The 56,026-nt window shown below is 64.2% G+C and carries 59 protein-coding genes, 1 tRNA gene and 1 pseudogene (2 of these 61 cut by a window edge); 24 read left to right on the top strand and 37 right to left on the bottom strand.

Annotated elements, in window-relative coordinates:
• The 5 genes from MUG95_RS10390 to MUG95_RS10370 all read left to right on the top strand — a co-directional run.
• On the top strand, window positions 1-1,752 hold the 3' portion of the coding sequence (locus tag MUG95_RS10390) for a histidine kinase N-terminal 7TM domain-containing protein (protein ID WP_247006404.1). The gene continues 42 nt to the left of window position 1, outside the view; the window shows 1,752 of its 1,794 coding nt (coding positions 43-1,794); its start codon lies beyond the left edge, outside the window; the stop codon is at window positions 1,750-1,752.
• Between the two features lie 68 nt (window positions 1,753-1,820).
• A complete protein-coding gene (locus MUG95_RS10385; protein WP_247006402.1) occupies window positions 1,821-3,626 on the top strand; it encodes a sensor histidine kinase in 1,806 nt (601 codons plus the stop codon).
• A 98-nt stretch (window positions 3,627-3,724) separates the two neighbouring features.
• A complete protein-coding gene (locus tag MUG95_RS10380; RefSeq protein ID WP_247006400.1) occupies window positions 3,725-5,464 on the top strand; it encodes a sensor histidine kinase in 1,740 nt (579 codons plus the stop codon).
• Window positions 5,465-5,529: 65 nt separating this feature from the next.
• Window positions 5,530-6,612, top strand: coding sequence for a geranylgeranyl reductase family protein (locus MUG95_RS10375; RefSeq protein WP_247006399.1), 1,083 nt, complete (start codon window positions 5,530-5,532; stop codon window positions 6,610-6,612).
• A gap of 25 nt (window positions 6,613-6,637) precedes the next feature.
• Window positions 6,638-7,021 carry a hypothetical protein gene (locus MUG95_RS10370; protein WP_247006396.1) on the top strand — a complete coding sequence of 128 codons (384 nt, stop codon included), beginning with the start codon at window positions 6,638-6,640 and terminating at the stop codon, window positions 7,019-7,021.
• A 5-nt stretch (window positions 7,022-7,026) separates the two neighbouring features.
• Here the strand turns inward: MUG95_RS10370 and ygfZ are convergent, their stop codons facing one another.
• Window positions 7,027-8,124, bottom strand: a complete 1,098-nt coding sequence (ygfZ, locus tag MUG95_RS10365; RefSeq protein WP_247006394.1) for a CAF17-like 4Fe-4S cluster assembly/insertion protein YgfZ — start codon at window positions 8,122-8,124, stop codon at window positions 7,027-7,029.
• A 40-nt stretch (window positions 8,125-8,164) separates the two neighbouring features.
• Window positions 8,165-8,458: a DUF6432 family protein gene (locus MUG95_RS10360; RefSeq protein ID WP_247006388.1), complete on the bottom strand. Its 294-nt coding sequence runs from the start codon at window positions 8,456-8,458 to the stop codon at window positions 8,165-8,167.
• A gap of 165 nt (window positions 8,459-8,623) precedes the next feature.
• Between MUG95_RS10360 and MUG95_RS10355 the strand changes: the two genes are divergently transcribed.
• Both MUG95_RS10355 and MUG95_RS10350 read left to right on the top strand, forming a co-directional pair.
• Entirely contained in the window at window positions 8,624-9,517 is an 894-nt protein-coding gene (locus MUG95_RS10355; protein WP_247006386.1) for a DUF7093 family protein, read from the top strand.
• A gap of 26 nt (window positions 9,518-9,543) precedes the next feature.
• On the top strand, window positions 9,544-9,936 hold the full coding sequence (locus tag MUG95_RS10350) for a DUF5611 family protein (protein ID WP_247006385.1): 393 nt from the start codon (window positions 9,544-9,546) through the stop codon (window positions 9,934-9,936).
• Between the two features lie 43 nt (window positions 9,937-9,979).
• On the opposite strand, the pseudogene MUG95_RS10345 reads toward MUG95_RS10350, so the two are convergent.
• The 5 genes and pseudogenes from MUG95_RS10345 to MUG95_RS10325 all read right to left on the bottom strand — a co-directional run.
• Window positions 9,980-11,614, bottom strand: a pseudogene (locus MUG95_RS10345) (acetate--CoA ligase); the annotation flags it as partial.
• 84 nt (window positions 11,615-11,698) lie between these two features.
• On the bottom strand, window positions 11,699-12,547 hold the full coding sequence (locus MUG95_RS10340) for a methyltransferase domain-containing protein (protein ID WP_247006382.1): 849 nt from the start codon (window positions 12,545-12,547) through the stop codon (window positions 11,699-11,701).
• Between the two features lie 56 nt (window positions 12,548-12,603).
• Window positions 12,604-13,908 carry an RNB domain-containing ribonuclease gene (locus tag MUG95_RS10335; RefSeq protein ID WP_247006380.1) on the bottom strand — a complete coding sequence of 435 codons (1,305 nt, stop codon included), beginning with the start codon at window positions 13,906-13,908 and terminating at the stop codon, window positions 12,604-12,606.
• Window positions 13,909-13,950: 42 nt separating this feature from the next.
• Window positions 13,951-14,247, bottom strand: a complete 297-nt coding sequence (locus MUG95_RS10330) for a DUF7562 family protein (protein ID WP_247006379.1) — start codon at window positions 14,245-14,247, stop codon at window positions 13,951-13,953.
• A 45-nt stretch (window positions 14,248-14,292) separates the two neighbouring features.
• Window positions 14,293-14,490, bottom strand: coding sequence for a hypothetical protein (locus MUG95_RS10325; RefSeq protein WP_247006377.1), 198 nt, complete (start codon window positions 14,488-14,490; stop codon window positions 14,293-14,295).
• A gap of 157 nt (window positions 14,491-14,647) precedes the next feature.
• On the opposite strand from MUG95_RS10325, the gene MUG95_RS10320 reads away from it, so the two are divergent.
• The 8 genes from MUG95_RS10320 to MUG95_RS10285 all read left to right on the top strand — a co-directional run bounded on the left by MUG95_RS10320 (window position 14,648) and on the right by MUG95_RS10285 (window position 19,829).
• Complete coding sequence (locus MUG95_RS10320; protein ID WP_247006375.1) at window positions 14,648-15,127, top strand: RNA-binding protein; 480 nt, start codon at window positions 14,648-14,650, stop codon at window positions 15,125-15,127.
• A gap of 258 nt (window positions 15,128-15,385) precedes the next feature.
• On the top strand, window positions 15,386-15,739 hold the full coding sequence (locus MUG95_RS10315; protein WP_247006373.1) for a cell division protein SepF: 354 nt from the start codon (window positions 15,386-15,388) through the stop codon (window positions 15,737-15,739).
• A gap of 123 nt (window positions 15,740-15,862) precedes the next feature.
• Window positions 15,863-16,795, top strand: a complete 933-nt coding sequence (locus MUG95_RS10310; RefSeq protein WP_247006371.1) for an ABC transporter ATP-binding protein — start codon at window positions 15,863-15,865, stop codon at window positions 16,793-16,795.
• Window positions 16,792-17,652 (top strand): ABC transporter permease, encoded by an 861-nt coding sequence (locus tag MUG95_RS10305; RefSeq protein ID WP_247006369.1) that lies wholly within the window; start codon window positions 16,792-16,794, stop codon window positions 17,650-17,652. The genes MUG95_RS10310 and MUG95_RS10305 overlap by 4 nt, the downstream gene beginning before the upstream one ends.
• A gap of 110 nt (window positions 17,653-17,762) precedes the next feature.
• On the top strand, window positions 17,763-18,191 hold the full coding sequence (locus MUG95_RS10300) for a universal stress protein (protein ID WP_247006367.1): 429 nt from the start codon (window positions 17,763-17,765) through the stop codon (window positions 18,189-18,191).
• A gap of 80 nt (window positions 18,192-18,271) precedes the next feature.
• The gene (locus MUG95_RS10295) at window positions 18,272-18,460 is read left to right on the top strand and encodes a hypothetical protein (protein ID WP_247006365.1); all 189 of its coding nucleotides are present in this window, start codon (window positions 18,272-18,274) and stop codon (window positions 18,458-18,460) included.
• A 39-nt stretch (window positions 18,461-18,499) separates the two neighbouring features.
• Window positions 18,500-18,811 carry an ASCH domain-containing protein gene (locus MUG95_RS10290; protein WP_247006363.1) on the top strand — a complete coding sequence of 104 codons (312 nt, stop codon included), beginning with the start codon at window positions 18,500-18,502 and terminating at the stop codon, window positions 18,809-18,811.
• A gap of 97 nt (window positions 18,812-18,908) precedes the next feature.
• Window positions 18,909-19,829 (top strand): SDR family NAD(P)-dependent oxidoreductase, encoded by a 921-nt coding sequence (locus MUG95_RS10285; protein ID WP_247006361.1) that lies wholly within the window; start codon window positions 18,909-18,911, stop codon window positions 19,827-19,829.
• A 4-nt stretch (window positions 19,830-19,833) separates the two neighbouring features.
• Here MUG95_RS10285 and MUG95_RS10280 read toward each other — a convergent pair whose 3' ends face one another.
• The 8 genes from MUG95_RS10280 to MUG95_RS10245 form a co-directional block, all read right to left on the bottom strand.
• Window positions 19,834-21,090: a cytochrome P450 gene (locus tag MUG95_RS10280; RefSeq protein ID WP_247006359.1), complete on the bottom strand. Its 1,257-nt coding sequence runs from the start codon at window positions 21,088-21,090 to the stop codon at window positions 19,834-19,836.
• A gap of 101 nt (window positions 21,091-21,191) precedes the next feature.
• Window positions 21,192-22,352 carry an ABC transporter permease gene (locus MUG95_RS10275; RefSeq protein ID WP_247006357.1) on the bottom strand — a complete coding sequence of 387 codons (1,161 nt, stop codon included), beginning with the start codon at window positions 22,350-22,352 and terminating at the stop codon, window positions 21,192-21,194.
• A 73-nt stretch (window positions 22,353-22,425) separates the two neighbouring features.
• The gene (locus MUG95_RS10270) at window positions 22,426-23,607 is read right to left on the bottom strand and encodes an ABC transporter permease (RefSeq protein WP_372608201.1); all 1,182 of its coding nucleotides are present in this window, start codon (window positions 23,605-23,607) and stop codon (window positions 22,426-22,428) included.
• Complete coding sequence (locus tag MUG95_RS10265) at window positions 23,604-24,449, bottom strand: ABC transporter ATP-binding protein (protein WP_372608172.1); 846 nt, start codon at window positions 24,447-24,449, stop codon at window positions 23,604-23,606. Before MUG95_RS10265 ends, MUG95_RS10270 begins: the two co-directional genes overlap by 4 nt.
• A 6-nt stretch (window positions 24,450-24,455) precedes the next feature.
• Window positions 24,456-25,949: a COG1361 family protein gene (locus MUG95_RS10260; RefSeq protein ID WP_247006353.1), complete on the bottom strand. Its 1,494-nt coding sequence runs from the start codon at window positions 25,947-25,949 to the stop codon at window positions 24,456-24,458.
• Window positions 25,950-26,437: 488 nt separating this feature from the next.
• On the bottom strand, window positions 26,438-27,454 hold the full coding sequence (locus MUG95_RS10255; RefSeq protein ID WP_247006351.1) for a tyrosine-type recombinase/integrase: 1,017 nt from the start codon (window positions 27,452-27,454) through the stop codon (window positions 26,438-26,440).
• Complete coding sequence (locus MUG95_RS10250; RefSeq protein WP_247006343.1) at window positions 27,451-27,729, bottom strand: hypothetical protein; 279 nt, start codon at window positions 27,727-27,729, stop codon at window positions 27,451-27,453. Before MUG95_RS10250 ends, MUG95_RS10255 begins: the two co-directional genes overlap by 4 nt.
• Entirely contained in the window at window positions 27,726-28,862 is a 1,137-nt protein-coding gene (locus MUG95_RS10245; RefSeq protein ID WP_247006342.1) for a hypothetical protein, read from the bottom strand. The genes MUG95_RS10250 and MUG95_RS10245 overlap by 4 nt, the downstream gene beginning before the upstream one ends.
• Before the next feature lie 214 nt (window positions 28,863-29,076).
• Here MUG95_RS10245 and MUG95_RS16910 point away from each other — a divergent pair, with 214 nt between their 5' ends.
• Entirely contained in the window at window positions 29,077-29,400 is a 324-nt protein-coding gene (locus tag MUG95_RS16910) for a winged helix-turn-helix domain-containing protein (protein ID WP_308219566.1), read from the top strand.
• 3 nt (window positions 29,401-29,403) lie between these two features.
• Entirely contained in the window at window positions 29,404-29,697 is a 294-nt protein-coding gene (locus MUG95_RS10235; protein WP_247006339.1) for a winged helix-turn-helix domain-containing protein, read from the top strand.
• 6 nt (window positions 29,698-29,703) lie between these two features.
• Here MUG95_RS10235 and MUG95_RS10230 read toward each other — a convergent pair whose 3' ends face one another.
• From MUG95_RS10230 to MUG95_RS10215, 4 genes are all read right to left on the bottom strand, one after another.
• On the bottom strand, window positions 29,704-31,791 hold the full coding sequence (locus MUG95_RS10230; protein WP_247006338.1) for an ATP-binding protein: 2,088 nt from the start codon (window positions 31,789-31,791) through the stop codon (window positions 29,704-29,706).
• A gap of 117 nt (window positions 31,792-31,908) precedes the next feature.
• On the bottom strand, window positions 31,909-33,102 hold the full coding sequence (locus MUG95_RS10225; RefSeq protein WP_247006336.1) for a DNA cytosine methyltransferase: 1,194 nt from the start codon (window positions 33,100-33,102) through the stop codon (window positions 31,909-31,911).
• Between the two features lie 255 nt (window positions 33,103-33,357).
• Entirely contained in the window at window positions 33,358-33,555 is a 198-nt protein-coding gene (locus MUG95_RS10220) for a hypothetical protein (RefSeq protein ID WP_247006334.1), read from the bottom strand.
• A gap of 2 nt (window positions 33,556-33,557) precedes the next feature.
• Window positions 33,558-34,184 (bottom strand): tyrosine-type recombinase/integrase, encoded by a 627-nt coding sequence (locus tag MUG95_RS10215; protein ID WP_247006332.1) that lies wholly within the window; start codon window positions 34,182-34,184, stop codon window positions 33,558-33,560.
• A gap of 155 nt (window positions 34,185-34,339) precedes the next feature.
• On the opposite strand from MUG95_RS10215, the gene MUG95_RS10210 reads away from it, so the two are divergent.
• The 5 genes from MUG95_RS10210 to MUG95_RS10190 all read left to right on the top strand — a co-directional run bounded on the left by MUG95_RS10210 (window position 34,340) and on the right by MUG95_RS10190 (window position 38,960).
• Complete coding sequence (locus tag MUG95_RS10210; protein WP_247006331.1) at window positions 34,340-34,747, top strand: DUF8023 family protein; 408 nt, start codon at window positions 34,340-34,342, stop codon at window positions 34,745-34,747.
• A 102-nt stretch (window positions 34,748-34,849) separates the two neighbouring features.
• The gene (locus MUG95_RS10205) at window positions 34,850-36,388 is read left to right on the top strand and encodes an Env/VP5 family phage fusion protein (RefSeq protein ID WP_247006330.1); all 1,539 of its coding nucleotides are present in this window, start codon (window positions 34,850-34,852) and stop codon (window positions 36,386-36,388) included.
• A gap of 12 nt (window positions 36,389-36,400) precedes the next feature.
• On the top strand, window positions 36,401-37,072 hold the full coding sequence (locus MUG95_RS10200; protein WP_247006328.1) for a DUF8063 family protein: 672 nt from the start codon (window positions 36,401-36,403) through the stop codon (window positions 37,070-37,072).
• Entirely contained in the window at window positions 37,069-37,866 is a 798-nt protein-coding gene (locus tag MUG95_RS10195; protein WP_247006326.1) for a DUF8125 domain-containing protein, read from the top strand. Before MUG95_RS10200 ends, MUG95_RS10195 begins: the two co-directional genes overlap by 4 nt.
• Window positions 37,863-38,960, top strand: a complete 1,098-nt coding sequence (locus tag MUG95_RS10190; protein WP_247006324.1) for a helix-turn-helix domain-containing protein — start codon at window positions 37,863-37,865, stop codon at window positions 38,958-38,960. The genes MUG95_RS10195 and MUG95_RS10190 overlap by 4 nt, the downstream gene beginning before the upstream one ends.
• Window positions 38,961-39,083: 123 nt before the next feature.
• Here MUG95_RS10190 and MUG95_RS10185 read toward each other — a convergent pair whose 3' ends face one another.
• The 9 genes from MUG95_RS10185 to MUG95_RS10145 form a co-directional block, all read right to left on the bottom strand.
• The gene (locus tag MUG95_RS10185) at window positions 39,084-39,248 is read right to left on the bottom strand and encodes a hypothetical protein (RefSeq protein ID WP_247006322.1); all 165 of its coding nucleotides are present in this window, start codon (window positions 39,246-39,248) and stop codon (window positions 39,084-39,086) included.
• Window positions 39,245-39,892 carry a hypothetical protein gene (locus MUG95_RS10180; RefSeq protein ID WP_247006320.1) on the bottom strand — a complete coding sequence of 216 codons (648 nt, stop codon included), beginning with the start codon at window positions 39,890-39,892 and terminating at the stop codon, window positions 39,245-39,247. The genes MUG95_RS10185 and MUG95_RS10180 overlap by 4 nt, the downstream gene beginning before the upstream one ends.
• A gap of 196 nt (window positions 39,893-40,088) precedes the next feature.
• Window positions 40,089-40,646 carry an SWIM zinc finger family protein gene (locus MUG95_RS10175; RefSeq protein ID WP_247006318.1) on the bottom strand — a complete coding sequence of 186 codons (558 nt, stop codon included), beginning with the start codon at window positions 40,644-40,646 and terminating at the stop codon, window positions 40,089-40,091.
• A gap of 269 nt (window positions 40,647-40,915) precedes the next feature.
• Window positions 40,916-40,987 (bottom strand) — tRNA-Ala (locus tag MUG95_RS10170).
• 60 nt (window positions 40,988-41,047) lie between these two features.
• Complete coding sequence (gene rpsJ, locus MUG95_RS10165) at window positions 41,048-41,356, bottom strand: 30S ribosomal protein S10 (RefSeq protein WP_247006316.1); 309 nt, start codon at window positions 41,354-41,356, stop codon at window positions 41,048-41,050.
• Between the two features lie 3 nt (window positions 41,357-41,359).
• Window positions 41,360-42,625, bottom strand: coding sequence for a translation elongation factor EF-1 subunit alpha (tuf, locus tag MUG95_RS10160; RefSeq protein WP_247006315.1), 1,266 nt, complete (start codon window positions 42,623-42,625; stop codon window positions 41,360-41,362).
• Window positions 42,626-42,770: 145 nt separating this feature from the next.
• A complete protein-coding gene (locus tag MUG95_RS10155; RefSeq protein ID WP_247006313.1) occupies window positions 42,771-43,724 on the bottom strand; it encodes a homoserine dehydrogenase in 954 nt (317 codons plus the stop codon).
• On the bottom strand, window positions 43,721-44,245 hold the full coding sequence (locus tag MUG95_RS10150) for an amino acid-binding protein (RefSeq protein WP_247006312.1): 525 nt from the start codon (window positions 44,243-44,245) through the stop codon (window positions 43,721-43,723). Before MUG95_RS10150 ends, MUG95_RS10155 begins: the two co-directional genes overlap by 4 nt.
• An 82-nt stretch (window positions 44,246-44,327) precedes the next feature.
• Window positions 44,328-44,768: a hypothetical protein gene (locus MUG95_RS10145; RefSeq protein WP_247006310.1), complete on the bottom strand. Its 441-nt coding sequence runs from the start codon at window positions 44,766-44,768 to the stop codon at window positions 44,328-44,330.
• A 138-nt stretch (window positions 44,769-44,906) separates the two neighbouring features.
• Here MUG95_RS10145 and MUG95_RS10140 point away from each other — a divergent pair, with 138 nt between their 5' ends.
• On the top strand, window positions 44,907-46,778 hold the full coding sequence (locus MUG95_RS10140; RefSeq protein ID WP_247006308.1) for a CRTAC1 family protein: 1,872 nt from the start codon (window positions 44,907-44,909) through the stop codon (window positions 46,776-46,778).
• A gap of 24 nt (window positions 46,779-46,802) precedes the next feature.
• On the opposite strand, the gene MUG95_RS10135 is transcribed toward MUG95_RS10140, so the two are convergent.
• The 3 genes from MUG95_RS10135 to MUG95_RS10125 form a co-directional block, all read right to left on the bottom strand.
• The gene (locus MUG95_RS10135; protein ID WP_247006307.1) at window positions 46,803-48,110 is read right to left on the bottom strand and encodes a DUF7405 family protein; all 1,308 of its coding nucleotides are present in this window, start codon (window positions 48,108-48,110) and stop codon (window positions 46,803-46,805) included.
• 90 nt (window positions 48,111-48,200) lie between these two features.
• Entirely contained in the window at window positions 48,201-48,428 is a 228-nt protein-coding gene (locus MUG95_RS10130) for a hypothetical protein (protein ID WP_247006305.1), read from the bottom strand.
• Window positions 48,429-48,603: 175 nt separating this feature from the next.
• Entirely contained in the window at window positions 48,604-50,790 is a 2,187-nt protein-coding gene (locus MUG95_RS10125) for an elongation factor EF-2 (protein ID WP_247006303.1), read from the bottom strand.
• A gap of 243 nt (window positions 50,791-51,033) precedes the next feature.
• Here MUG95_RS10125 and MUG95_RS10120 point away from each other — a divergent pair, with 243 nt between their 5' ends.
• On the top strand, window positions 51,034-51,783 hold the full coding sequence (locus tag MUG95_RS10120) for a DUF5781 family protein (protein ID WP_247006302.1): 750 nt from the start codon (window positions 51,034-51,036) through the stop codon (window positions 51,781-51,783).
• An 85-nt stretch (window positions 51,784-51,868) separates the two neighbouring features.
• Here the strand turns inward: MUG95_RS10120 and MUG95_RS10115 are convergent, their stop codons facing one another.
• The 6 genes from MUG95_RS10115 to rpoA2 all read right to left on the bottom strand — a co-directional run.
• Window positions 51,869-52,369: a DUF6114 domain-containing protein gene (locus MUG95_RS10115; RefSeq protein WP_247006300.1), complete on the bottom strand. Its 501-nt coding sequence runs from the start codon at window positions 52,367-52,369 to the stop codon at window positions 51,869-51,871.
• A 65-nt stretch (window positions 52,370-52,434) separates the two neighbouring features.
• A complete protein-coding gene (locus MUG95_RS10110; protein WP_247006293.1) occupies window positions 52,435-53,178 on the bottom strand; it encodes a hypothetical protein in 744 nt (247 codons plus the stop codon).
• Window positions 53,179-53,564: 386 nt separating this feature from the next.
• Window positions 53,565-54,179 (bottom strand): 30S ribosomal protein S7, encoded by a 615-nt coding sequence (locus MUG95_RS10105; RefSeq protein WP_247006291.1) that lies wholly within the window; start codon window positions 54,177-54,179, stop codon window positions 53,565-53,567.
• A gap of 1 nt (window position 54,180) precedes the next feature.
• Entirely contained in the window at window positions 54,181-54,609 is a 429-nt protein-coding gene (locus tag MUG95_RS10100; protein ID WP_247006289.1) for a 30S ribosomal protein S12, read from the bottom strand.
• A gap of 101 nt (window positions 54,610-54,710) precedes the next feature.
• On the bottom strand, window positions 54,711-55,136 hold the full coding sequence (locus MUG95_RS10095; RefSeq protein ID WP_247006287.1) for a NusA-like transcription termination signal-binding factor: 426 nt from the start codon (window positions 55,134-55,136) through the stop codon (window positions 54,711-54,713).
• Between the two features lie 6 nt (window positions 55,137-55,142).
• On the bottom strand, window positions 55,143-56,026 hold the 3' portion of the coding sequence (gene rpoA2, locus MUG95_RS10090; protein ID WP_247006279.1) for a DNA-directed RNA polymerase subunit A''. The gene runs 340 nt beyond the window's last position; 884 of the gene's 1,224 nt are visible here — the last part of the coding sequence; its start codon lies off the right edge, out of view — the gene reads right to left on this strand; it ends in the stop codon at window positions 55,143-55,145.

Here is a 56,026-nt window from a genome sequence, read left to right as displayed (position 1 = left end):
CTCCTCGCAGTATCCATAGCGACACAGATCGCCGTCGGCTACTGGGTGTACGCGCGGCAGTGGGACCGGGACGGGGCGCGCTGGTTCCTCGCCTTCGTCGTGAGCGGTATTCTCTGGACGGCAGGCATCTTGCTCTACCTGTTGCCGGTCGGTCAGGGCACCCAGCGGGCGGGGTTCGTCGTCGCCACAATCGGGTCGATAGTACTCGTCGTCGCGTTCGTAGCCTTCGTCTCGACGTACATCGGTGACGACTTACACCGGAGCCGGGCAGTTCAGGCCATTCTCGCCATCTCCGTCGTCGCCACCATCGTTCTCGGTGTGACGAACTCGTCGCATCATCTCATGTTCACCTCGTTCACCCAGCGAGTCGAGCCGTTTCCCCATCTCGTCGTGGACCGCGGCATCGCGACGACGACGATACTCACTGTCGTCCAACTGTTCGCTTTCTATGCGGCGTACAGGATGGCGAAGTCCTTCCTCGCGAGCGGGCGACGGTCTGCCGCACAGTTCGCTCTGTTCATCCTCGGTGCGTTGCTCATCGGTACGCTCGACATTATCGGTCTCTACACCGACGTGATGCCGGTCGACGGGTTCACTCACGCGGTGTTCGGCCTCATTCCGTTCCACCTGCTCACGATTATCGCGCTGTTCCGGTTCCGACTCTTCGACGTGAAGCCGGTGGCACGGAACACCATCATCGAGAGCCTGCGGGACCCCGTGGTCGTGCTGGACGACCGGAACCGCGTCGTGGACTACAACGACGCCGCGACCCACGTCTGGCCCGACATCGACGAGCGGTCCCCCGCGACGTTCGAGTCCGTCTGCCCGGCACTCGCCGCGGAAGTCAGCATCCCCCCGGCGGCCGAGGGGGAGACCGAGCAGGTCTCACTGACCTACGACGGTCAGGACCGCCACTACTCGGTGACGATCTCCACTGTCGCCAACAGTGGCAACCGGACCGGGTGGTACGCGGTCCTCCTGCGTGACATCACCGAGCTGGAACAGTCCCGGTGGCAGCTCGAAAAGCAGAACGACCGCCTCGACCAAGTGGCCTCGACTATCTCTCACGACCTGCGCAACCCTATCAGCGTCATCACCGGCCAAGTCGAAATGATGGACAGCCGTCTCGACCGAGCCGACCTCGGCCACGAGACCGAAGCGTCTCTCCGCGAGGAAATGAGCGAGGTCGACGGAGCCGCCGACCGGATGCAGGACATCATCGACGACATCCTCACCATCGCCCGCGAGGGCAAAACCGTCGAGGACACCGAGAAGCTCTCGCTCGCGGCCGTCGTCCACGACGCGTGGCGCACCGTCGACACCGGCGACGCCACCCTCACCGTCGCCGACGACCGGGTCTTGCAGGCCGAGCGGAGCAAGCTACTGAGCATCTTCGAGAACCTCTTTCGCAATAGCGTCGAGCACGGCTCGACAGCCCAGAACGGCCCCGACAGCCACGGCGACTACCAACCGGCGGGAGTGACCGTCGAAGTCGCCCCCACTCCCGACGGCTTCACCGTCACCGACGACGGCCCCGGCATCCCCGAGAGTCACCGCGAGAACGTCTTCGAGTACGGCTACACCACCACGAGGGCGGGTACCGGCCTCGGCCTCTCCATCGTCCGCACCATGGCCGAATCCCACGGCTGGACCGTCGAACTCGACGACGACTACCACGACGGCACCCGCTTCGTGTTCCACGGCGTCGAGGGAGAGACCGTGGACCCGGACTCTCAGCTTCGGGAAGCCTGACGAGGATGCCGTTTCTCAGCTGTGAAAACCGAGCCACATTGAAGTGCGAGTGAGACAGAGGCTTGACAATGGCGGTGTATAGTGGGCTGTGGCTGGCGTTCGTCGGCATTCTCGTCGCCACGTTGTTCACCCAGTTCGTCGTCGGGTACTGGGTCTACACCCGCCGCGGTGCCCAGTCCGGCGCGACGTGGTTTCTCGTCATGGACGCGACCGGTGTGGTGTTCGTCGGCGGAGCCCTGCTGTTCTTGCTACTTCGGGACCCGAGCGCGCAACAGACTGCGTACATGGTCGCTGGCGTCGGGTCGATGGCGACCATCAGCGCGTTCGTCGTCTTCGCCTCGAAGTACACGGGTACCGGCCTCCACCGGAATCGTGCGGTGCAGGCGACGCTCGTCGCCATCGTCGGCGGGTATCTCGTCCTCGCGCCGACGAACGCCTCCCACGGCCTCCTGTACGCCGATTTTACGCCAGTCACGGAGCCGTTCCCCCACCTCCTCGTCGAGCGTGGCATCGTCTTCCACGCGATGGTTACCGTCATCCAAATCCCGGCCTTCTACAGCACCTACCTGATGGGGAAACACCTGCTCGCGACCCGGCAACAGGCCGGCCAGCAACTCGCCTTCCTCATCGTCGGCGCGTTCTCCATCGGGATTCTCGACCTGCTCAGTATGTGGACGGACCTGTTCCCAGTCGACGGGTTCACGTACGCGCCGTTCGGCATGTTCGTCTTCTACGTGTTCACCGCGTTCGCGCTGTTCCGATTCAGCCTACTCGACGTACAGCCCATCGCGCGAAACACCGTCATCGAGAACCTTCGGGACCCGGTTCTCGTCCTCGACGCGGAGGGCTGTATCGTCGATTACAACGGGGCGGCCACGGCCGTCTGGCCGGCTATCGAGGAGAGCCTGCAAGAGCGGTTCGACGAGACGTGTCCGGCACTGGCCGATACGATTTCGATTCCGCCGACTACAGGGACGGCCACCGACCGCCTCACGCTGTCGCTCGGCGGCCAGGAGCGACACTACTCGGTCACCGTCTCGGAGGTGTCACGGCGCGGTGAGAGCGTGAGTTGGTACTCGGTGTTGCTCCGGGACGTGACGGAGTTAGAGCGGTCCCGGTGGCAACTCGAAAAGCAGAACGACCGCCTCGACCAGGTGGCCTCGACCATCTCCCACGACCTGCGCAACCCCATCAACGTCGCCACCGGGCACGTCGAAATCCTCGAAGCGATGCTCGACGAAGACGAGGGCCTTCCCGGCGAAGAGAGCGAGACAGCACTCGACCACCTCGACACCGTCAGCGAGACGCACGCACGGATGGAAGCGATAATCGACGACGTGTTGACCATCGCCCGCGAGGGCAAAACCGTCGAGGACACCGAACCCGTCTCGCTCGCGGCCGTCGCTCGTGAGGCGTGGAACAACGTCGACACCGGCGACGCCACCCTCACCGTCACCGACGACCGGACCCTGCAGGCCGAGCGAAGCAAACTGCTGACGCTCTTCGAGAACCTCTTTCGCAACAGCGTCGAGCACGGCTCGACAGACAGTCAGCACTCGGGACGGTCTGACGACAGTGTCGAGCACGGCTCAGCGGAGGTGGCCGTCGAGGTCACTCCCACCCCCGACGGCTTCACCGTCACCGACGACGGCCCCGGCATCCCCGAGGAACACCGCGAGAACGTCTTCGAGTACGGCTACACGACTGCCGACGAAGGTACCGGCCTCGGCCTCTCCATCGTCCGCACTATGGCCGAGTCCCACGGCTGGACCGTCGAACTCGACGACTACGAGGACGGTGCCCGCTTTCGCTTCCATGACGTACTCGGAAGCCCTGCCGCCGGCGCGACGGCGGTGCCGGAGCAGGTTCTCTGACGCGCTATCGCCAGTGGACTACACGGACCCCGCGCACATTTCGAACGTCTGGTGTCAGGTGAAAAATTGAAGTAGCGGAACCAATATACCGATACAGTATGTTCCCGGGGGGGATATCACCGGTCTGGCTCGCGTACCTCGCCGGTCCGGTGGTGACGGTCATCACGGGGAAAGTACTCGTCTACTGGATATACAACCACCACTGGGACAAGCGTGGCTCGAAGACGTTCGCGGGTGTACTGCTCGTCGGGGGGTACTGGCTCTGCTGTCTGTTCGTCCACGTCGCGGTGACGGACACGGAACTCCAGCGGCTGGCGGTTATCGCACAGAGTATCGGTGCCTTCGCGTCGATAGCGGCGTTCAGCGTGTTCGCGTCCGTCTACGCGGCCCGTGGCTTCCACCACCGACGCTGGTTCCAACTCGCCCTCTACGGAAGCCTCGGCACGTTCGCGCTCTTGGTCGTGACGAACCCCCTGCACAACCTCGCGTGGCGGTCGATTTCACACGTCACCGAGCCGTTCTCCTACGCCATCATCGAGCCGGGCGTCGGTTCCGTCGCCGTCCTCGCCGTCCTCGTCGCGTTGAACGGGTACTGTTGGGTCGCACTCGTCAACTACCTCCTCTCGACCGGAAACGGGTCCGGGACGCAACTCCTGTTGGTCCTGCTGGGTGCGATGTCCATCGCCGTCGCACAACTCGTCGGGTCGTCGGGGTTGGCACCCGCCGACGGCCTCAATCACGCGGCCTACGGGACCGTCGCGTTCGTCGTGTTCTCGACGTTCGGACTGTTCCGGTTCAACCTCCTCGGGCGACTCCCGGTCGCCCGGAAGGCGGTGGTCGAGAGCCTCAACGACCCGGTGTTCGTCCTCGACGCCGAGCACCGAATCGTGGACGTCAACGACGCGTCACGGGCGACGTGGCCGGCAGTCGACGGAAGGAACGGCATCCCGTTCGCACAGGCGTGTCCGACACTCGCAGAGCGCGTCGAGATGCCCGACGGCGGTACCGCGACGGACTCCGACCGCATCTCGGTCACCGTCGACGGACAGACACGGCACTACTCGGTGAACACCACGACGGTGTCGCGGGGGCGTGCCGACGAGGTGCAGTGGTACGTCGTCTTGCTCAGGGAGGTAACGGAGTTAGAGCGGTCCCGGTGGCAACTCGAAAAGCAGAACGACCGCCTCGACCAGGTGGCCTCGACCATCTCCCACGACCTGCGCAACCCCATCAACGTCGCCGACGGCTACGCGCAGTCGCTGGAACTCCGAGTGAAAGACTGGGACATCGAGGCGACCGAGCGCGAGCGGGCGACGGCCGACCTCACCAGAATCCAGGAGTCACTGGGGCGGATGGAGGCGATAATCGACGACGTGTTGACCATCGCCCGCGAGGGCGAAACAGTCGAGGACACCGACTCCATCCCGCTCTCAGTCGTCGCGCGTGAGGCGTGGAACAACGTCGACACCGCGGAGGCATCCCTGACGATCGAAGCCGACAGCATCCTCGATGCGAACCGGAACCGAACCCTGTCGATTCTCGAGAACCTCTTCCGGAACACGCTCGACCACGGTGGGTCGACGGTCACGGTGACCGTCGGTGCGACTCCCGACGGGTTCTTCGTCGCCGACGACGGCCCCGGCATCCCCGTGAGCCACCGAAGCGACGTCTTCGAGTACGGCTACACGACTGCCGACGAAGGTACCGGCCTCGGCCTCTCCATCGTCCGCACCATGGCCGAGTCCCACGGCTGGACCGTCGAACTCGACGACGACTACCACGACGGCACCCGCTTCGTGTTCGGTGGTGTCAGAAGTTTCCCGACGGCCACCGCGTGACCGTCCGTCGCGAGGTGGGACAGTGGACAGCGAAGGTATTTGACGCGCGAGATGAATGTTCCAGTATGCGCGATTTCGTCGTCGTGGGGGCCGGGCCGGCAGGGTCACGGTTCGCCCGGAGAGCCGCGGAGGCGGGCCACGACGTGCTGGTCTTCGAGCAGGGGACTGTCGGGGAGCCGCTGGCTTGTTCGGGACACGTCAGCAGGGATATCTGGGAGTACACGCCACCGGGGGCACGCGAGGAGTTGCTCCAGAACGAGGTGTTCGGAGCGCGGTTCCACCTCGGTGGCCCGGACAGCGAGCCACACCGCTTCTACCGGGACGAGCCAGTCTCGAACGTCATCGACCGGGTGGGACTGGACCGGACGCTCGCGGACGCGGCCCGGGCGGCGGGTGCCGACCTCCATGAGAACCACACCGTCCTGAGCGTGACGGAGGGACGCGAGGGCGTGCGCGTGAGGGTCCGCGGCCCGGACGGCGTCGAGACGCACGCGGCGCGGATGGTCGCAGGCTGTGACGGTCCCAACTCTCGGGTCCGGACCGAACTCGGGTTGCCGGACCCGGACGAGTTGCTCCACGGCGTCCTCGGGTTCACCGACGAACCGGCCGCCGAGGACTTCGTGGACGTTCACCTCACCGTCCCGCGCTTCTTCGCGTGGCGCATCCCGCGGGGCGACGCCGGCGTGGAGTACGGGCTGGCGGTCCCGCCCGGCGGGGACGTGCGCGACCGGTTCGAGTCGTTCACCGCGGCCTACGGCGTCGAACCCGACCGGCGGTGTTCGGGCCTCATCCCCATCGGCCCACCGTCGCGGGTCACCGGCCGCCGGTCGTTCCTCGTCGGCGACGCCGCCGGCCAGACCAAGCCGTTCACCGGCGGTGGCATCCTCTACGGCATGACCGCGGCCGACCACGCCGCACGGGAAATCGACCCGACGGACCCGGGGACGCTCGGGGACTACGAGCGGGCGTGGCGCGACGACTTGCGGACGGACATCCGCCTCGGGCACCTCGTCCGCGCGGGCTACTCGTTCCCGGAACCGCTCCAGCGGGCCGGGATGGCCGCGTTCTCGGGGGAAATCGGCGTCCACATGGACCGACCGAGTACGCTCTTCTCGACGGACCAGCTTCGCGCCCTGCTATCCTTTTAAGTATCACGCACCCGAGGGCGATGTCATGGATGCAGACCGGTTCACCACGGCCGCGGCCGTCGTGGCACTGTTGGGCTGTCCGCTCGCAGCCGTCGCACCGTTCGTCCTGAACGCCGCGCCCGGACCGCGGGGCGGCATCGCGTTCTCGGGGTTGGTCGGCGCGGTATTCGCCGGGTACAACCTCTACGCCATAGCCACGGAGGGGCGACCACAGTTCGCCGCCGCGGTGATGGCGACAGCGTTCGGGACGTGGCTCATCCTCGCACCGCTGCAGTACACCGTCGCGGCACCGCTGACTGCGACGACGCAGTTCGCCGGGATGTTGCTGGCGGCGTTCAGCGGGTTCACCGCGCTGGAGGTACTCGGCGTCGGGCAGTCGGCGGAAGCCGCCGCGAACGCGGGCGAGTAGCCGGCTCAGGTCTCGGCGGACGGATAGGCCGGAAGCCGCGCGGATGTATCGGACCCCTCGACGAAGGGGAGCGCGACGACGGCACCGGCCTGTTCCTCGCCGTCGACGCGGACGGTCACGTGGTCGGCTTCGAGGCCAAACTCCACGAGTGCGAGCGCGAGCGGCTCCTCGCGGGAGGGACTGTCGACGGCGCGGGTCACCTCGCCGACGGCACTGTCACCGGCGAAGACCGCCGCACCGTCGTCGGGGACGGCGTCGACGGTCAGGCCGACGAGTCGCCGACTCGGCTGGCCGCGGTTCTCGACACGGGAGACGACTTCCTGCCCGACGTAACACCCCTTCTCGAAGTCGAGGGCGTTGCGGAGGCCGAGGACGTTCGGGACCTCGCCGTCGAGTTCGGTCGGGAACAGCGGCGTCCCGGCTTCGAGCGTCAGGGACTGCCACGTCCGGTAGCCGAAGGGGGCGGCGTTCATCCCGCGGTTGACCAGCGTGTCGAACACGTCACGGGCGGCGTCGGCGACACAGACGACGACGTACCCCTCCTCGCCGGTGAGGCCGTCGTCGCGGATGACCGTGACACCGGCGTCGCCCATCGACCCGCGGACGAACCCGAGTCGCTCGTCGGGCGAGGCGGCCCCGGTGAGGACGCTCGCTATCTTCTCGGTGGCGTTCGGGCCGTGGACGCCGAAGACGCCGAACTCGTCGGTGGCGACGCGCACGTCCACGTCCTGGATGAACGTCTTCTCGCTCCAGTCCTCGGCCACCTGCTCGGTCCGTTCGGGCGGGAGGAACACGAGGAGTCGCTCGTCGGCGTTGTGGACGTACATGTCGGTCGTGATACCGCCTTGCGGGTCGAGCAGGAGAGCGTAACAGCCGTGGCCGTCTGCGGCCGGGACGCGGTTCGAGACGGCGTTGTCGACGAACTCGACCCGGTCGTCGCCGGAGACGACGACGACGCCACAGGGGGGTTCGGTGACGCCGACGACGTTTCGGACCGCGTGGTGGGTCCGTTCGGGCCGGCCGTAGTGGTCGACCACTCGCTGGTCACCGCGCGTGAGGAACGTGGCGTTGTGGTCGGCGTGGACGCGTTCGAGAACAGTCATTGCCGGACAGTGGCGGCCGGCGGCGTTAAACCTCCCGCTGTCAGACGCCGAGCAAGTCGCGCACTCTGTCGAGGAGGGACTGGTCCTCGTCGGGGTCGTGCTGGCCGATGGCGTGGTCCTCGGGGACGATGACGGTCCGTTTGTCGTCGTCCGTGACCTCGATGAGGCCGTCGGCCTTCAACTCCGAGAGGGCACCTTCGAGGCGGTCGATGTCGGCGTCGACGCGCGAGCGGAGTTCGAAGACCGTCATCCCCTCCTCGCGGCGGTCGGCGAGAGCGTCGAGAACCGCGACCTGTGTGTCGTCCCGGTTGCGGTACTCCCCCTTGGCTCGCATATCATCCAGTTCGGCGGGATGGGTCTTACACTTGTCCCTCCCCCGACGAGCGGAGTTCCGTCCCGGAGACACGCACCACCGACGGGCGGGGCAGGGTCGGGGTTCCGGGGGCGGTCGGTCGCCCAAGCAGTACGCTTATGGTCCGCACAACGAAGTATCGTGTCAATGGCTATCAAGTGTTCGCTACTCGGGCATCGGTTCACCGAGACGGAGGTAGAGGAGGAGCGCGTCGAGGAGGGTAGCGAAGTCGTCATCACAGTCAGAGAGGTCGAAACCTGCGAGCGGTGCGGGAAAGAGCGCGTCGTCACCGAAAACAAGGAGGTGACCTCGCTCGCCGCCGAGGGTGCCACGGAGACCAGTCCGGACGCCGCGGGCGAGCCGACGGCGGAGACGCCGACCGATGTCGGACGGGATGACACCAGCCCGGACCTCGCACCGGACGCGGACGCGGCCGAGGACGACGCCGAGTTCGTCGGTGAGAGCGGCGGTGACGACGCGGCCACCGCGGACGACCAGCGGGACGTGGACGCGATGACGGAGACGGAGCAGGTCGCAGGCGCGGGCGGCACCGACGAGGTAGACGCCCCGGACGACGACGCGGTCATCCTCGACGACAGCGAGACGGAGCGCGACCCCGGCGAATGGCCCGGTGACGAGGACGAACCGGCGACCGAGACGGAGGCGAACACGGCGGCTGTGGCTCCCGGGCAGGACGCCTCGACGGGGGCAAGCGAGGACGCAAGCGAGGAGTGGCCCGACGAGTACGGCTACGAGGAGGAATCGAGCGCGCGCGCCGACGAGGTAGACTGGCCCGAGGAAGACGAGGGCGCGGGCGAGGAGTGGACGCCGACCGAGAGTCTCACCGAGAGCATCGACGGAGCGGAAGTCGAGGCCGCGGGGACCGCCAGCACGACGGCACCCGACGGGACGTTCGTCTGTCCCGAGTGCGGGTTCACCACGTCGGTCGAGGAGTCTTCGCTCCGGGCGGGGGACTTCTGCCCGGACTGTCGCCGCGGGTCGCTCGAACACCGAGCGAGCGACGAGACGCGAAAAGAGTAAAACCGCCCCTGTGCAAACCACTGCCCATGCGAGAATACAAGATGCGCCGGGGCGAGCACCTCGAAGAGCGTGTGCCGGACATGGAAGCGAAAATCGAGGACTACTTCGGCCCCATAACGGACACCCAAGAGTACAAGGGGAGCGACCTCTACGTCGTCGGCGACCCCGACAACCCGGTGTTCGAGCGTATCGTCGCCGGAACCGTCGAGTACGGAAGCAAGAAGGACAAACTCGGCGTCGACTTCGTGGAGCGACCGGCCGAAGACGTCATCGCGGAGGGCAACGCCGACGCCGCGGCCGACGCCGTCGACGCGAAAAACGACTTCCTAGAGGAGTGCACCGGCCGTGACGCGAAGAGCCGCCGCGAGTCGATGAAACGCGCCGTCGAGGACGACGCCGAGACGCCCGACAACGTCTGATACTGCTGGAAGTCACCGCCGTCGGCGCGCAACCAGACCCAGCTCAGCCGTCGTGTTCCTCACGGAGTTTCCGACGCTGTATCTTCCCGGTCGTGGTCTGTGGCAGGTCGTCGACGAACTCGATGACACGTGGGTACTCGTACGCCGCGAGTGACTCGCGCACGAGCGTCCGGATTTCGGCCCGCAGGTCGTCGTCGCCCGTCACACCCGGACCCGGTTCGAGGACTGCCTTGATTATCTCACCTCTAGTCTCGTCCGGGATACCGACGACACCGGCCTGTTCGATGTCGGGGTGTTCGAGGATGGCACTCTCGACTTCGCCGGGGCCGACGCGATAGCCGCTGGTGATGATAACGTCGTCGTCACGGGCTTTGAACCAGTAGTATCCCGCTTCGTCCCGCCAGCCGAGGTCACCGGTGAGGTGCCACTCACCGTCCGGTCCCGAGACGCGGGCCGCCGCAGTCTTCTCCGGTTCGTGCCAGTAGCCCTCGAAGACGATGGGGTCGTCGGACGGACGGACGGCGATGTGACCGACCTCACCGGTCGGCACCCGCTCGCCGGTCTCGTCGTCCACGACGGCGACGGCGTGGCCGGGGACGGGTTTGCCCATGCTTCCGGCCTGCACCGGGAACCAGTCCCGGCAGTTACACACGAGGAGGTTCGCCTCGGTCTGCCCGTAGATTTCGTTGACCGGGACACCGCCCAACTGCTCGTCGGCCCAGTCGAGTATCTCGGGTGTCAGCGGTTCGCCACCGGAACAGATGGCCGACAGTTCGAGGTCGTACTGCTCGGTCGGTTCGTCCACGGCCATCAGCATCCGGATGGCCGTCGGCGGGAGGAAGGCGTCGGTGACGCCGAACTCCGCACAAAGTTCGAAGGCGGTGTCCGGGTCGAACCCGTCCATCGGGTAGCCGACGACCGGCCGCCCGTAGTGCCACGCCGGATAGAGGAGGTCCCCGAGCGCGCCAATCCACGCCCAGTCGGCCGGCGTCCAGAACGTCGAGTCGAACACGTCCCGCTCGAAGTACATGTAGAAGGCCGGGCAGTGCCCGACCCAGAGTCCGTGCGTGTGGCGGACGCCCTTCGGCGGGCCGGTCGACCCGCTGGTGTACATCACGATTGCGGGCGTGTCGGCGTCAGTGTCAGCGATTTCGAGCGTGTCGGTACGGCCCGCGTGGAGCGACGCGAAGGTCGTCGTCTCGTCGTCCCCGCCGACCTGCACGACGTGTTCGAGGTCCGGGCACTGCTCGCGGGCGGCGGCTATCGTCTCGCTGACGCTCTCGTCTATCACCGCGACGGTCGCACCGCTGTCGTCGATACGGTAGCCCAGCGCGTCGACGCCGAACAGCACCGACAGCGGCACCGACACCGCCCCGAGTTTCCAGCAGGCCAGATGAGTCAGCGGGTTCGCGGGTTTCTGCGACACCGACACGGCCACCCGGTCGCCGCGGCCGACACCCAGCGCGGCCAGTCCGTGAGCCACCCGGTTCGACAGGCGGTCGAGGTCCGCGAAGGTGTACGTCTCGCGGCGGCCGTCCGGGTACGCCTGATAGAGGGCAGGGCGGTCGGTGTCGGCGTGTTTCCGCAGGCAGTCGGCGGCGATGTTGTAGCCCTCCGGCAAGTCCCACTCGAAGGTGGCGCGTGCCTCCGCGTAGGTGTCGTCATCGAGCGTGACATACTATACCATGAGAACTATCGACAACCCGGACGGTGATACCCGTTTGGGTTCGTTCTCACGAGGGAATTCGACACTCGCTGGCGGTCAGCGGTTCGCAGTGACGATGTTGTAGGTCCACAGGCCGTCGGTGAGCGTCTCGTGCTGGTAGCGGGCGGCGACGCGGTTCTTCGACTGCGTGTCACTTCGGATGCCGACCCGGTTGAGCAGGCGGCCGACGGGCGCGGCGACGCGACTCGCCCAGTAGAGTCGTCGCGAGGACGGCAGCACCTGCTCGGTGGCGTCCTCGACGCGCACGTCGGTGAACCCGTGGGCTTCGAGCGAGTCCCGGAAGCCCGCGACGCTGTCGAGGTTGGGCACCGCCCAGCCGTCGAGCCAGTGGTCCATCGCCTCGCGTTCGGCGGGTGTCATCGCCGCCGCTGCGCGGAAGCCGTCCGAGAGGACGAGACGGCCGCCGTCGGCCAGCAGACGGGCCGCCTCCGAGACGAAATCCGCCTTGTCCTCGGCGTGGCAGATGGCCTCGATGCCCCAGAGCACGTCGAAGGAGTCGTCGGCGAACGGCGTGTCCGTGAAGTCCGCGCGGGCGAACGCGGTACGGTCGTCGACGCCGCGTTCGCGCGCCAACTCGCGGGCTTTCTGCAGTTGCATCGGCACGAGGTCGATACCCTGTACGGTCGCGCCGCGGTGGTCGCTCACCCAGACGGAACTGCCGCCGACGCCACAGCCACAGTCGAGCATCCGGTCGTCGGCCCCGATGTCGGCCCGGTCGGCCAGCACGCGGTTCAGGTTCTCGACAGCCGCCGCGTGTGACTGGTGGGCCTCGTCGTGATAGCCCGCGTGCAGGCCGTGTGCCGACGAGAGGCCCCAGAACAGGCGGTAGTCGATGTGGCTCTCCGTGTAGTACTCCGCGATGCGAGACGCATCTATCCCCCCCATGAGTTACCCCAACGCCGGGGCGTGGACGTAATTATGTTACGACCGTGAAAGGACTGTCAGTCCTCGTCGTCGACGACTTCGATGCCACGGTTGTTGACCGCGGACGGGTCCAGTCCGACCTCGTTGAGGAAGGTGCGGTACTCCCGTTCGCACTGCTCTGCGTCCTGCTGACGTTCCGACGCGTGGTTACAGAGGTCCGCGAGACTGGCGGGCACGTCGTCGGTGTAAACGATCCAGTGGTTCACGAGGTCCGACAGCCGCCGGATGGGGCTGGTGAAGTGGCCGTAAATCTCGAAGTTGAGGGCGTGGTGGCCGCCGAAGGGGTCCGCCATGTACTTCGCCCGGGGCATCACCTTCATCACGGCCCGCTGAATCTGGCCGAGTTGTCGCTCGGGTGCCTCCTCCAACGTCTCGTTGACCGCGATGCGGGGGTCGTCCTGTGCGGCCGACACCGAGACGCCGTCCAAGTCCTGTATCTCTTGGAGAGCCTCGTTCCACTGGTCGGGGGTCGGCTGTGGGTGGACGCGGTACATCGCTTCGAGGCCGCGGGACCACTGGAGTTCGTGCGTGACGGCCTTGTTGGCCTTGAGCATACACTCCTCGATGATGGTGTGGGCGCGGTCCCGCCGGGGGTTGAGGACGAGCGAGCCGTCGGCCTTGCGCTGTTCGTGGAGGCGGTCGGCGAGGTCCCAGACGAGTTCGCACTTGCCCGCGAGGTCCACCGTCTCGTCCTCCAGCAAGTCGTCGGCACTCCCGGGTTCGTCGAGTAGTCGCTCGGCCTCGGCGTAGGTGAGGCGGGCGTCGCTGCGGACGACGGACTTGTAGATGTCGATAGACTCGTAGGAGAGCGTCTCCGGGTCGAGGTGCATCTCGACGGTGTGGGCCAGTCGGTCCTCGTGGGGGACCAGCGAGCAGACGGTTTCGGCCAGCACCGGCGGGAGCATGTGGACGGTGTAGCCCGGCAGATAGACCGTGTTACCGCGGTCGAGTGCCTCGGCCCACATCTCGCTATCGGGGTGGACGTAGTGGGTCACGTCAGCGATGTGGACCCAGAGAACGGTCTCGTCGTCGCGTTCCTCGATGGAGATGGCGTCGTCGAAGTCCTGTGCGTCGATGGGGTCGGTCGTCCACGTGGTCAGCTCACGGAGGTCTTCGCGCTCGTCGAGTTCGTCCTCGATTTCGGACTGGACATCCTCGGTGCGCTCGGCGGCCTCGTCGAGGACCGACTGGGGGAACTCGTCGGGAATGTCGAATTTCTCGAATAGCTCCTCGCGCTTGTTCGAGAGGTGGCGCGCGAGTTCCGCGTCGATTTCGACCGGCCCCTGCCCTTCGGCGGTCCCGGCCTGCGCTTGGTCGCTCATGACCCGAGGTAGGGGAACCCCACAGTTAGGCGTACCGACCGGTCACGGCTCGCGCTCTTCCGGTGTCCGGTCCTCGGCGAGGGTCCGGAACCGAGTCAAAAACTCCGACCGGTCGTCGGCACCAGCACGGCTCTCGACGAGAAGGGACTCCAGTCCGTCCCGTGGCTGGTGACACAGTTCGCGGTGACAGCCCTTACAGAGGTACTCGAAGTCCTTGTCCACGCGGTCCCAGCGGTCGCCGTGTTTGTCGTACTCGCGGGCATCGGTACGGGCGACAGCGTCGCCACAGGCGATACACGTAACCTGTGTGTCGTCCCGGTTGCGCCGGGCACCCAGCATACCACCGTCTTCGCGCGGTGGTCACTTAGCCCTTACCGAGACGGTTCACCGGACGTTCGCCAGCGAAACCGCGTGGCCACACTCGGCGGTGAGCCACGCAGTGGCGAGCGTGTTGTCGTCGGCCGTCGAGAAGACCGTCACTGTCTCCGGGTCGTCCCAGTCGTCGTACATGCACTCCAGTTCGAACTCCGGCAGTCGGTCGTTCGACGCGGTACTGACAGCCGTTTTGTCGACAACACTCATACTTGACACCTCGGAGCGACGCGCCGGCTGGCACGCCAGCGTTTCGTCTGATTGCAATTCTATCGGTTTGCTACAAAAGTGTTTGCGACAAATTATCATACTTGATAGCACGATGCGGAACGGGCGATTTATGCGGCGAGCGAGCGACGCGTTCGGTATGCAGGTCAAGTCCCGACACCACCTCCGGGCTGACGCCGTCGACGAACTCGAGACGGCACTCGAATCGCAGTTGGGGGTCCATCTCGACGCGGACACCTACGAGAAGGTCGAACTGGACGACAGCGAGTTCGACATCGTGCTGGTCGACGGCGACCCCGCGGTGCTGTACCTCGACGGGGACCCGTTCCTGACCGTCCGTGGCGCGAACGACTACCCGCCAGAGCGCGGCGTCGTCACCGTCGACCAAGGGGCTATCTCGTTCGTCAGCGATGGCGCGGACGTGATGCGACCCGGCATCGTCGAGGCAGACTCGGACATCGAGTCCGGCGACCTCGTCGTCGTCGTCGAGGAGAGCCACGGGAAGGCACTGGCCGTGGGCCGTGCCCGCACCGACGGCGACGACATGGTCGGGTCCGAGGGGAAAGTCGTGGACTCGATTCACCACGTCGGCGACGAGTTGTACGAGTTCTCGGTGTGAGTCCGCGAGCGAAGCGAGCGTCGTTTTGGTCCAGCTTTTGCGAGGAGGGTGTGCGAGCGAAGCGAGCACACCCGACGCAGTAAAAGGTGGTCGGGCGACGAGTTGTACGAGTTCTCGGTGTAGGGGCGGGGCGTCGGTGAGTCTTGCTTCCGCGTCTGACGCATCGCTTGCGAGCGTCCGTCACACGCCGAAACGTGACGGTCTCTGTATGCGTGTCTGACGTAAAACCTATACTTTCCGGGGCCGCCATCGAGACGTATGGGCTTCATGAACAAACTCCTCGGGGAGTCGGGGTCGTCACGGCGGACCGAGGACTACGAGGAACTCGACAGCGTGGCCGTTCCCGAGACTGAGGCGGACACGCAGGTTCACATCGCGCGCATCAGCGACAAACAGGACGTCATCGACATCAAAGACACTGTCTACGCTGGCGACATCGTCATCGCGGACATCACCCGCCACACAACCCAAGACCGGACGATGGAGCAGATTACGGACGAACTCCAGCAGGTCGCCCGTGGCGTCGGCGGCGACATCGTCCAGAAGGACGAAGACCAGATAATCATCACGCCCCGCAGCGTCAAGATTAGCCGCGAGAAGTTGGGTCGGTAACTACGGCACCCGTCGCACGAAGGACGCCGCTGTCAGTCACGGCCACACGACGGAGCGGCCGCGTTCGCTGCGTCTCCGCGGCGAGAACGAACGGCTTACCCACGCCCGGCTACTTCCTCCAGTATGTCACTGGCCATCCGAACGCGGAACCTCGTCAAGGAGTACGAGGACGTGCGGGCACTCGACGGCCTCGACCTCTCGGTCGATTCGGGGGAGTTCTTCGGCCTCCTCGGTCCGAACGGTGCCGGCAAGACGACGTTCATCAACGTGCTCGTCGGGTTGGTCAACCGGACGGGCGGCGAGGCGTCGGTGTTCGGCTACGACGTGGAAAGCGAGTATCGGCAGGCCCGCGACGCCATCGGACTGGCCCCACAGGAGTTCAACGTGGACCGCTTTTTCCCCATCCACGAGGTGCTCGAACACAAGGCGGGCTACCACGGCATCCCGCCCGCGGAAGCGAGTCGGCGGGCCGAGGAGGCACTCCGAACCGTCGGCATCTACGACAAGCGCGACACGCGGTTCGACTGGCTCTCGGGCGGGATGAAACGCCGGTTCGTCCTCGCGCGGGCACTCGTCTCGGACCCCGACCTGCTCATCCTCGACGAACCGACCGCCGGCGTCGACGTGGAGTTGCGCCGGGACCTCTGGGACCTCATCACCGACCTCAACGACGACGGGACGACCATCCTGCTGACGACACACTACATCGAGGAGGCCGAGCGACTCTGTGACCGCGTCGCAATCATGGACGAGGGACGGAAAGTCGAGGTAGCGAGTCCTGACGAACTGATGGACCGTGGAACCGACCAACTCTCCATCGGCCTCAGGAACCCCCCGACGACCCCGCCGGCACTCGAACTGCCCGACGTGCGTGACGTGCGCGTCGAGGACGGCCGCCTCCTCGTCACCGCCACGCGCGGGAGTGCCGTCGTCCCCGAGGTCATCCGTCGCCTCGAAGCGGCGGGGTTCACGGTGAGTGACCTCGACATCAAGCGAGCGTCACTAGAGGACGTGTTCGTCGACATGACCCGGACGGAGGACGCGGTCGAAGCATGAACGGCGAGGCGGACACCGGAACGACCGGAGAGCCGACGGGCACTGGTCGGTCACGCTCCGACGCGAGCGGCGAGCGGAGCGGCCTGCTCGAACGACTCGTACCGACGGGCTTTCGGACCCTGTTCCGGCGGGAAATCCTGCGGTTCGTCCGTCGCCCGCGCAACACGTTCCTCCCGCCGGCCATCACGAACGTCCTCTACTTCTCGGTGTTCGGCGTCATCCTCGGGGGCCGCATCGACGACATCGCCGGGTTCGACTACATCGTGTTCATCCTCCCCGGCCTCATCGTGCTGGGGGCCATCTCGAACGCCTTCGAGAACGCCTCCTTCTCCATCTTCCACGGCCGCTGGAACGACTACATTCACGAGGTTCTGACGTCACCGTTGCCTTACTCCTCGATGGTGCTCGCCTACATCCTCTCCTCGGCGGTCCGTGGTGCCCTCGTGGGTATCATCATCGGCATCGTCGGGCTGTTCTTCACGCCCGTCACCGTCGCCGAACCGCTGTATCTCGTGGCGTTCATGCTCGTCATCTGTCTCCTGTTCGCCAGTTTCGGCGTCGTCGGCGGTCTCTGGGCGCGGGACTTCGACTACCTGACGGTGTTGAACCAGTTCATCGTCCGACCGCTCGTCTTCTTCGGCGGCGTGTTCTACTCGCTGGAGATTCTCCCTCCGCTGTACCGGACGCTCTCGCTGCTGAACCCGATGGTGTACATGGTCAACGGCGTTCGCTACGGCTTCCTGGGCTACTCTGACGTTCCCCCGAACGAGGCGTTACTGGTCCTCTCGGGGCTGACGGTGGCCGTCGTCGCTCTCGACATCGCGCTGTTTCGGCGGGGGTACGGACTGGTCGATTGACCGAGACACGATTCGGCGCGGTACCACACGGGTTCGACCGGCGGAGAGTGTTTTCAAATTCCGGGAAATGAGGGGTGAGATTAAGTGAGGTGCGAGTAAATCTCGTAGTGATGTACGAAACCGTTCTCCTGCCCACCGACGGGAGCGACGTGGCTGCCAGTTCCGTGGAACACGCGGTCGACGCCGCAACCCGCGAGGATGCCGTCGTTCACCTCCTGTACGTCGTCGACGAGAGTGTCGCCAACGCCGCACCGGGGCTGGCGATGGGTGAAGTCAACCAAGAACTCAGAGACGAGGGCGAGCGAGCACTGGCGGAACTCGCCGACGAACTCGAGGCCGCCGGTGTCGAAACAGAGACCGCACTGCGGGAGGGGGGCCCCGACGAGGAGATACTCGGGTACATCGACGAGTTCGACGTGGACCTCGTCGTGATGGGGTCGACCGGCAAGACGGTAACCGAGCGTGACCGTGTCGGCAGCGTGACTGACACCCTCGTGCGAAAAGCACAGGTCCCCGTCCTGTCGGTCCCCGGGGAGTGACCGCTCGGTCGGCCAGCGGCCGGGACCGGCGGACCGGCCACACCCCCGGAGTCTTGTAGCCTGCACGCGAAACGACGGTGATGGGTCACGTACCGGTTGCCTGGCGCGATTTGGTGGCGACAGCGGCCGTCACCGGTGTTCTCGTCGGCGCGTACCTCGTCGTTCCACATCCGGTCGTCCAGTACGGGGCGTGGCTCGTCGTCTTCGCCGTCTGGATGGCGTGGTTCGTGCTGGCCGGCGTCGAGTGGCTCTCGAACCCCGACGGCTGACGCGAAACGGATTTGCACAGCGAGGCCTAGGTGTTCCACGTGACAGACATCGACGCCGACACACTCCTGCCGAGCGGGCGAATGCGCGAACAGGCCGTCGAGGGCGACGTGACCCAGATTCACCGTGGTCAGCAGTACGCCGAGGAGGGGGACACCTTCGAAATCGACGGGACGACCTTCGAGGTCGTCGACATCGGCGAGCGGACGCTGGGCGAGATGACTGACGCGGACGCCCGCGCCGAGGGTGCCCGTGACCTCGACCACTACCGGGAGATTCTCGCCCACGCCCACGAGAACTTCGAGTGGGACGAGGACAGCGAGGTCGTCCGCCACCGATTCGAGCAGCGATGACCCGCCTCGACCGGCGGCAGAGACGGAGTGACGGACCGGCCGGTGTATCGACAGGAATATCCGTAGACATATACACGCCGCGACGAATGGTGAAATAATGCTAGGCATCGAGGAGGACCCCGAGATGAAAGCCGGGGTCGAAGACGTGGACATGTCGGGCAAACGGGTGCTGGTGACGGGGTCGACGAACGGACTCGGACGACAGGCGGCGCTCGCGCTCGGCCGCCTCGGCGCGGACGTCATCGTCCACGGCCGCGACGAACAAGCCGGTCAGAGTGCCGTCGAGGCACTGGAGTCAGTCGGGTCGGACGCGGAGTTCATTGCGGCCGACTTCGCGAACACGGACGATGTCGACCGCCTCGCCGAACAAGTCCGCGAGTCGGTCGACGGACTCGACATCCTGTGCAACAACGCGGGAGGACTGTTCGAGGACACCGAGACGACGCACCTCGGCGTCGAGCGGACCTTCCACATCAACCACCTCTCGCCGTTCCAGTTGACGACCGACCTGCTCGACACGCTCGCGCCGGACGCTCGCATCATCACGACGTCGTCCATCGGCCACCGCGTCACGTCGATGAACCTCGACAACCTCATCGACATGACCAACTTCTCGCCGTGGGCGGCGTACTGCCGCTCGAAACTGGCGAACCTGCAGTTCTCCAACGAACTGGCGCGTCGACTGGCGGCGAGCGGGAGCGACATCACCTCGAACGCCCTGCATCCCGGCATCATTCCCGGAACCGAGTTCTCGTGGGGGCCGGTTCCGGGCGTCGAGCAACTGGGCAGCCTCATCGGCGAACTGCCCCTGACCGACTCGCCCGAGGACGGCGCGGCCACCATCGTCTACCTCGCCGCCTCGGAGGACGTGGCGGGCGTCAGCGGCAAGTACTTCGCGCGGTGTCGGGAGCGCCGTCCAGCCCCGAAGGCGCGCGACGAGGACGAGATGCGCGCGCTCTGGGAACGGAGTTCGAGCCTGCTGGGCATCGACGAACCGCTGGCCGACACCACGGCCTGAGCGGTCACCCGGTCCGCGCCGCGTCGGTTCCCGTGTCGGCGTCGGGCGGGCGCTCGTACCGGACCGGCAACGCCTGCACGCCGTGGAGGAACGGTGCTTCGACGGGTTCGTACGTCGTCTCCACGAGAGAGAGCGACGACACCGACGACAGCAGTTCCTCGGCCGCGACACGCCCTTCGAGTTTCGCGAGGTGGACGCCGAGACAGGAGTGGGGGCCGCGGCCGAACCCGATGTTGGGATTTGGGTCCCGGGCCGGGTCGAACGTGTTCGGGTCGTCGAACACGGCCGGGTCGCGGTTGGCAGCCTGAATCCACGTTATCACGGGGTCGCCAGCGGCGATGTCGGCCCCCGCGACGGTCACGTCCTCGGTGGCGACACGGGCGGCCATCTGGGCCGGCGACCGGAACCGGACGACTTCCTCGACGAGACGGGCCAGGGCGGCGTCGTCGCCGGCGAGGGCGGCCTCACGGGCCTGGTCGAACGCCGCCGGCCGTTCGGCGAGACACCAGACGGTGTTGGCGATGAGGTTCGTCGTCGTGACGTGGCCGGCGACGATGAGTAACCCACAGAGACGGAGCAGTTCGTAGTACGAGAGTCCGTGGTCGGCGGCGAGGAGGTCCGAAATCAGGTCGTCGCCGGGGTTCTCGCGTTTCTCGTCGATAACGTCGCTGACCAAGTCGCCGATTTCCATCACCGCTTCGCCCTGTTCGGCGAGGAACGACTCGACGTCGTCAGCCCCGGCGAGGTCGGGACTGGCGATAGCGTCGTCACTCACGGCTTTCAGTTCCTCGCGGATGTCCGGCGGCGCGCCGAGGAGGCCGGCGATGGTCGAGATTGGGAGCGGGTACGCGAACGACGACACCACGTCGGCCGTCCCTCGCCGCCCGTCGAAGCCGTCGGCGAGTAACTGCCGGGCCGTCGCTCGGATGTCGTCCTCGTGGTCGCGGACCGCCTCCGGGCGGAAGTGCGATTCGACGATGCCACGCTTGCGGGTGTGTTCGGGCGGGTCCAACCCGAGCAGTGTGTCCTTGAACGTCGCGTTCTCGCCGACGAGCGGTTCGTTCGCGAACGTCTCGGGGTCAGAGAGGACGCGCTCTGCCGCATCGTAGGTGAACACGTCCCAACACCCCCTGTCGGGACACCACTGTACCGCGCCCGCCGCGCGTCGCTCGTTGAACCAGTCGAACGGGTCAACGTTCCCCGCCCGTGTCTGCAAGTGGTCGGGAAGGGGGAGCCAGCCGCCGGGGCCACCAGCACTCATGCCACACGTCCACAACGTCCGGCAACATTTGCGTGCCGCCACAGATGTGGGATTGTTTATCACACCACCGAGTGGCTCGTGCAGTGTCCCGCCGGGGGGCCTCACCCGCGGAGGGCTTCCACGGGTCGTTCGTTCGCCGCCCGCCACGCGGGATAGATACCGGCTATCACGCTCGTGACGACACCGACCCCCATCGCGGCCACCAAGTACGCGACTGCGGTGCCGGTGAAGGCGAGCGGGTCGCCGAGGAAGATGGCGTTAGCGACGAGCGCGACGAGAGTGGCGATAACACCGCCGATAGCGGCCCCGATAGTCCCGAGCAGTGCCGCCTCGACGAGCAGGAGGCGAACGACGTCGGCTTTCGTGTACCCCACGGCACGGAGGACGCCGATTTCCTCGCGCCGCTTGATGACGGCCATCAACATCGTGTTGGCGATGGCCACGCCCGCGATGAGCAGGGAGAGCGACCCCAGCCCCGCGAGGAAGGCGTTGATACCTGTCACGATGGTCCGGAACAGGCGGACGAGCGACGTGAGTTCGAAGACCAGCAGGCGGTCCTTCCGGTCGTTGAACCGCTCGCGGAGGCGGGTGGCGGCGTCCTCGGCGGCGGTGACGGATTGGGTCGTGACCCGGACCTGTCCGTAGGTCCGCTCGTCGGCACGGGCGAGTGGCAGGTAGACGTCGCTCGTGCCGAACCCCTGTGTCTCCGCCAGCACCGCGGCGATGCGGTACGGCTCCGGCTCTCCCGTCTCGTTGGTGCCGACGTGGACGAGCGACACCCGGTCGCCGACCGTGACTTGATGCTCCGCCGCGAACCCGTCCGAGACGACGATTTGTCGCCGCCAGTTCGTCGGTATTTCCCCGGTCTGGACGCGAGCCACCTGTCGCGGGTCCTCGATGTACGTCGCCGAGACGAAATCACGCCCGTCCCGAGTCACGAGGTTCATGCTCGTGTCCTGTGTCGCCACGATGCCCGCGGAGCCGACCGTTTCCTCGATGGCGAGGACGTCCTCGCGGTCGAAGTGTCGCGCTTCGGCGTCGAAACCCGGCGAGACGAACACGTTCGTCGCGCCTTGATCTTGAATCCGGTCGAGTTGGCTCTGCTTGAACGCGGCACCGCCGGCACCGATCGCCCCGATCGCCACCACTCCGATGAGGATGGCGACGGCCGCGAGTATCGACCGGGTCCGGGCCCGAGAGACGTTCCGGCGTGCGATGACGAACGACGGGAACCGACCGGCGAGTCGGTGCCACAGACTCACCTGCCGACACCTCCACGGCGTGTGGTAGTCGGAGTGACTCGCGTCGACGGGGAGCCGCTGTGTACGGACATGGTCAGGCGAGTGCCTCCACGGGCCGTTTCGTGGCGGCCTTCCACGCCGGGTAGATGCCAGCGACCAGTGCCGTCAGAACCCCGAAGACAGCACCGATGACGACGTAGCGAATCCCGGCCGATGTGAACGCGAGCGGGTCCCCGACGAGCAGTTGATTGAGAACCATCCCGACGCCGACGGCGATGGGAACGCCGACGGCGGCACCCACTACGCCGAGGATGGTCGACTCGGCGACGAGCAGGCGGACCACCGCGCCCTTCGGATAGCCGACGGCCCGGAGGACACCGATTTCGCGCTCGCGCTCGATAGCCGACATCAACATCGTGTTGGCGATGGTGACCGCCGCGACCAGCAGCGAAATCGCGCCGACGCCGATGAGGAACTGGTTGATGGTGCCGAAGAAGCGCTCGAACTGCTCGCGCTGTTCCTGTACCTTCTCGACTCTGACCGTCCGCTCACGGGTGTTGAACTCCGTCTCGATGCCCTCGGCCGCCGCGTCTATCGACCCGCTCTGTGGGTCGACCTGTACGATCGCTTGGTCGTACTCGTCACCCGAAAATTGGGTGAGCGGGACGAATACGGTCCGGTCGGCCGAGAGCGGGTCGGCGAACCCCTGCGGTTCGAGGACGGCCGCGACGCGGAACGAGCGGTCGAACTCACGGGTCACCGATATCTGCATCCGGTCGCCGGGTTCGATGTCGTTGTTGTTCGCCACCCGGGAGCCGACGACGATGCTCCGTCGCCAGTTGTCGGGTATCTCGCCGGCCGCCGGGTCGTAGAACGCGCCCGGGTTCCCGAGTCCTTTCACCTGGACGGTGACGAGCGTCTCGCCGGACCCGGTTCGAACCAGCGACCCGAACGGCTCGACGACCGGGAGGACGGTGGCACCGTCGGCCGCTTGCTGGATGCGGCCCAGCTCCCGGTCGTCGAGCGTCGTGTCTGCCGGCCCGGAGCGACCGGGCGTGAACACGGGGTCGACCGTCGCCGTGCCGCCGAAGCCCTCGTAGGCTTCGAGTTGGTCCTGTTTGAACGCCTCCCCGCCGGTACCGATGGCCCCGATGGCCGCGACGCCGATGACGATGGCGACCACAGCGAGGACAGAGCGAGCGGTCGCACGGGAGAGGTTCCGCCGCGCCAGCACGAGCGTCGGCACTCTCGCCGTGACCCAGCGAAGGGGTGTCAGCGTGGACCCCCCTCGTTCGCGTCAGCCGGTCCGCGCTGTGCCGTCGAACCCGCCGCGTGGTCCTGTTCGCCGCCGTCCGGGGTCGCACCGCTCTCCGTCCGGACCTGTCCGTCGATGAGGTTCACCACGCGGTCGGCCGCCTCCGCGACGTACTCGTCGTGCGTGACAGTCACGACGGCGACGTTCTCCTCGGCACGCAGTTCGTCGAACAGGGCGAGTATCCGGTCGCCGGTGTCACGGTCCAAATTCCCCGTCGGTTCGTCCGCGAGCACCACCGCCGGGTCGTTGATGAGCGAGCGCGCGACGGCGACCCGCTGTTTCTGTCCGCCCGATAGCTCGTCGGGATGGTGGTCGAGTCTGTCACCCAAGCCGACCCGTTCGAGCAGTTGTGTGGCACGCTCGCGGGTGGCCGTCGGCGTCCGGTCGAGCATTCGCGGCATCTCGACGTTCTCCAGTGCCGTCAGCGTCGGGATGAGGTAGTAGCTCTGGAAGACGAAGCCGATAGTCTCCTTCCGCTTGCGCGTCCGCTCGCGGTCCGAGAGGGTCGCCACGTCCTCACCCTCGACGTGCACCGTCCCCGCCGTCGGCACGTCGAGCAGACCGAGGAGGTTGAGCAGCGTCGACTTCCCGCTCCCGGAAGGACCGACGACGGCGACGAAGTCGGACGGCGATATCTCGAAGTCGATACCGTCGAGGGCACGAACCGTCTGCGTCCCGGTCTCGTACTCGCGGACGACGTCCGTCCCGCGGACGATTGGCTCGGTACTGGCAGGCGTCCCGCTTTCGGTGGCCTGTTCTCGGCCACCGTCGCGGTCGGTGTCGTCCCCGGGTGTATCAGTCACGGTGTGTCACCCCCGCCGGCGGTAGAGGACGACAGCGGCCACGACGACGAGGACGGCGGCGATGGGGACGACGGGTAACCCACCGCCGCCGTTCGTCTCCGGCCGACGGACGACGCCTCGCTCGACGGGCACGTCAGTCGTCATCGACTGCTGTGTCCCGTCGACGACGTACTCCACCCTGACCGGGACTGTCGAGACGTTCCCGGAGACGCCAGTGTTGAGCGTGAACGACGAGAAGTCGCTCGGGTCGACGCTCCCGACGAAGTAGTCGGTCGATTCGACCGCTTGGGAGTCACCGACCGAGACGACGACGCTCTCGGCCACGCCCGACCCGACGTTGCTCGCAGTCGCGGAAATTTCGAGCGTGCCGCCGCGGAGCGTCGCCTCCGTCCCGGTCAGCGTGATTTCCGCCGGGTTGGGCGGCGCGTCGAAACTCGCACTGAACCGGTCCGTGACCTGTCGTCTGACGCCGTCACGGGTGTAGCTGAGCGTGACGTTCACCGGATACCGGCCGCGCTCCGCGACGCTGGCCGGGAACCTGAACACCGCCGTCTCGTTGGCGGCGAGTGACGAGCGGACGCGCTCCGCCACGGTGAAGTCGGCCTCCGGTGACGAGGCCGTGACCGACAGCTGTCGCACGTCACTGTCGAGACCGTTCGCGACCGTGACGTTCACCGACCGTCGCGCACCCGGCAGTCCGTCTTCGACCGACAGCGCGACCTGTGGGTGTCCCGACGGCCCGGCCGCCGCCGTCCGGTAGAGTGGTATCTGCCGCTCGATTGTTCGGCGTTGCCCCAGCGGCGTCGTGTACGAGAGGGCCACGTCGACGGTACTCACTCCCTCGTCGACTCCCGTCGCCGTGTACGTGTACGTCTCCGTCTCCCCGCCTTCGAAGACCGCTTCGAGCCGTCGTGGTGATTCGAACTCGACGTTCGTCCCACCGGCTAGAAGTTCGAGGTTCCGGAGCGTGTCCGACCGCCCGTTCAGTACAGTCACCGCTACGGTGCGTTCGCCGTCGACCGTCGAGGGTGCGGCGTCAACGTCCACCCGGACTCTGTTGTCTCTGACGACGACGGTCACGGGGTACTGGAGCCGAACGTACCGGTCGTCCTCGGTCAACACGACGACGGTGACCTGCAGTTCCTTGACACCGGTGTCGTCGAACGACCCCGTCAACGGTACCCGTATCCGGTCCCCAGCGGTCAACGTCCCGATATCCTCCGCGCGAGCGATGTCGTTTGAGCCGCCCCGTTCCCGGACGTACACCGCACTCACGTCCACGGACTGTGGGCTCGACTGGGCGTTCGTGACCGTGGTCGCGAACTCGACGAGTTCGCCCGGGGCCGGTTGGTCCGGCGTGACCGAAACGTTCGCTATCGAGACGCGCGGGTCAGTCGCGTTCTCCTGGGCCGCCCGGTTGTCGACAGGGTCGGCTACGGCCCCCGTCACGAGCAGCGGCACCGCAATGGCGAGGGTGAGGAGCGTCGTGAGGGTTACCACAGTGGAACCCCCATCGGTCGGCCAGCTAGTCATGGGTGAAGACACTACCGACAGCAGTTGTCGAAATCATGGAGGGCTATCGAGGTGATTTTCGGTGGCGGCCCAGTTATAACTTCGACATTGTGGCTCGGCCACACGCCCGGTGGCGTGGGTAGTGCGGCCGCCGTCCGTTCGGGAACGCTATCAACTCTCTGCGTACGCCAAACTCGTGGGTGAATCGGCCACTACAGTCGGACAGTACCTCACGCCGCGACACCCCCGTTTTCCTTCGCGTGAGTGCCGGACGGCGCGGGGGATGTTCCCGCGGCGGCTATCATTCGCTCAGAACGACCGCCAATTTTCGCTGTCTTGAGCGGGAAAGCAGTCGCTCGGTGTGGTGAGAAAGGCGGTTTCCGTACCTTCGGAAAACCGCCGTAAGGCAGTGGACTCGCTGGGAGGGTTCGCCTCCGGTGAGTCGCGTGGTCTGGTTGTTGTTTTCCGTCATCGGTCTACTGGTTGAGTTGCTGTTTTCGAACTTCCATCTTCTCGCGGTCTGTGCGCACGTCGTAGTGACGATAGAGAACACTGAGCGACACGTCGCACCGGCCCGAGACCGCCTCGGGCGGCACTTCGTCGTTCAGGTGGGCCGTGATAGCCCCCCTCCGAACGTCGTGGGGGCCACGAGACGACGGGCACAGGCGGGCCGCCCCGTCGTTCCCCGACGCCGCCGGGCACGTTGACGGGTCTTTGTCGTCGTGCGGACACCCCCCGACAACGCACGGCCGCGTCAGCCGGTGAGTCCACTTGTAAATCGTGTCCCCAGTCGGGCGGCCGTACTTCGACGTGAACAGGGGCGTCCGGCCCTCGTCGTCGGTCACCTCGTAGCGGTCGGGGTTGTCGAGATAGTCGTCGAGGATACTGTACCAGCGCGGCCCGAGGAACACCCACCGCTCGCCGTCCTCGCCGTTCTTGAGTTTCGTCCCCGTCTCCGGTCGGTGTTCCACCCGAACCGCGTGTTCGTCGGGTCGTAAGTCGCTCACGTCGAGCGACCGGACCGCCGACCGCCGCATCCCCGTCCGCCACATCAAGGCGAACAGGGCGTGGTCTCGACTCGCGTAGTGGTGCGTCCCGAGGTAGTCGAGAATGTCCTCGGCACGGTCGGCAGGTAGGTGTTCGTCGCGGGCTTCCGCGCCGTCCGGCAACTCCGGCGCGTGGACCTTCTCGGCGAGACCGTCCGTCACCGCTTCGATGTCCGCCGCCCACCGGAGGAACTGCCGAACCGACGTGAGTTGTTTCTGTAGCGTTATCGGGGCTATCTCGCCCCGTCGAGACGCCACGAAGTCGCTCAGTAGCCGCCCGTCGAGTTCGTTCAGGTTGTCGATGTCTTCGGACTCGCACCACTCGCGGAACACCCCGAGACGGTGCCGAGCGTTCTGTAGGGTCGACTTCCGAACCGACGGTTCCCGGTGTGCGAGGAACGACTGAATACCCTCCGACGGGGCGAGTGGTTCCAGTTCGTCGGTCACGCCGACCCCTCCGGTTCGTCGCAGTCGTCACCCTCTCCGGGCCGGTAGAGGGCCACGAGGAAGCCCGCCAGTGCCAGTCCGACGACGTGGGTAATCGACAGCGGTACGAGCGGCGTGAAGGCCGTCCCTCGCTCCGACACCCGGAGGAGTTCGGGGCGAAACAGTTCGTTCGGGACCAACGCCGCGCCCAGCAGGACACCGACGACGCACCCGACCCACGCCGCGATAGCCGCGACACGCCGCTCGTCGTCGGACAGGGAGAGCGTGAGGTTCACTCGTCTCCCTCCGGGTCGTCTGTCTCGCCGTCGTCGTTCTCCCGAATCTCCGGCGGGAGGTACTGGTAGTCTTCATCAACGACGTGTTTCCCGCCGTCGTCGTTGAAGTTGGTCTGTAGTTCGGCCACCTGCGTCCATCGCCACGGCGGGATTTTGCCGGAGCGACCCAGCCACTCGACGTACCGGAGCGCGCCGGAGTCTTTGACCGAGACGTTCGCGTAGGAAACCGTCGTTATCTCGTCGGCGTCTTTGCACTCCACCACTGCCGGAGTGAACCGAGAGGGGAGCTTGTCCGGGTCCCACGTCGACGCCGCTTCCGCGTCGGAGTGGACAAGTTTCTCCCCGCCGTCGGTCGCGAGTTCGACCTTCTCGACTTCGTGCGGGGCCGCTGACGGGACTTTCTCGTCGTGTTCGTCACAGACTCTTTCGGCCCGTTCACGGGTCCGATACTGCGCGACTTCGTTCCCGTTCACGGTCAGAATCCGGTACTCGACTTCCGTGCCGCCGTCCGTCACCGGACCACGGCCGCGGTCCACGCCGCCCACGTCAGGCCGCCCGGTCTGCTGGATGTCGTTGCGAGTCCCGCAGACGGGACACGTCGGAGTCCACCCTTCGTAGGCGGACGTGACCGACGAACCCGTGACCTTGAAATCGCTCCCACAGTCGCGGCATCGGTACGTCCCGAGGATGTTCTCATACCCGCCGTCCGTCACCGGACCACGGCCGCGGCCTCCGTCCTTGTCCCACTCCTCGATGTCGGCCGGGTCTATCCCGTCGTTCGCCTCGACTATCTCCCGCACCGCCTCGCGGATAATTTCGGCCAACTCGTACCGGAGTTCCTGCGCTCTCTCGGCTTCCTCACGGAGTTCTTTGTTCTCCTCCTTGAGTGACTTCAGTTCCAGTTCCAGCAGTTCCCTCGGCTTCCAACCGCCGTCCGTCACAGGACCGCGGCCACGGTCAACGCCGACCGCGGCCGCACAGTCCGCACAGGCCGGGCCGTGCAGAACAGCACAGTAGCCGTCCGCGTCCGCCCGGCACTGACAGCAGGTGCCAGTGCGAGCGTCAGTGTTTTTGAGTCGCGGTGCGTCCGTAATCGCGTGGGGCAGAGTCCCCACAGTGGGTGATTCGCTCATTGTTGCCGAGCGAAACCACCGTAAGGGGGCGTGTTGCACCACGTCCCCGCCTTCTACCGCACCAAGAGAGTCATCACAGGGCCGACTTGGTGGCTTCGTACCCACCGTTTGTCACCCCCATCCCATAAATGCAATGGTAGCTAAGTTGCGGCGTAACACTTCAGTTCCTGCGAAACCCCTACCATAACTAATCAGCCGCTTCATATCTGGGTTAATGAGACAATCCGCGTCGTGGATGACAATTTGGGACGACCGAATACTTGAAATAATCAGCGTTGAGGGAAGTGGAGCGGCTTCGGAACTCAAAGAACGTGATGAATTGGATATTGCCCACTCTACGATTTCGAGAAGGCTGAAAAAGCTCTCTGAGCATGGCCTTTTGAACAGACTGGCTAACGGCGTCTACACATTGACGGACGAAGGCGAAGCCTACCTCGAAGGCGAGTACGACGCCGCGAAAGAGCGGTACATCAACCGTGGGGAGAACGGGGAAGACGAGTCAGACGGTGCGGCATCTGAACCGGGTATCAACGGCTGACGCATGGCCGGAACACGAACGCCCGCCGACTGGATGGTCCCACTCGACGAGCGCATCCTCGAAATCCTCCGTGGCGAGGGGTGGTCCTCGCCCTCGTACATCGCCCGCAAGGTCTCGCTGTTCTGCTCGGTCGGGCGAGTCCGCGAGCGGTGTCAGTTCTTGACCTACGCTGAGTTGGTGGAGCCGCTTTCGCCGGAGCGCGACAACTACGATATTACCGGCCGAGGGATTCAGTATCTGGAAGGGCGGCTGAACGCCGGGAATCTTCCAAGGCCATCAGGGCGAGAGGTTCTGTAAGGTGGGCTAATTATCTCTCTCCACCCTCGTAGATATCCCTGTAAAGGCATCTTCTTCCACTTTTGGAACCTGCTCTTCCGCCTCAAGGAAGTCTTGATGATGCTTTTTGGCATCGTCCAGCAAATCCTGCCACGATTTTCTTCCGGTCACTGGACCGCTCTCAGTTAGGTTTTCGTACGAATCAGCGTATATGGGACTCAAGTCAAGGTCATCAGCGATTATTGTGAAGCGAGCTTCGTCCGGGAAATCTTCTCTAAACTCCGAGTTTTGTTCGAAGAAATCATCAAACACCTGAACATAGTTCCTGAATCGGTCAAAGTCACTGTCTTCGAAGGTGTACCCGGGCTTTTTGATTTCAACAACCCGGACTGCACCCCTCATTTCTAACATCACGAAATCAGGTCTCTTTCTATCTAAGTCCTCCATCGCGCTCGTTTCTATTTCTTCATCATATTTTCCCTCGTACCAGTCTTCAAACGCATTTCTGACGGTGCTAATGCTTTTTTCCGACGAAAGTGGTTGCCAAGTGGGGTCAATTAGCCAAGGTGAACTTTCAATAATTTCATGCAGTTCGTCTTCATTCTCATCATATCCTTTGATTTTATCCTCAAGAACCCGAATTGTGTTGACCTTGTTTTGAGCTATCTGGCCATAGGACGTTATTTCAGCAACATGAGTGGATTCGAATAGCTCAATCAAATCCTCAGGTTCAATGTCCCCCTCCTCAGCCCGCTGCCGAATCTCATTGAGTGTATCAACAAGGTGTTTGTGTGGTGCAATTTGTAGAACAAAGTTCGTCAAATCTTCCAGATATTCCTCAAATTCTAACTCGTCTTCGTTTGCGTACTGCCCGAGACTCTTTCCGAGTTCCACAGCAGCATCCTGAATACCCTCTTTTTCGTACCTCTGGCTCGCTTTGTCCCGGATTTTCGATTTTTCTAAAAATTCGTTCTTCACTTTCTCTCGCCGGGGTTCTTTGCCGGATTTCGCTACTTCCTTGACTCGGTCTTTCCCCCATTCACTGAAAGCTTGTCCGAGTTCCGAATTCCATAAGATATCCTGACGGTGGGTCTGTATCATATCCGGCCCTTCATCCCTGTCAAGCCAGTCTGCGTGGATTTCACCTACAAGATATGATCGGGCAACAAACTCTCCGGTGAATCCAGCCGGAAGTCCGAAGTCTCGGGTGTTTGAGGCCAATTTCCCTCTTGCATAGATTGTTACACCACCAAATTCATCATTGTAGGACGATTGTGCTAATCCCATCCAACCCTCAACTTGGTACTTTTTACCCTCAAATTCAACTGGAGTATTGTCGAGGTTTATTTCAGTGCCCTCCTGAAGTGGTGGCTTAGTATCTGAGAGATGGAATTGGTCTTCGGGGTCGTCGTCTTTATTATCAATAACAGTTACCTCAAAATCCTGAGTGCCAGTTGCAAACCGCTGACCAAGACGACGTTCCAGAGTCTCTTTCTTTGGAACCATCTTGACATTGAAATCGTGGAGTTTGATTCTTGTTCCACGATTATCGGTAGTTTCGCCGTCATTTTTAAGCGGCTTCGGCTTGTATTTCTCTGTTTCTTCCTCAGACCGGTCAGTTATTTCGTCATACTCCATCATGAAGTGAGACACTTCATATTCGTCTTGCTCGGGGTCACCGCCTGCTGAGAGAATTTCTATTTTATTACAAATACCGAACGGTGCAAGTTTACCGATTCCTTTCCTCCCCATCACCTTCCTATCCTTCTCTCGACTCGTTTCCTCGCCATCTTCTCGGCGGTCGCGTCCAACTCGGAGAAAAAGGTCGTCCGCTTCTTTAGGGGTCATACCGTGGCCGTCGTCAACTATCACGACATCCCAACCCTTCTGTTTGATACCTTCGTCGGTGTGAACAGCGAGATATTTCCCCAGTGGTAGTTTGACCTTCACTTCCTCAGCATCAGCGTCGTACGAGTTCGCAATCAGTTCAGCAACGGCAGCGGAGACCTTGTCATACAGGTTTATTCCAAGTTTGTCCACAATGGTGGTTTCAATGTCCATTGTGTAGCGTGCGTCTGAATCCGAAGAGTCGGTCTCCTCACCGGCTTGGGGCATATTGTTCGTACCACGGAGGGGGCATCACTAAACATTTTTCTAAAACAGAAGGTCAAGACAATATCAGGAAAAGACATCCCCAGCAACAGTCACAACGAGAAGGACCGCCGAGTGTTCCTAAATTACTGCTTTTTGTTCTTTTTCGTCACAGGAGGGGCTATACCTATCACGAAGTAGATTCGCCACAAGTTTTGGTGGAACAGCATTGCCTACCACACGTTCGGCAGGCTTGTTGTATTCCGGTAGCTCAAACCATCGAGGAAAGGTCATAAGCAAGGCGGCTTCTCGGAAGGTGAGGCTCCTGTTTTCTTCAGGGTGTGTGAACCGGCCACTGCTGATTGTCGCACATCGTGTCGTCAGCGTCGGTGCGATGTCGTCACCATTCATAATCCCATAAGCGGCCCCCGCACCAGTGTCAGTAAGATTCTGATGGCAATCCCGGATTTTATCCTCATCCTCTGTTCCCTGAAGGTCTCGCCAGCTATCACCGTGTTTGCGAATCGCCTTAATGAACTCAACCGTCTCGTCCTTGTGTCGTCGAGACCGATGGCCGGGGTCATCGGGATATCCATCAAGACCGACCTGTTTCTGCCCCAGATTGAGGTCTTGTTTCAGGTCATCGCGGTCAAGTTTCTCGTTCACCGTCACCCACTCTTCGAGATTGCTCTCTTCGTCGGGTTTTTCTGCATGGGTGGGTTCGGGAAATACGATTTCCTCGTCTTCAACGCCATACACACAAATACCAATGGTACGCCGCCGGTTCTGTGGGACACCATAGTTCGCGGCATTCACTACTTTGAGATTGATTCCGTACCCAGCATCAGATTCGTCGTCTTCCCGTGACATATCTCGCATCTCCCGCTTGAACCAATCGATATAGGTAGTTGGTTTCTCGTCACCAGCAGTCAGGATACCCTGAACGTTCTCGAAGAACACCAAGTCGGGTTTTTCTTCTCGTACTAAACTGACGAACTCGCGGAGAAGTTCATCCTTGGGTTCGTCTTCGTCCCACGGTTCGGTATCCCGAAGAGAACTGAAATTCTGGCAGGGGGGACACCCACAGATAACGTCAACGTCGCCTTCTTCAATGTCGAAGAACTCTCGTATCTCATTGAAGGATGTCTCCGTCAGGTCCGCTGGCATAGGTTCGTCAAACTCAACCAAATCGTCATCACAGAGGTTCTTCCGGTAGGTTTCACGGGCTTCTTCATCGATGTCAACAGCTCCAATGACATCGAAGCCAGCTTCAACGAAACCTAGCGATGCTCCACCAGCACCACAGAACAAATCAACGACTGTACCTCGGCTCATTGTATATTGTCTAGTAGTCGACGTCCAAATTCCTTTCGGAAATTCGACGTCCACGGATATCGTTGGTGTATAGATGGTAGTGATGGAGATGCAAATAAAACCTCATCCTGTGTCTGACGCATATGTCTGTTACAGAAATTGGTGAGCCATACTGTATAAAATATACAGCGTATATCTCCGTTTAGTCAGTTCGTTATTGCGGCCACACCAATTTCTCGGTATCTTCACTTTTGTCTCGTATTTGTGTTTCCACACTCACGGACCGACGAGCCGGTAAGCCCCATCAAACTCGGGATGTTCTTCGAGTTCGCCGTCGTCTATCAGCTCCACTATCGCCAGTTGTGCGTCCCGGTGGTCCACGTCGAACCGCTCCACCACCCGCCGCCGGAGCTTCGTTTTCGTCATCGACCCACCGTCCTCGAGAACGTCACGGACTGCCTGTATCGAGTCCATCGTTACACGGTGTCGAAGTGGTCGTACTTCCGTTCTGTCGTCGCCAGTCGAGAGTGCCGAAGCCGGTTCCTGACGTTGTAGAGGGTGTAGCCGTCGTAGGTGTGGAGCATCCGGTAGGCAACGCTGTGGCGGAGCGTGTGGGCCGTCACGTCGCCGCTGTCGCCGCGGGCGGCGAAGGTGTGGGGCCGAACGTCCGCACGGTCCGCGAGACGCTTCACCACGTCGTTGATACCCTTGCCGGTCATCCGGTCGGCCTTCCGCGACGGGAACAGTGCGGGGCTGTCGTCGTCGCGGGTCGAGAGGAACGAGCGAAGCGTCCGCTCGGTGCGTAGGTCGTTCTCCGGGTCAAGTTCGACCGTCGCCGGGTCGGGGCTTCCCTCGGTCGGGTAGTCCTTCTGGATGTGCGTGGGGAGCCGGAGTACGCCGTCGGCAAGGTCGAGCATCCCGCGGTCGACGGCAGACAACTCCGTGCGACGTAGCCCGCAGTCGTAGAGGAGGGTCACTATCGCGTCGTCACGTTGACCGTGCCGACCCTCGTGGGCGGCGTCCCGCATCGCTTCGACCTGCTGGGGCTTCAGGAAATGAATGTTCGTTTTCTGTTCTCCGGGGGGTTGCGAGGTGGTTCCCATATAAAGACACACGGGTTCAGGGTATTCGAATGTTCGGGTCTGCTTAACAGAAGCGAACATTCACATCTGCCTTTCTACTTCCACCGCGCTCCTAGGATTATTACCCGGTTAATTACTTAGTGGTATTCGTCGGTGGTTAACCGACTAATACGACAATGAAAACGCAACTCGACCCTATCGACACCGCACTTCTCGTCGTCACGTCGATGACGGGATTCATCGTCACTGGCATCGGTTCGTTCGACCTCTTCGGCGTCAACTTCGCCGAAACCGTCTGGACTGTCTCGGGCATCTCGCTCAGTACCGCGTGGGTGCTTGGCTTCGCCGCCATCGTCCTGACGGTCGCCACGAACGACAACACCTCTCTCGGCTCGCTCCGGGACGACGTTCAGAACCTCGACCAATACTACGCGGGGGCCGTCTTCGGGACGCTCGCGCTCATGATTGGCTGGGTTGTCTTCCCCTCGACCGTCGCCCACTTCTTCCAGTCGGCGGACCTGTGGGGACTCGTCTACGTCGGCACCGTCACCTCCGGACAGTTCGTCATGGGCTGGATTCTGTGAGGAAAGCATGATACTACGAAGACTACTGCCGGGTATCCTCCGGCACGAATCCGACGGCGCGACGGACCGAGAGGTTCGCCGGGCCGTCACGGAGGTGGACCAATGCGACGACTGACTCGACAAACGCTGTCGGTCCTGCTGGCGTTCGCCGTGGTCGGCACGGCCGCGGGCGGCGCGCTCGTCTACGACGGGCCTGCCTCGCCGGTCCAAGAGGCAGAGGCAGGGGCGGTTACTGACACGGCGGTGAGTGTCGGTATCGCCCTCGGTTCGGTGGCTACGTGTGCCGTCACGGACTGTCTAACCGGCACACAGGCCGCCAACGAACTCGCGGGCCTCGACGCCCAAGAGACGCATCAGCAGATGTACTATCAGGCTGAAACGATGCGCCAGCAGGCCGACCTGCAGGCCACGGCGATTCAGAACAACGCCGAGGCTGGCTCGTCCATCGCCCGGAGCGAGGGCAAAAACGCAATCATCCGCTCGCTGGACGAGGGCAAGAGTACCGCTGAAGCCAAAACCGACGGCATCGACACCTCCGAAGACTGGTACTCTCGCCAACAGGCCGAACTCATCAAACAGAACGACATCATCGTCGAGACTGTCGCCAATCAGGCCGCCCGCTGGGAGTCGTCCAACGCCACGGGCGGGACCAGTAACATCTTCAGTCAACTCACGACTGACGACTGGCCCACTCCGAACACCACCACCGCACAAGTCGAGCTACTGAACGGCTCGAAGGCCGAGATGAAACTGCTGGTTCTCACGACCGGAGCCACCGACGCCCCCCTCGCAGGCTCCGGCATCCCTACGCAATTCTCTGAATTGAAGGCTCTCGACCCGGACGGCAACGGCGAGCATCACACAATCTGGTACTCGTCAAACAGCAACAAGAGCCTCACTGCCTCGTGGGAAAAACTGAAAAATCAAGAGGCGACCACCGAACAGGAACTCGACGCCTTCGCCGACCGCGCGTATGATGCCGTCCAGAACGGCGAAATCAGCCCTCAAGACCTCATCGACCCAACGCTTCAGGCTGAACAGTACAGCCCCGAAGACGACACCTCGACGTGGGCTATCTCGACGCTCCGGGCCGCAGGCGCGAAAACGCCCCTCAGCTTGGCCAACACGACCGTCATGAACGTCTCGGTCAACGGGTCGGTCAAACAGGGCATCCTCATGTCCGACGGGTTACCCTCGGGAAACGAGTTCCAGCTTGGTCAACAGTACGACCCGGCGACTCTTGAGGGCATCCAGTATCTCGTGACTGACGACGGCACGGAGACCATCAACAGTCCGTTCACCATCCAGTCCCGGCAACTTCCCGACGGGTCGAGTGACCGGAACGGCTCCGTCGCCTACGAAACCGCGGACTGGAACACATCCAGCATCAACGGCTACGCCGCCAAGATGGACGCCTACGCCAATCGGTCCGCCGCAATCAACCAGCGACAACAGGAGATTCGAGAGGGGAGCGACGGCCTTCTCGGTGGCCTATTCGGCGGCGGCGGTGGTCCCAGTCCCATCATCATCGGCGTGCTTGCCCTCGGCGGCGGGTACCTCCTCGTCCGGTCGAGAGAGGGCAATAGCGGCGGTGTGACCATCAACCGCATCCCGGACGAAATCCGGCGAAGACGCGACTAACACTACTCAACAATGCGTTTTTTCACACTCATCGCGGCGATTATCGTCACGTGTAGTATCGCCTCCGGCGCGGCCGTCGGACAGCCCGCGCCCGCCAACAACAGCACCGACTCGGGCGTCTCGGTTGACATCCCCGACACGGAGAACATCACGGCCGTCACGACGCCGACAGAGACGCCAACAGAGACGCCGACGCCAACGCCGACGCCCGAACCCCAACCGGAGACCGAGACGGACCGCAACGCCACTGCTGTCGTCGGCGGCGTCCGTGTCGTCGGGTCCGGCATGACCGACGACGGCCGCGGGTATCTCGACTTGGCACTTCCCGCCGACCACGGCGAGTCAGTCGATGTGACCGTCTACGACGCTGGTTGGCTGTCGGACGGGACCGGCGGCGAACCCGACCAGACCGAACGGACGCTCGACCCCGGCGACGAGATACGCGTCGGCGTCGACGTGACGAAGGCCAACGGACAGGCCGCCGTTGCGGTCTCCGTCGAAGGGTCGGCCGCCCCGTGGGGCACTATCGTCAGCGCATCGAACTCGTGGTTCGACGGCCCCCCGACGTGGAGCGAGACGCGACTGGCCGCTCTCGGCGGTTTCGCTGGCGGCGTCTCCATCGTTATGGTCCTCTCGCGCCGTGAACTCGACAGCGAACACAAGGAGGTGCGCCGTATCCTATGACGGACTCACACGACGTTCCGGACGATTCAGCGGGGTACACGTGGCGGGAGTTCTTCGAGGGCGTGCTGGCGGCGTACTCGACGTGGATAGGACTCGGCTCCGTCGGCGTCCTCGCGGCGGTATGGTACTTCGGTATCTCGCTCCCGTCAGTCCCGCGTCCGCTCGTCATCGCCGGACTGTCCTGTGGCGCGGGCGTCGGCCTCGGCTACCTGCCCGCCAAGAAGGTGATTTCGTGGCTCAAAACGATTCGCTGGATATTCCTTCTCGTCGTCAAGGAGGGCGGTGACGGCATCGAACTGTGGACATTCACGCCCGACTCGTGGGCCGAAGTCGAAGTCGTAGAGGGGGAGTTGTACCAGCCCGACGCTATCGTTGAGGTGTACGAGTGTACCAGCTTCGACCGCGAGAGCATGACCGCCGAAGCGACGTGGCGCGGGTCCGCCCGGCCGCTGGAACTCGTCGCGGACCGGGAGCGTATCGCTGAAATCCGCGAGACCCTCGAAGAACGCGCCCAGCAGGGTATCGCCCTTCGGATGCGGCTCGCCGGTATCGTTCGCTCGGCACTCGACGACATCCTCAACGACCTGATTGGGGAAGTCGAGTCGGCGTCTATCTACTCCGGCGAGAACATCGAGCGGGCCGTCGAGGATGCACTCGGCGACGAAGCCGACCCGCAGAAGCTCATGGAGAGTGCCGACGGCGAACAGGTGGCACAGAACGGAGAAAGCACGGGGCCGTCTGAGAACGGTGAGACGCCGCGAGAATCGGCCACTGTTACGGAGGGTGCGGAATGAGCAACGACGGCGAACAGACGACATACGCGGCCGCGTTCCTCCGTGAGCGCATCCGCTCGGGCGACGTAGACGAGACTCACCCTCACGCTGGGATGGTTCCCCGAGACGGTCCGCGGGAGCTACTGAATACGCTCGCCACAGCCTTCGACTCAACCCAACACACCGGCATGAACGACGTAACGGAGAGCGAACTGTACCAGACTATCCTCCGGAACGAAGGGACCGACACCCTCACCGACGCCGTCACCGAGGGGAACGTCTCGCAGATGCAGTACGGCATCGGTCAGGTAGACCACGAGAAAGACGCCGGGAGCGGTGCGTACCGTGCGTGGTTGCATCCGACGCTCGTCTCTGAGGCGACGGTGATGTTCGTTACCGGCGGGATGAACGCCGGGAAGACCGACTGGGGCCACGGCGCGGCCGACGAGTGGCACATGATTACCCGCGGTCGGATTCTCTCGAATCTCGAATCCGCTGCCGAACGGAACGACCGCGTGGAACACGTCGAGACATACGAACAGGTCGAGACGCTATTCAAGAAGTCCCGAGACCACTTCTTTTTGCTCGTAGACGAGACTGGTCAAGGACTGACCGGCACGGGTACAGACAAGCAGAAGGCCGACGTTCTCGCGTCGTTGCTCAAGCTCGTGCGGAAGGGGGACGCCCCGCCGGGGACGAAGCGTTGTATCTGTTTCATCGGTCAGACAATCAAGGACTTGGACAAAGACCTCCGCCGCCTCGTCGCTCAGACCGGCGCGTTCGTTCACAAGCCCTCGAAGAAGAAGCTCGAAGTCTACGGGGACAGTCTCGTGAGTTCCAGTGCTGAAATCCAATCCACAAGCCCAGAACAGACCTTCAACGGCATCCCGAAGTCGAGAATTACCTTCGACACCACCGAGGAACCCACCTTCGACATGAGCGGCGCGCTCGAAGACGGTGACAGCCGCAACCCCGACGACGTGGAAAACGAAATGAAGGAACAGCACGCTCAACGTCTGAGAGACGAAGGTATGAGCGGTACGGACATAGCTGAAATCGTCGGAATGTCGAAAACGTGGGTGTACAACCACACGGAAAAGCCCGACGGCGAATAGCCGCGCCGTCTGCCACTCTCTCCCGGTTCCACTTCCACCCCCGCGTATATTCTCATAATAATACGCGCCCATGAGGGGTTTTCTCGGAACCGCGGGGGTGGGCTTTCCCGGTTCCGGCCCGGATTAGAACTGTCCTCGTCGCATCCGGCGTATCCAGAGAGCCATTCCCCCCAACAACAGTGTACCGGCGAACCCTCCGACGAGGCACGCCAGCAGGAACGGGAGGAGGGCCGCCGGGTCGCTCCCGGCCGCCGCGGTCGTCGTGTGGCCGACGTGGAGCGGCGTCACGCCGACCCCTCCGTTCCGGTGCGACACTCCCAGCACGTCGAGACGCCGCCGTACAGCGTGGCCGTACAGCCCGGCGTCTCACACTCGGTCGCTGTCGTGTCGAGTGAGATGGGTTCCTCGCCGCCCTCCTGCTCGTCGTCGTCGGCGTCGTCTCCTGTCACCTCGTCGCCACAGATGGGGCACTCGGTCCCGGCCGACAGCAGGCCGTGTTTAGACTCACAGCCCGCCCCTCCCGACTGTGGGACTGGCGTCCACTCCGTATCGGCCCCATCATACACGCGCTCTCGCGGCGTCTCGTAGACGTTCAACGACTGCCGTCCGTGTTCCATCCGCACGTACCCCGCCCGCATCAGCGGCTTGATAACCCGCGAAACCACGGCTTCGCTGTCGATTTGGGTCCGCTGTGCCAGTTGTGACTCGGCTACCTCCTTGCCGATAGTCCCGGCCGCCGGGCCGTCGGTCGGCATCGACAGGTCCAACAGAGTCAGCAAGCCACGCCGCTGTAGGTCCGTCAGCCCATCCGTGTCCGTCTCCGGGCCGTCGACGTGCGACCGGAGGGCTTCGCGGACGAGTTCGCTCTTGTTGTCGGCGTCCTGTAGCAGGTCGTCAATCTCGCCGTCGGCGCGGATAGTGTGGCGAGTCACGCCGACCACCACCCGCGGCCAGCGTGTGCGCGCCCCCTCGTGCGCGTCCCCCCTATTTTCCACGTGCCGGAGCGCACGGGGGGGCCACCGATGTGACACCCCCACGGGGGGAGTATGACACGGGACCGAATGGCCGCCTTGAGGCTACTCCGGACCGATTTCAGCAGATTCGCCGGTATGACACGCAGAACTCGTGTCATACCTCGACCCCCAGTTTCTCCCGCGCCCACCCCAGCAGGTTCCCGACCGTGCCGGGAGACCGACCGGACCGACGCGCGTACTCACGGACGCCGACACCGCCACAGTCGCAGGTGAGGTACGCGTCGAGTTCGGCCGCGGTGAGAGCGTCGTAGGCGTCTCTCTCGCCCGGTACGTCGAGCAAGAGCCACGCCGGGGGCGTGCGGTACTCGCGTCCCGTTTGGAGGTGTGTCACGTCGATGCGTCCCCGGACCCACTGCCACCACAGCGAAGCGACGTGAGCGCACCAGTCGTGGTACTGGTAGCCGCGACACGAACAATCCGCGACGAGTGTCCGGCCCATCAGGGCGAACAGCACGCGGTGGTAGTCGTCGCTGTCGGAGAGGCGAACCATGCGTTCGGCGTCGTTGACCGGCCCACCGTGGTCCGTCTCGGTCTGTGCGCGCTTCCACGATGTCGAGAACGTGTAGTCCTCGGGGAACGACAGCGGGGACGGCCCGCGGAGTAGGTCCGGGCCGTCCTCGCTGGCCTGCCACTGACGGGGTTGGAGGCTCATGCCTCACCACACTCCGGACAGACCCGCCGCGGGATGCCGCCCCGACTGGTTTCCGTGACGAGTTTCGTACCGCAACTGCCGCAGTACCTCACGCCGCGACACCCCCGTTTTCCTTCGCGTGAGTGCCGGACGGCGAAGGGGTGGAATAGGAACCGTTAGTCACTCGCTCAGAACCGGCCTTTATTCGTCGGTGCCGAGCGATGTAACTACGCTTGTTGAGGTTGCTACCGCCGAAAAATCGGATACTTCGCAACGATGCGCGGGTTGGATGGACTCGCTGGGATTTGAACCCAGGGCCTCTTCCTTGCGAAGGAAGCGATCTACCGCTGATCTACGAGCCCGCAAAGCCCCGCGCGTGAGGGGGCGGTCGGGTTCCGACGATGGTGTGACCGAACGTCAGTTCAGTCCTCGAGGACAATCTCGATGGACACGTCGTTCGGAACTTGGATGCGCATCAGCTGTCGCAACGCCCGTTCGTCGGCGTCGATGTCGATGAGGCGTTTGTGGACGCGCATCTCCCAGTGTTCCCACGTCGCCGTCCCCTCGCCGTCGGGGGACTTGCGGGCGGGAACTTCCAGCGTCTTCGTCGGGAGCGGCACGGGGCCACTCAGCGTGACGCCCGTCTTGCTCGCGATGTCGCGAACGTCGTCACAGATGTCGTCCAAGTCCTCTGGACTCGTGCCGGCCAGCCTGACGCGAGCCTGCTGCATGCGTCAGGGTTCCTCGACGCTGAGGACCTTGCCAGCCGCGATGGTCTGACCCATGTCACGGATGGCGAAGGAGCCGAGTTCCTCGATTTCGGCCGAGGGTTCGATGCTGAGTGGTTTCTGCGGTCGGACGGTGACGACTGCAGCGTCACCCGACTGGATGAAGTCGGGGTTCTCTTCGGCGGTCTCACCGGTCGAGGGGTCGATCTTCTTGTCGATGGACTCGACGGTACAGGCGACCTGTGCCGTGTGAGCGTGGAAGACCGGCGTGTAGCCCGCGGTGATGACCGACGGGTGCTGCATCACGACGATCTGCGCCTGGAACGTCTCGGCGACGCTCGGCGGGTCCGAGGCCGGACCACAGACGTCACCGCGGCGGATGTCGTCCTTGCCGATGCCCCGAACGTTGAACCCGACGTTGTCACCGGGTTCGGCACTCGGGACTTCCTCGTGGTGCATCTCGATGGTCTTGACTTCGCCGCTCACGTCCGAGGGCTGGAACGAGACGTTGTCGCCCGTGTTGAGCGTCCCCGTCTCGACACGTCCGACCGGGACGGTCCCGATACCGGAGATGGTGTAGACGTCCTGAATCGGAAGCCGCAGGTCGGCGTCTGTCGGCGGTTCCGGCGCGGGCAGGTCGTTGAGTGCCTTGAGCAGGTTCGGTCCATCGTACCACGGCGTCTCGTCGGAGTCGTCGGCGACGTTGTCGCCCTCGAACGCCGAAATCGGGATGAACTTCGCGTCGTCGGGGTTGAACTGCACCTGCTTGAGCAGTTCCGTGACTTCGTCGACCGTCTCGCGGTAGCGGCCTTCCTCGTAGTCGACGAGGTCCATCTTGTTGACGCCGATGATGAGTTCGTCGATACCCAGCGTCCGAGCCAAGAACACGTGCTCTCGGGTCTGTGGCTGGACACCGTCGTCGGCCGCCACGACGAGGACGGCGTTGTCGGCCTGACTCGCGCCCGTGATCATGTTCTTCACGAAGTCGCGGTGGCCCGGACAGTCGACGATGGTGAACTCGTACTCGTCCGTGCTGAACTCTTGGTGGGCGATGTCGATGGTGACACCACGCTCTCGCTCCTCGGCGAGGTTGTCCATCACGTAGGCGAACTCGAAGCCGCCCTTGCCCTTCTCTTCAGCTTCTTCCTTGTGCTGTTCGATGACGTGCTCGGGTACACTCCCCGTCTCGTAGAGGAGTCGCCCGACCAGTGTGCTCTTCCCGTGGTCGACGTGGCCGATGATGGCCAAATTCTGGTGGCGTTCGTCGCTCATTGATTATCTCACGCGCAGAGGCGCTATATCGGACTCTTTTGGTGGTGGCAGTTAAAACCATTTCGATACCCCGTGTACATCGTCCGGCCGCCGTCTTGCGTTTTGACAGAGTGTCACACGATTCGACCCCGCCAGCGGCGGGTAGTTACCGCTCGGGGAGACGGCCCACGTCAGAGAGGACGGCCGTCGCCGTCTCCGGCCCACCGGCACCGCGACCGCTGAGGTTGAGTCGTCCCGCGCGCTCCGTCTCCAGTTGGACGATGTTCGTCGTTCCAGCGACGGCGAGGCTGCTCCCGTCGGGAACCAGCCGCGGACCGACCCGGACGGTGTCGCCCGACACCTCGCCGACGAGTCTGACGGTCCGGCCGTCGGCTCCCGCGAGTTCGAGCGCGCTTCCCGGCACGTCGGTGATGCCCTCGACTTCGGCATCCTCCAGCCGATAGGTCCGCTCGCCCTGTGCGAGGACGTTGGCGAGGATGACACACTTCAGCGCGGCGTCGGTCCCCTCCACGTCGAAGGCAGGGTCGGCTTCGGCGACGCCCATGTCCTGTGCCTCGGCGAGGACGTGTTCGTAGCCCAGTCCTTCGGCAGCCATCCGCGAGAGGACGAAGTTAGCCGTCCCGTTCAACACCCCGCGCGCCGCGGTGATGTTCCCCGGCCCGAAGTCCTCGACAGTCGAGAGGACGGGTATCGCGCCGCCGACCGTCGCCTCGAACCGAACCGAGCCGGCACTCTCGGCTTCGAGTTCCCGCACGTCGTCGTAGCGTTCGGCGACCGGCCCCTTGTTGGCGAGGACGACGTGGCGGTCACGCTCCAGCGCGGCGCGGACGTGCCCGAATCCGGGCTGTGCGTCGCCCAGCGTCGTCGGTGACGCCTCCACGAGAGCGTCGTACTCGGCGTCGAGCGCGGCGTCCGGTGCCTCGCTCCCGACCCGCCCCTCCTCGCGTTTCCGGTCGAGGAGCGCGTCGACGTCGATGCCGTCCGCGTCGGCGACGGCACTCGAGGAGTCGGCCACGGCCGTGACCGTGTGGCCGTACTCGCCCGCCAGTTCGGCGACGGACTGTCCGACGACACCGGCCCCGACGACGGCGAGTTTCATGCCTCACCTCCCGTCGTGAGGGGTTCGACGACGCGGAGGTCCTTCTCGGCGGCCACCTCGCGGATGGTGTCGAGGACCGCCGCCGTCTCGCCGCTCTGGGTGGCCAGTCGGAGTCGCGCGCTCGCACCGTTGTCGGTTCCCTGCGGTGCCGAGAGTGCCACGTCCGTCACGGACGCGTCGGTGCCGTCCTGAATGCGCGAGAGTGTGTTCGAGAGGTCCGTCTGGACGAGATTGCCAACCAACAGCAGCGTCAACTCCTCGCTGTAGCGTTCGGCACCGGCCTGAATGACGTTCACGCCGGCGTCCCGGAGCGCGTCGACGATGTCGTCGAACCGCTCCGGCGTCGCCTCCATGTCAACCTCGACCGGGATGTGACCCCGCGGTGTGAGGTTGCCCCGCTCGTGGAAGATGGACAGCAGGTTCCCGCCGTTGTTGGCGATAGGTTCGAGTGCCCGGAGCAGTTCGCCGGGTTCGTCGACCAGTTCGAGCCGGATGGTGTAGGCGTGGACTTCGTCGCTCACGCCCGGCTCACCCCCCGTCGGCCGTGGTTGACAGCACCGTCCTCGGTCATGCGTGCAACTCACGGACGGCCGGGTATAAAATTCAGTCGTTCGCGGCTCCGTCAGGGGTCGCCCGGTCAGTCTCGGACCCCATCCGGTCAGAGAGGAAGAGGAAGACGACGGCGACGGCTGAGACGGGTACCACGAGCGGGTTCACTGCCCCCACGATGGCGGCCGCGGACGGCCAGCGACCACCGCCCCCCTGAAACACCACCCACCCGCCGAACAGTCCCACCGCGGCGACGACACAGAGGAGAACCGCGACGGCTGGGGCACCGACGTTCACTGCGGCACTCACGAGCGACCCGTTCACGAGCGTGGCCGCTTCCCCGTACCGTTCGATAGCGACAGCGAGGAGCCACTGCCAGACGGCATCGTTGCCAGTCAGCGACGCGAGCCACAGACCGGTCCCGAGGTTCACCGCACCGCCGAAGACGAGGGTGACACCGGCACCCCGTGCCAGCAACGGCGACCAGTCAGTCATCGTCCCCAACCCACCACTGCAGGCCGGTCCGGGATACACGTCGGCCCGACATCGACCGGAGCTATCGGGACCAGTTCACATATATGTTCGTTCCACACCCCGCAACATTCATGCACACAGACGGCACAATGGAAGGAAATGCGGTTCCGGAGGAGTGCAGGGTTGGTCTTCCTCGTCGTCGTCGGCGTCGCCGCGACGTTCGGCGTCCTCACGGCAGTCAACCCCGTCGCCGAGACGCCTGACACCGGGCAACCAACACGGTCGGCCCCGTCAGCCCCGTCAACTCCGGACACTGACAAAAACCGCGGCACCGGTACCACGCGGGTCGGTGCGACGGGCGTGCAAAGTCGCCAAACGACCGCGGGAGGCGTGTACGGCGGACAGCAGGACCAACAGACGAGTACTCCAAACCCCATCGAGAGCTGGGACGCACTGTCCGAGCCACAGCGCGACTCGGGCATCCAGTTCAGAGAGGTTGCCGACTCGCGGAGCCTGTCGTACGAGGCCGTGACGACCTACGATTCCCAACAAGAGTTCGTCAGCAACTCGGGTGCGTACGTCGCCGACTACGACCGCGACGGGTGGCCCGACCTGCTCCTCGTCGGCGGTGACCGTCCCGTTCTCTTTCACAACCGGAACGGGTCGTTCGAGCGTACCGACCGTCTCGCCGGCCTGAACCGCACGATACAAAGTGCCGTCTTCTTCGACTACGACCGCGATGGGTGGCCCGACCTCTTCCTGCTGGCTAACTACGACCGTCCCGTCGTCTTCGAGAACGAAAACGGACGTTTCACCCGGCGTGACGTCGGCCTGCCGGAGCTGTCGATGCCGTACGCGGCGACGGCGGGCGACTACGACGGCGACGGCTGTCCGGACCTCTTCCTCGCCCAGTACGGCGACTGGCGGGACAGCTCACCCGGCGGCTACCTGGACTACAACGTGACCCTCGACTCTGACACCGCCTATCAGAACCGCCTGTTCGACGGCGACTGCACGTCGTTCTCGGACGCCACGTCCGGGTCGGGCGTGACGGGGTCGGGATGGACGCTGGCCACCTCCAGCGTCGACTTCGACGGTGACGGTGACCTCGACGTGTACGTCTCGAACGACTACAATCAGGACGTGTTCTACCGGAACACCGGCGACGGCACCTTCCGCCGCGAGCGACAGGGCGAGGTCACCAACCGCAACGGGATGGCCGCCGAGGTGACCGACGTGAACGGCGACGGGTCGCCCGACGTGTTCGTCACCAACATCTTCTTGACCGACGCGGTAGCGGACGAGTTCCCCGACGACAACGACCACCTCCACGGAAACTCGCTCATGGTCAACGACGGCGACGGTACCTTCCGTGAGCGGGCGGCCGAGTACGGCGTCCGTCGCGGTGGACAGGGGTGGGCGACGGTCATCACGGACCTCGACAACGACGGTGACGCGGACCTCGTCCACGCGACGAGACAGTTCTCTCGGTACTTCGTCGGCGACGAGTTGCGCAACGCCGACAGCGTCTTCCGGTTCTACCGCTACCCCGTCGTCCGAGAGCGAGTCGACGATGGGTTCGAAGCCGTCCGTGCCGACGACGCCGGGTTCGAACAGACCGACGGCCGTGGACTCGCACACTTCGACTTCGACCGGGACGGCGACGCCGACCTTCTCGTCGCCGACGCCGACGGCCGCTTCCGCCTCTACGAGAACGTCGGTGCCGATGGCGGCGCGGTGCAGGTGACGCTCCGGGCCGACGACCGCCCGACCCTCGGCGCGACTGTGACGCTCACCACCGACGGCACCGAGCAGACCAAGTTTCGGACCACGGAGACGGACCTCCTCTCACAGGACACCCGCACGCTCCACTTCGGCGTCGGGGACGCCGACAGTGCAACCGTAACCGTCGCCTGGCCCGACGGCGCGACGACCCGCTACACCGACCTCACTGCCGGACACCGATACGTCCTCGGCCCGGACGGCGTCGAGCGTCGCCTGCCGTTCGTGGCAGGGGACGACGACGCCTGAAATCGAGTCGTTCGCCTGCCGACCTCAGGCCGACGGGTCGGCTGGCGGTAACGCCCGCAACTCACGGGGCGGAATCAGGAGGTTCGTTCTGCTGGTCGCTTCGATGTACCCCCGGATGCCGTCGTCGTCATCGGCGACGCCGTAGGACTCGTTCATCGCCTGCCGAACCTCGACGAACCGCTCGATGCGTCGCTGCAGTGCGGTGAAGTTGAACCCAGGAGTCTCGGCGTCCGTCGAGACGCCCTCGGACCGGCGGAGCATCGTCGGTTCGAAGTTGTCGTCGCGGGCGGCGGCGACCTTCTGTGAGTGGCCGACCACGCCGTACTCCTCGGCGTCAGCCTCGGTCCGGTCGACCGTCTCGCGCGTGACACCGCTGTCCCCCGCCAGTTGTCGCCCCACCTCCCCCACCTCCTCGGCGGAGTGGTGGGGACTGAACATCTGCTCGCGGCGCTGGTCGTCGGGGTTGTCGTACCACCGGTCGAGGTCCAACTCCAACCGCGAGACGTGCTGTGTGGTACCACCGGCGAACGGCCCCGATTGGATGGTGACGCGGTCTTCGGTCGCCTGTCCGTCGCGGTAGTTCGACTTGAACCCCATCGAGAGCGGCGACGACTCTGGCACGTCGTCGGTGTCGAGTCGCTCGTCCGGGAGCCCCGGCCCGATAAACCCGGTGCGGCGTTCGACTCGTTCGAGTATCCCCTCGAAGGAGGCAGACGTGCCGACACCGTTGACCGAGTCGAGGTTGCCGCGGAGTGCCTCTTCGGCGGCGAGGAGGACTTGTACGTGATCGCTGACGAGCACCATCCCCACCTCGTGAGACGCCGCCCTGTCGGTCGGTTCGTCGATGCGGTCGAGAGTGTCCGCGGGACGTGGCAACGGGACCGGCAGGTCCCCTTCGTACCGGTCGAAGTACGACGGCGCGTAGCCGACGGTGAAGAGCAGGCCCGGGGCCTCGCGCCCCGCCGAACTGTACGGGTTGGCACCGCCGTTGCCCGGTTGGTACGCGCGTTCGAGGTCCCGGAGCGTCGCCTCGACCTGTTCACGCTCTGCGTCCGTGGGCACACCGTCGCCCGCGTAGTCGAAGAACAGCAGCAACTGGTGTTCCGGCAGGTCGACGTTCCCGTGGGCGTCCCGCGGGAGGAACTGGTTCCACGCGAACTGGCGGTCGGGGAGTCGGGACGGGTTCGACGGCCCCCGTGGCACGTCCGGCGTCCCACGCCGGTCGACGCAGGCACTCAACGCACCCCCACCCCCGATTGCCAGTGCCGACTTCAGGAAGTCACGCCGCGAGAGTGCCGACAGCACCTCCGGCGAGGCGTGCGGACATGGCATTGCACGTCTAGAAATACTGGATGAAAATATACCTATCGGGCACTCGACTGGTAAAACCGAAGCGTCAGTTGCGGCGACGGAGCGACCGGTCTACGGCAGCACACGCTCGTACACCGCGTCTATCCGCGCGTTTATCGCCTCGCCCTGTTCGGGTGTCGTACCCCACGGGTTCCGCGAGAAGTAGTACATGCTGGCGAGGATGACGCCGACAGTCACCGGGAGTTGCTGGTCGGCGACGACGGTCCCCAGAAGGAACGTCGTGAGGCCAGCGATGAGACCACCGATGACGATGTCCAGTACCTGCGAGAGGAACGACATACCTAGCGTTGGTGGCGGTCGCTCCTAAATCTGGTCAAACGAAGCGAGCGAGCGTCCGCGTGCCGGCGGCGCGATGTTCACGTGACCGGATGAAACGAGGCCGCAGACGTTTTTGCAGTCGAGGTGCTCGCAGGCGGCGAAATCGCCGAGGATACCCCCGGCTGGAAACCGTGGATTAGAAGTAGTCGATAGCCTCGTGCAGTTCCGACTTCATGCCCTTCCGCTCGCGGATTTCGCCGATCTGTTCGGGCTGGAGGTTGTCGGCCATGACCTGGAACCCGGCGTTCTCGGTGTTCCACGACGCACGGCCTTCCGTGGCCGAGCGGATGTCACTGGAGAAGCCGATCATCTCCTCGACGGGCGCGATGCCCTCGACGACCATCAGGTCGCCCTCTTGGTACATGTCGTCGACGCGGCCACGACGGCCCTGAATCTCGCCGGAGGCCGCACCCATGTGGTCGTTGGGCACGTCGATACGGACCTCCTGAATCGGTTCGAGCAGGCGGATTTCGGCGTCGATGAGCGCGTTGTGGACGGCCTCCCGAACTGCGGGGATGACCTGTGCCGGTCCGCGGTGGATGGCGTCCTCGTGGAGACGGGCGTCGTGCAGGCGGATGAGCGCGCCCTGCACTGGTTCGGCGGCCAGCGGCCCGTCGTTGAGTGCCTCTTCGAGGCCCTCGATGACGAGTTCCATCGTCTCGTTGAGATGCTGAATCCCCTTCGTGTCGTCGATGAGGATGTTGGTGTTGTGGATGTGCTCGACCTCTTGGGCCGCGTCCTTGTCGAGGCCAGCCTCCATCAGTGCCTCGCGGCGTTCGAGTTCGGGCATGTCCATCGACGCGTCGCCGAGTTTGATGGTCTCGACGACGTCGTCGTCGAGGGGTTCGATGGAGATGTAGAACCGGTTGTGGCGGTTCGGCGAGATGCCCTCGACTTCACGGGAGGGCTGTTGCGGTGCCTCCCGGAAGACGACGATAGGTTCGCCGGTGTGGACCGGGATGCCCTGGTTGCGCTCGATGCGCTGGGTGATGACTTCGAGGTGGAGTTCACCCTGCCCGGAGATGAGGTGTTCGCCGGTGTCCTCGTTGATTTCGATTTGGATGGTCGGGTCCTCCTTGGAGACTTGCTGGAGCGTCTCGATGAGTTTCGGCAGGTCGTCCATCCGCTGTGCCTCGACGGACTTCGTGATGACCGGCTCCGAGATGTGTTCGATGGACTCGAACGGCGTCATTTCGACGCTGGAGACGGTCGAACCGGCGATGGCGTCCTTGAGGCCGGTGACGGCCGCGATGTTCCCGGCGGGCACGCGGTCGACTTCCTCGCGTTCGCCACCCATGTAGATGCCGACGCTCTGGATGCGGTTCTTGCCCGCAGTTCCGGAGACGTACAGCTCTTGGCCCTTCTCGATGGTGCCGGAGAAGACACGGCCGGCGGCGATTTCCCCGGCGTGGGGGTCGACGCCGATGTCGGTGACCATCAGGACGACTTCGCCGTCCTCGTCGACCAGCCGCATCGTGTCGGCGAGGTCGGAGTCGGCGTCGCCACGCCAGACGCGCGGGATGCGCATCGGCTGGGCGTCGATGGGGTTCGGGAAGTGCTCACAGACCATGTCGAGCACCACGTCCGCGAGCGGCGTCCGCTCGTGGAGTTCCTGCCGCTTGTCTGCCTGTTCGAGGTCGATGATGTCGCCGAAGTCCATGCCGGTGCGCTGCATCGACGGCATGGAGACCCCCCACTTGTAGAGCGCGGACCCGAAGCCGACGGTGCCGTCCTCGACGGAGACAGTCCAGTCGTCGATGTCGTCCATCTCCTCGGTCATCCCGCGGATGAGGTCGTTCACGTCGCGGATGACCGCGGTCAGCCGTTCCTGCATCTCCTGTGGCCCCTCTTCGAGTTCGGAGATGAGGCGGTCGACCTTGTTGATGAACAGCGCGGGCTTGACACCCTCGCGGAGTGCCTGCCGCAGCACCGTCTCGGTCTGTGGCATCGCGCCCTCGACTGCGTCCACGACCACCAGCGCGCCGTCGACGGCACGCATCGCGCGGGTCACGTCGCCCCCGAAGTCGACGTGGCCGGGCGTGTCGATGAGGTTGATGAGGTGGTTCGTGTCCTCGTACTCGTGGGTCATCGAGACGTTCGCGGCGTCGATGGTGATACCGCGTTCCTGCTCGTCCTCCTCGGTGTCCATCGCCAACTGCTCGCCGGCCGTCTCGTCGGAAATCATGCCCGCACCGGCCAGCAGGTTGTCCGTCAGTGTCGTCTTGCCGTGGTCGACGTGAGCGGCGATGGCGATGTTCCGGATGTTCTCCGGCACGTCCATCAGCCGTTCACACTCCTGTACGATTTTCTTGCGTCGGCCCATTATACTCCCTCTTATCGCAAGCAGGGTCAAAAGTCACGTGGTTTGCCCCGGGGAGAGCGGCCGCCACAGAACGGTACTCAGCAGCGGACGTGTACGGGAACGCGAGCGATTTCGGACAGTCACCCGAAGCCAGCCCCGGCGAACTCCGGACCGTCCGACTCGGCGCGGCGGGGGTAGGTGCCCGGCCCGTCCGTTCCTGACCGGCGCAAAGGTCATACTCTGCTAACCCTTGCCATATAACATATGGATGTACGCGTGCAGGATGCCGGACCGACGGAGCCGTTCCTCTCGGCAGGGGACCTCTTCGAGACAGAGTACCGGCTCGACCGTCCCGTGACGGTACACGTCCACGACAGCCCCGACGAACGGACGTGGACCGGCCACACCGACGAGGCACACCACCTCCACATCTCCCGGCAAGCCGCCAGCAGCGCGATGGCCCGCGAACTCGCGCTCCACGAGTACGCGCACATGCACCGCAACGAACAGCACCACCCCTCACATACCCAATCGACCGAGGAGGCCCTCTATCTGGCACTCGCGGGACGGACCGTCGAACAGCGGAAGCTCACGCACTGCTACCAGATAGCGAACCACATGAAAGACATCTACGCCGACGACATCACGCTCTCTGTGGCTCCCGCCGACAAACTCGTCGCCTTCCTCGAATCGAGTCTGGCCACGGCAGTCGCGGACCGCCCGAACAGTCCGGCGACGTGGACGCGGCGGACGCCCGCGTCTGACCCGGAAATCACCGCCGTCAACGCCGCGTTCGCGCTCGCGCTGGTCGAACGCCACGACCTCGTCGACGACGACCACCGCCTCTACGACCTCGCACACGCCGCCGCCGAGGACGCCCCGAACGTCGGGTTCGAGGAGTTCCGACGACGGTTCCGCTCGCTCGCCCGCGACCCCGGCGAGAGCGAGTACCGGAAGGCACTCGTCGACGTGACGCGAGAGTACGCACTCGGCGGCGAACCGGCCGCCGACTGACGCCGCGTCCGTCACACGCAGCCGTGGCTGTGCGGACAGCCACGAACGCACACGCGGAGCGCGAAAAGGGTCGGTCGCCGCCGCGTCAGGAGTCGCCTTCCCAACTGAACTGCACCTCGTCGGACGGGTCGGTGGCCGTCTCCGTCTCGAACGTCGTCTGTTCCTCGGGTTGATTCCACGCGAGACAGAGGTTCCCGCCGAAGACGCCGATGAACATCCCGACGAGGTACCCGCCGAGCGCGCCGATGAGCGAGAGGAGCGAGAACACGATACCGGCGATGCCGAAGTAGCGCGCGAGGTCGGGGCGTGAGAGCGCGAACGCACCCGAGAGGAACATCCCGACTGCAAAGAGGAGTCCCGCGACGGTCCACCACGAACCGATGAGCGCGAGTTCCAGCGAGAACTGAATCGGTGCCCACGCCGTCAGCAGTCCGGCGAACATGAGGAGCGCGCCGCCCCAGAACGGCCGGTCCTCGCGCCACTCGTTGAACCGGTCGGTCCTCGCGAAAATCCGCCGCTGTATCGGCTCCGGGAACAGCCCCACCACGAACAGCCCCGCCTGAACGAATCTCGATCTGAGAGACATGTGTCTGTGGTATGTGTGTGCGTGTACTAAAAAAGCGAAGGTGGTCAGTTAGCAGTCAGCCGAACTTACGCACCGCGGTCGTTCGGCGCGCCGCCAACGTTGTAGGTACCATCGTCGTCTCCGTCGTACCAGACTTCGACGCCGAGGTTGTTCAGCGTAATCTGGCTGGTGACGAGGTACGCAGCCTGGATGTTAGCGTTCTCTAGGTAGACAGCAGCGTTGCTGGACGTACCCTGGGTCAGGCCGGACTGGGAACCGGTCAGGTCACTGACCGCGGCCTCCGAGTCGCTGGCGAGCCGGAAGTCCTGGTTCACGCTCTTGTTGGCCTTCAGCGTGAATGCGTTGTTGAGGTCGTTCGTGCTCTCCTCGTAGATGGTCAGGCCACTGAACGCACCAACGTCAGCTGACAGCGCGGGCGTTTTCAGGAGGATCGAATCGGCCGTGACCGTGTCGTTGGACGCGACGACAATCGACAGGTTGCCGCTGAGGCCACCATTATTGTTAGTGAGCTCACTAACGTCGATTTCCTTGACCAGCGCGAAGCCGGTAATCGTCGCGTTGTCCAGCTCGTTGACTGCCATCGGGTAATTGTCAGTTGTGGCCACGTCTCCGGAGTTCGAAGTCTGCGCGGAACCCGGGTACAGGATGAAGTTGTCCGCCTCGACGGTGTCTGCCTGCACCTGGAACCCACCGATGTTCGCGATGGGTGCTGCGAACGCCATGCCGGTACTCATGAACAGCATCCCGACGATGGCGACAACCCCAAGCGATGCGCCAGTACTCTTTGCGAGTGTATCTTTATCGTACATGTTTGCTTATCGTTCTGCACGCGTGGCACGACGAGTTCTCACGGTTCGACCCCCGAAACAGCCGACACGCGTGCAAGCGCCGGCCCCCAACACCACGGGACGCACGCCTACCGGTCTCCTCCCCGGAAGACCGGGTGAAGCGTGACTGTGGCTCTGCCACAGTGAGAGGGTCCGCCTCAACTCGTCTGTTCGTACCACGACGTTAGATAGAATACAAACTTATCCGTCTCAAGATTTCCCCGGATATGCACGGGGGTTTATAACAATCCTTCAGCACATACTCGGCACGCGTCACGCGAGGCTCCGAGACGCCACTCACGGGCGATGCTTCGGGAAATCGCAAGGAAAGGGGAGAGAGCCGCAACCGGACCGCAGGGGTCGGCGAGTTATCGCGCGGCGGCCGCGACGCGCTCTTTCTCTTCTTTCTGGTTGACGGCGTAGGTCTGCACGTCGTTGTCGGCCGCACCGATGAGTTGCTGGGCCAGTGCCGCCTCGGCGTCCGTCGTCGTCTTGAAGGAGTCGCCGTAGACGCCCTCGGCGAGGAACTTCAGGGCTTGGTCGACTCGCCGCTGGGGAGCCACGTCGACGGCCTTCGGGACGGAGATACCGCCGTACTTCAGGCGGACAGTCTCCTCGCGGGGCGCGCTGTGTTCCACCGCGCGCACGAGGACTTGGACCGGGTTCTCGTCGGTCCGGTCCGCGATGATGGCGAACGCCTCGCGCACGATGCGCGTCGCCTGCTGTTTCTTCCCGGTGTTCTCGTCGGTCTGCATCAGGCGGTTGGTGAGCCGCTCGACGATGCTGATTTCGCTCTTCTTGAACTGCTTGGTGGCGTGTCGCCCCATCGTGTGCGCGATGGGCGTGACCGTGATGTACCGCTCCGTACTCGGGTCCTGATACTCGATGTCGGTCACGTCGTACTCGCCGAACAGCTGTGCGGGAGCACTCTCTTCCTCGTCGGTGCCGGCAGGCGCGTCCGGCTCGGGTGCGTCGCTGGACATGTTATCGCACCGGTTTCTCCGCGTTGCCTCGCACGAGTTCGATGAGCGAGACGCCGTTCACTTTCTCGACTTTGTAGTTCACGCCCGAGAGGTCACCCATCGCACGACCCTTCGCCCCACCGATACCGGCGATGGTAACCTCGTCGTGTTCGTCGATAAAGGAGATAGCACCGTCGCCCGGACAGAAGGCAGTCACCTGTTTGCCGTTCTTGATGAGTTGGACCCGGACGCACTTCCGCACTGCCGAGTTGGGCTGTTTGGCCTCGACCGCTGTCTTTTCGAGCACGATACCGCGTCCCTGCGGGGCCCCTTCGAGGGGGTCGGACTTCTCGCGGAGTCCCCGCTCCCGGCGCGCGTACTTCGAGTCGGACCACCGGTGCTGCTGGCGGTCTTTGCGAAGCTTGCGCGCGGCGTATTTGCCGTTCGCCATAGTACACGTTCGTATCCTGTGAAGGTACTTAAACTCCCTCTTTCGCACCCGGCGGCCGTGTGGCACACTCACAGTCCGCCGGACGGCGATACGGGTGTGGCTCAGGTGAGTTGGATGTCGTCCACGTCGAAGTGCCGGGCAGCGAGCGTCCGTGCCGCCTCGATGTTGCGCCCGTCGGTACCGATGGCGACGCCGGTGTCGTCGTGGTCGACTTCGGCGTAGGCGACGGTGTCGTCGTTCTCGCTGATGGTGACGTTGTAGACGGCCGCGGGCGCGAGCGCGTTGGCGACGAACGCCTCGGCAGTGTCGGCGTCCTCGACGAGTTCGACCCGCTGTCCGACCTGTGACTCGATGTGGTCGACGTGTTTCCCTCCCGGACCGATGGCCTCACCCATCTCGCCGGCTTTCACGACGAAGATGACGCGGTCGTACGTCTCGTCGACCACGCAGTCCCGAATCGTGACGCCGACTTCGTCCTCGAACAGCGCGATGTAGCGACGCTCTCGGTCGGAGAGGGTGACCGTCATCCCCGGTCAGTCTGCCCCTTCGCCGTCCGAGCGGGCGGGCGTCGACCCCATCCGCAGGTTCACGTCGCCAGTCCCGAGTTTGATGGGCTTGCCGACGATGACGTTCTCGGTCACGCCGTTGAGGTCGTCGACCTCGCCGTGAATCGCCGCGTCGAGCAGGTGGTTGACCGTCACCTCGAACGCCGCCCGCGCGAGCACGGAGTCTTTGGACCCGGAGATACCGTGACGACCGATGGACTCGATGGTCCCGTCGTTGGTCATGATGTCGGCGACCAGCATCAGGTGGCGGATGTTCACGTCGTCGAGCCCCTGCTCTTCGAGCGTGTTCATCGTCTCCTCGATGATGGACTCCCGGGCCGCCTCGATGCCGAGGTTCCGGTGAATCTCGTGGATGTTGTTGCAGGTCGTTCGGCTGGCGTCGACGCCCTCGATGCCGAGTACGTCGCCCAGTTCGGACCCTTCGGTGTAGAGGACGAACTCGCCGTCATCGCTATCCTCCGTGTCCTCCCGGCGGATGACCACGCGGTCGATGTCCTCGATGCCCTTGAACACGATTTCCCGCAGGTCCTCGACCAACTGGAGGAGGTCACGGTAACTCGGCTCGTCGGGACCGAACTCCAGTATCGTGTCGTCGAGTTGGAGGACTTCGACGCCCAGATTCGACTCGATGGTGCCGGCGATTTCGTCCACGATGTCGCCGAGCGCGTCGACGGTCGGCCACCGCTCGCGGAGCGTGTCTGGGTTGAGGTCGACCCGCACGAGCATGTCGGCCACGTCCGTCGAGATGTCCCCGAGCGCGAGGATGCGCGTCGCCTCTATCTTCCAGACGACTTCGTGTGCGCGCTCGCGGTCGACGGCGTACTCGTCTTCGAGGTGGACGGTCATCATCG

It is taken from the genome of Halorientalis litorea, assembly GCF_023028225.1.
Lineage (GTDB): Archaea > Halobacteriota > Halobacteria > Halobacteriales > Haloarculaceae > Halorientalis > Halorientalis litorea.
Note: the sequence above shows the minus strand (reverse complement) of the source record. Positions and strands in the feature narration are given on the sequence as shown.

Bases quoted from the DNA above. Each gene is read 5' to 3' on its own strand.
- MUG95_RS10385 (WP_247006402.1), top strand. From the start codon at position 1,821: ATGGCGGTGTATAGTGGGCTGTGGCTGGCGTTCGTCGGCATTCTCGTC.
- MUG95_RS10380 (WP_247006400.1), top strand. From the start codon at position 3,725: ATGTTCCCGGGGGGGATATCACCGGTCTGGCTCGCGTACCTCGCCGGT.
- MUG95_RS10375 (WP_247006399.1), top strand. From the start codon at position 5,530: ATGCGCGATTTCGTCGTCGTGGGGGCCGGGCCGGCAGGGTCACGGTTC.
- MUG95_RS10370 (WP_247006396.1), top strand. From the start codon at position 6,638: ATGGATGCAGACCGGTTCACCACGGCCGCGGCCGTCGTGGCACTGTTG.
- ygfZ (WP_247006394.1), bottom strand. From the start codon at position 8,124: ATGACTGTTCTCGAACGCGTCCACGCCGACCACAACGCCACGTTCCTC.
- MUG95_RS10360 (WP_247006388.1), bottom strand. From the start codon at position 8,458: ATGCGAGCCAAGGGGGAGTACCGCAACCGGGACGACACACAGGTCGCG.
- MUG95_RS10355 (WP_247006386.1), top strand. From the start codon at position 8,624: ATGGCTATCAAGTGTTCGCTACTCGGGCATCGGTTCACCGAGACGGAG.
- MUG95_RS10350 (WP_247006385.1), top strand. From the start codon at position 9,544: ATGCGAGAATACAAGATGCGCCGGGGCGAGCACCTCGAAGAGCGTGTG.
- MUG95_RS10340 (WP_247006382.1), bottom strand. From the start codon at position 12,547: ATGGGGGGGATAGATGCGTCTCGCATCGCGGAGTACTACACGGAGAGC.
- MUG95_RS10335 (WP_247006380.1), bottom strand. From the start codon at position 13,908: ATGAGCGACCAAGCGCAGGCCGGGACCGCCGAAGGGCAGGGGCCGGTC.
- MUG95_RS10330 (WP_247006379.1), bottom strand. From the start codon at position 14,247: ATGCTGGGTGCCCGGCGCAACCGGGACGACACACAGGTTACGTGTATC.
- MUG95_RS10325 (WP_247006377.1), bottom strand. From the start codon at position 14,490: ATGAGTGTTGTCGACAAAACGGCTGTCAGTACCGCGTCGAACGACCGA.
- MUG95_RS10320 (WP_247006375.1), top strand. From the start codon at position 14,648: ATGCAGGTCAAGTCCCGACACCACCTCCGGGCTGACGCCGTCGACGAA.
- MUG95_RS10315 (WP_247006373.1), top strand. From the start codon at position 15,386: ATGGGCTTCATGAACAAACTCCTCGGGGAGTCGGGGTCGTCACGGCGG.
- MUG95_RS10310 (WP_247006371.1), top strand. From the start codon at position 15,863: ATGTCACTGGCCATCCGAACGCGGAACCTCGTCAAGGAGTACGAGGAC.
- MUG95_RS10305 (WP_247006369.1), top strand. From the start codon at position 16,792: ATGAACGGCGAGGCGGACACCGGAACGACCGGAGAGCCGACGGGCACT.
- MUG95_RS10300 (WP_247006367.1), top strand. From the start codon at position 17,763: ATGTACGAAACCGTTCTCCTGCCCACCGACGGGAGCGACGTGGCTGCC.
- MUG95_RS10295 (WP_247006365.1), top strand. From the start codon at position 18,272: ATGGGTCACGTACCGGTTGCCTGGCGCGATTTGGTGGCGACAGCGGCC.
- MUG95_RS10285 (WP_247006361.1), top strand. From the start codon at position 18,909: ATGCTAGGCATCGAGGAGGACCCCGAGATGAAAGCCGGGGTCGAAGAC.
- MUG95_RS10280 (WP_247006359.1), bottom strand. From the start codon at position 21,090: ATGAGTGCTGGTGGCCCCGGCGGCTGGCTCCCCCTTCCCGACCACTTG.
- MUG95_RS10245 (WP_247006342.1), bottom strand. From the start codon at position 28,862: ATGAGCGAATCACCCACTGTGGGGACTCTGCCCCACGCGATTACGGAC.
- MUG95_RS16910 (WP_308219566.1), top strand. From the start codon at position 29,077: ATGAGACAATCCGCGTCGTGGATGACAATTTGGGACGACCGAATACTT.
- MUG95_RS10235 (WP_247006339.1), top strand. From the start codon at position 29,404: ATGGCCGGAACACGAACGCCCGCCGACTGGATGGTCCCACTCGACGAG.
- MUG95_RS10230 (WP_247006338.1), bottom strand. From the start codon at position 31,791: ATGCCCCAAGCCGGTGAGGAGACCGACTCTTCGGATTCAGACGCACGC.
- MUG95_RS10225 (WP_247006336.1), bottom strand. From the start codon at position 33,102: ATGAGCCGAGGTACAGTCGTTGATTTGTTCTGTGGTGCTGGTGGAGCA.
- MUG95_RS10220 (WP_247006334.1), bottom strand. From the start codon at position 33,555: ATGGACTCGATACAGGCAGTCCGTGACGTTCTCGAGGACGGTGGGTCG.
- MUG95_RS10215 (WP_247006332.1), bottom strand. From the start codon at position 34,184: ATGGGAACCACCTCGCAACCCCCCGGAGAACAGAAAACGAACATTCAT.
- MUG95_RS10210 (WP_247006331.1), top strand. From the start codon at position 34,340: ATGAAAACGCAACTCGACCCTATCGACACCGCACTTCTCGTCGTCACG.
- MUG95_RS10205 (WP_247006330.1), top strand. From the start codon at position 34,850: ATGCGACGACTGACTCGACAAACGCTGTCGGTCCTGCTGGCGTTCGCC.
- MUG95_RS10200 (WP_247006328.1), top strand. From the start codon at position 36,401: ATGCGTTTTTTCACACTCATCGCGGCGATTATCGTCACGTGTAGTATC.
- MUG95_RS10195 (WP_247006326.1), top strand. From the start codon at position 37,069: ATGACGGACTCACACGACGTTCCGGACGATTCAGCGGGGTACACGTGG.
- MUG95_RS10190 (WP_247006324.1), top strand. From the start codon at position 37,863: ATGAGCAACGACGGCGAACAGACGACATACGCGGCCGCGTTCCTCCGT.
- MUG95_RS10175 (WP_247006318.1), bottom strand. From the start codon at position 40,646: ATGAGCCTCCAACCCCGTCAGTGGCAGGCCAGCGAGGACGGCCCGGAC.
- rpsJ (WP_247006316.1), bottom strand. From the start codon at position 41,356: ATGCAGCAGGCTCGCGTCAGGCTGGCCGGCACGAGTCCAGAGGACTTG.
- tuf (WP_247006315.1), bottom strand. From the start codon at position 42,625: ATGAGCGACGAACGCCACCAGAATTTGGCCATCATCGGCCACGTCGAC.
- MUG95_RS10155 (WP_247006313.1), bottom strand. From the start codon at position 43,724: ATGAAACTCGCCGTCGTCGGGGCCGGTGTCGTCGGACAGTCCGTCGCC.
- MUG95_RS10145 (WP_247006310.1), bottom strand. From the start codon at position 44,768: ATGACTGACTGGTCGCCGTTGCTGGCACGGGGTGCCGGTGTCACCCTC.
- MUG95_RS10140 (WP_247006308.1), top strand. From the start codon at position 44,907: ATGCGGTTCCGGAGGAGTGCAGGGTTGGTCTTCCTCGTCGTCGTCGGC.
- MUG95_RS10135 (WP_247006307.1), bottom strand. From the start codon at position 48,110: ATGCCATGTCCGCACGCCTCGCCGGAGGTGCTGTCGGCACTCTCGCGG.
- MUG95_RS10130 (WP_247006305.1), bottom strand. From the start codon at position 48,428: ATGTCGTTCCTCTCGCAGGTACTGGACATCGTCATCGGTGGTCTCATC.
- MUG95_RS10125 (WP_247006303.1), bottom strand. From the start codon at position 50,790: ATGGGCCGACGCAAGAAAATCGTACAGGAGTGTGAACGGCTGATGGAC.
- MUG95_RS10120 (WP_247006302.1), top strand. From the start codon at position 51,034: ATGGATGTACGCGTGCAGGATGCCGGACCGACGGAGCCGTTCCTCTCG.
- MUG95_RS10115 (WP_247006300.1), bottom strand. From the start codon at position 52,369: ATGTCTCTCAGATCGAGATTCGTTCAGGCGGGGCTGTTCGTGGTGGGG.
- MUG95_RS10110 (WP_247006293.1), bottom strand. From the start codon at position 53,178: ATGTACGATAAAGATACACTCGCAAAGAGTACTGGCGCATCGCTTGGG.
- MUG95_RS10105 (WP_247006291.1), bottom strand. From the start codon at position 54,179: ATGTCCAGCGACGCACCCGAGCCGGACGCGCCTGCCGGCACCGACGAG.
- MUG95_RS10100 (WP_247006289.1), bottom strand. From the start codon at position 54,609: ATGGCGAACGGCAAATACGCCGCGCGCAAGCTTCGCAAAGACCGCCAG.
- MUG95_RS10095 (WP_247006287.1), bottom strand. From the start codon at position 55,136: ATGACGGTCACCCTCTCCGACCGAGAGCGTCGCTACATCGCGCTGTTC.